Source organism: Pseudomonas californiensis, from assembly GCF_021147775.1.
Lineage (GTDB): Bacteria > Pseudomonadota > Gammaproteobacteria > Pseudomonadales > Pseudomonadaceae > Aquipseudomonas > Aquipseudomonas californiensis.
Map to the genome: position 1 here is coordinate 1 of NZ_JAGTPK010000033.1, position 54,196 is coordinate 54,196.

A 54,196-nucleotide genomic window follows, 5' to 3' on the forward strand; every position below is an offset into this window, starting at 1 on the left:
GGGTCGCATCATGATCGATGGGCTCCTGAGAGAATCGGGAGCCCAGCATCTGGCATTAGCTTAGTGCTTTGAATGTGGGGTTAATGGAGCGGTTACAATACAACTGAACCACGCAATACAGTTCGGAACGCACAGCTCAATCCAGCAGTAACGAGGTACAATTGGAGTCGCGCTAAAATTGAACGCATACTTATGCCCCAGCTCATAGCTGATTTGTACTCGGGCTTTCTGATCAAGACGTCGGTCGAGTTGATAGCAATGGCCATCGTTGATGGGGGCGGGATGGTGGGTGATTTGCTCATAGCGTTCGCACGCATAGGCTGCCCGCAATTCGTGGAAGCCTTTGAGGTCGTGCTTATAGATGATGTCCCGTGCGGGGCGGACGGTGTCCCGCAGAAAGTCCTGGTAGCTTTCGTTCGGAGCAAGCAGGTTGCGGCTACCGTGGGGCGAGGCCTGTTCGGCAAACCTAAGTGCGCCACGAACATGATCATGTACCGTAATCCATCGAGGTGCCGATGCACCTGAGCGGCCACCTTTGGTGCCATCCTGGATGTTGATTCTGCCAAGTTGCTCTGCTTCACGTTGCAATCGGGACAGGTCGGCCAAAATGGCCTCGCGCATGCGCATGCCGGTGGTTCGCGCTAACTGCACGATGGCTGCGGCGCGCGGCTGCTGATGTTCGCAAAGCACGTCGACGATCCGTTTTACCTGTTCGCGGTCTTGGCCTTGCGAAACCGAGCAACGAACACTGGTGCGCCGCATTCCCAGCGCCTTGCTCGGGCTTGGTACTTTCACATACTGATCACCGCGAAGCGCGGCCATGGTTCGGTTCACGCTGGACAACCGATTTTGCGCGGTGGCGATGGCGAGTTCACCTTGGTCAACTTGGAGGCGCAGATGCCCGGCGTAGTCCAGCAAGGTCTGCCGATCAATCAGCCGGGCATCGTTAAACCCCGGCCCATCCTCCGAGCGACACCACTTCACGAATGCCTGCCAGCGATCACTGTGTGCTTTGACGGTCCCGTAATGCCCACCGCCAAACAGATCTTTCAATGCCTGTGGCCCGGCATAGCTCAACTGCCGACCGTAGCCAAAATTACGTCCATCTCGCCTTCCCACCAGTGCCATGATCGAACGCCTCTCGAAGCCAAAACGTTTAAAACTTTCCCCACGTCATCCCGCCAAGAATGCTGAGTGTTATCAGGGATCAAGGCCCCTGCGACCTGTGGGGAATGTCCTCTACGCGGGACTGGCGGCTCCTTACGTCCGGGAGCAAGGGCATCTCATGATCTGGCCTCCTAAACACCGTTACCGGTGGGCGGGTGGAGGCAGCACTGGCTGACGAGACCAGTGCCGCGAGATCCTGAGCCAGGTGTACGCAGCAATGCGATGACCGGGGCAAGCCTGACTGTCAGTCAGGTGCAGTCCATTCCTTGGTCTGCGGCACCATCATCTACAGCGCTGTTGCTGGTGACATCGGCGTTTGTCACGCCGACTGTCACGAGAGAAGTTGCCGCAAAGCCAAGTGCGATGAGGGCTGCAGCAGTGTTTGAAGCGCCCGTCTCTTTCCGGGAGAAAGAGACGGGCGCAGGTTGGCGCAAGATTCGGCCAAGCGGATAGGTTGCTGCAGGGCAGCGAAGTAGGAAGTGTCGTCTGGCGCACGAGGGCCATGATCTGAAGTAGGCATCCATCACCGGGGAGGTGACCGGGCGAGCTGCCGGACGCGAATCGCCTTTTGGGGGGAACCACCGCGAGAGCGGCGTGACCTTCAAGGTTCGGGCCACCTGGGTTGCTGTCATCGACAGCTCTTGCACGGCCAGTTTTACGCCTGTGGATAAACCCGGTCAAGGTTCGAAATTCAACGCCACTTTTGACTTGAAGAACGGTTATCCACCGGTGGAATTCCGTGGTAAATCCTGGACAACGTGGTCGCTTTGAGCTCTTCAAAGTAAGGTCCTTCCAAACAGGGCGGCTTTGCAGCCCTGTTTGGAAGGACCCGTGCTGAGAAGCGGATAAGCGAGGCTGTTTGCCCCGAATCTTGAGCGCTCAGTTGCTGTCGCCGCCGTTATTGCGCCTGTACAGCACTAGCGGATCGGCACCACGTTCTTGTCTCTGACTTGGCCGTATGCAGAGGCGAGCAGGCTGCCGGTCGCGGCTTTCTGGATGTGCTCACTCCACCAAGCCATCATCGGACGCCGACGTTCAATGTAGTCAGCTCGGTTGTAAGCGCTTCGGACTTCGTCCTTGTCGACATGCGCCAGCGCGACTTCGATGAGCTCCGGATCCCACCCGTGCTCGTTCAGGATGGTACTGGCCATGGAGCGCATGCCGTGGCTGACCAAGCGGTCCTGGAAGCCCATGCGTTTCAACGCCATGTTGGCGGTCTGACTGTTGGCGTGGGTGCGCGGGTTTCTATCTGCCGGGAACACGTATTCCCTGTGGCCACTGTGGGGCTTGAGCGCCTCCAGTAAGGCGAGTGCCTGTTCGGTCAGCGGGATGGTGTGCGGACGACGCTTCTTCATGCGCTCCGGCGGGATGGTCCAGATGCGTTTGTCGAAGTCGATGTCTGCCCATCGAGTGGTAGCCGCTTCGGCAGGGCGGGTCATGGTGTGCAGTTGCCATTCGATCAGGCAGCGGGTGATCCGCTTGATGCTGGCGTTCGCGATTTCGATCATGAGCTCGGAAAGCTCATCGGGTCGTAGCGCGGCCATGTTCTGTTTCTTGGGCTTCTTGAATACCGCTCGAATACCACTGAGAGGGTTAGCGAAAATCAGCCCGGAGTTCACCCCGTAAGTCATGATCTCGTTGAGCCGTTGGCTCAACCGCTTCACTGTCTCGAGACTGCCTTTGGCCTCAATCGGGCGAAGCAGTTCGATGACCAACGGTGCGGTAATTTTCGAGAGCGGCGTTGTTTTCAGGTCTGGGAATACGTGCAGCGTGAGCGATCGCCAAATGTCCTCTGCGTACGCCGGCGTGACGGAGTCCTTCTTCAGCTCGAACCAAGCGGTGGCCACGTTCTCGAACGTGTGTTCCGTCTCCGCTCGTTTGGCTTCGTCCTGTGCATTGCGTTGCACCTTGGGGTCAATGCCTTGTGCCAGCAGCTCGCGCGCTTCAACCACTTTTTTCCTGGCGTTCGCTAATGAGAGCTCTGGGTACGTGCCCAGCCCCATATTGATACGGTTTTTGGTTACCTGCTCGCGGTAGTTGAAGTTCCACAGCATCGAGCCATTGCTCCTGACTCGGAGCTGAAGGCCGTCACCATCGCTAAGGACGTAATCCTTGTCTTTTGCCTTGACTGCCTTGAGCTGGCGGTCGGAGAGGCGAAGGGCTGGAGCAGGCATGAGAGCTTCCTCTGACACCGTTTTGGTATTCCAAAAAATAGCACCGGATGGCTTGGAATACCATTTGGAATACCCAAACGGCTGGAACTCAGAAAACCTCTACAGAGCCAAATAGCGCTTAAACCCTTGATTTTGCTGAATTTCAGGCACAAAAAAAGACGTCCGTGGACGTCTTTAGATGATGAAGTGGTGGAGCCGGGGGGATTTGAACCCGCAGCCAAGGCCCTGTTTGCGCGGCTTGCAGGCTACAAGCTGGCATAAAGCTGTCATTCTAAGGGCTATGGCTGTGTCATAGCATAGGAACGGGACGGACGGAGCTTGACCTCTCAGACCTCTTTCGGTACGTTGACATTGCTGAAAACTGGGCGTATTGCGCCGGTAACAGCAACAAGCTAGCCAGGTAGCCCACAAATTGCCTAGTCTAGCTATATGATGTCAGGAGCAATGGAGGGGAGTCTATGAATCGTATCTACCGTGAAGAAGATTGGATCTAAGCTTCAATACCATCAGAACGCCTCCAATTATGGGGGCGTTTTTTATTAAAGGGAATTATCGTGCCGCGCGCCTACAAACCAATATTTTGGCTTTCAGTAATTGCAGTGATTTTATTTTTAATAATTAAGGCTAACTTTACTTTTGTTCAGATGTTTCACTTTGTTAAGCGTAACCCAACATTAATATTTCTGACCGTCACCTCGTGTTTAGCGTATTTAAGTTGGGGTTCGCAGCGTCACTTGACGCGAGCAAAGCATACCATGGACTTTCAGGTCTCGTTTAGCGACTCTGAAACCATGAAGCGAGCGTCCAAGACCTTCCATTTAAAGCTTTGCAAAATGAATACTGCTGAGATTCTTGCATTGGCTAATACTAGGTGTCCCAAAAAAGAGCATGATAGGGTTACCGAAATCTTGAATGCATGGGAGAGAGTTGCAGTTGCGCTTAAGCATGACGTTTACGATGAAGAGATGCTTTACGATATTTACGGTACTTTTTTGCTGCGGCTTTGCTTCACCCTCGGCCCGTTCATAAAACAGCGTCAATCAAAGAACCACAGAGTGTTCGTCAATTTGAGCTGGCTGTATCTACGTTGGAAGATTCGCCGCGAAAAGGAAGTGAATGGCCCCAATGGCGAAGCCATTAAGAAACTCGAGAAAGAACTTGAGGAGGCGGATAAACTTGTGAGCGTAGTTTAGCGTAGTAACTAAGTTAGTTTTGGTTGATCTCCTTTTTCACTTTTGGTTCGATTCCCCATAGATCTTCGGCTTTGCTGCCAGCACGCTCGTCCGCGGAAGGCATCCACTTCCCGTAGACGCGTGCAATCATCGTCCAGTCGCCGTGCCCCATCTGCTGCGCCACCCACATCGGGTGCTCGCCAGCAGATAACATCATTGAGGCGTATGTATGTCGGGTCTGATAAGGGCGGCGGTACCGAACGCCTGCCTTTTTCATGGCCGGCACCCACATTGTCTTCCTGATCGGCCCATCCCCTGCCCAGCGCAGCAGCGTTCGCGGGTTCTGGAATACCTCGGCATCAGCCAAAAAGGTGTGCACCTTCTGAGCTCTCAAAGCTTCCATCGCCGGTCTGAGCAGCTTCACCGCGCGCCGTCCTGATGCTGTCTTGGTGACCTCGGCCGCACCCTTGCCGGCCTGAGTCATGGCCCGACTTACCATCACTTCTTCACGCAACCAATCAATATCCCCCCACTCTAGTGCCACCAGTTCGCTGGTCCGAAGCCCAGTCCACAACGCGAATTGCACCAGGTTGCGCGCCTGCCCGTTCAGTGCCGCCAAGATGGCCTGCTGCTCCTCAGGGCTGAAAGGGTCCACATCATCTTCCTTGGGTGGCGCTTCCTTCCTCGAGTACGTCCAGCCGGCCAGCGGGTTGGTGCTGATCAACTCCTCCTCAGCGGCATCGCTCAGCGCAGAGCGCAGGCAGCTCTGGATGTTGCTTAGTGTCTTGTTGCTGATCTCCAGCTTGGCCAGCCAATCCTTCACGTCCTTGCGTTTCAGATCGACCATCATGTGCTCGCCCAGAGCCGGCACCAGGCGCAGCTCCACGATCTTGCGATAGCCGTCAAACGTGCTGCTCGATACGTGCCGCTTCTTGCCGTCGAGCCAGCGAGTCAGAAATCCCGCAACCGTCTCCCTGTTCGCTTCGGGTGCAAACTTCGCGGCCCTGGGCGAGCCGGGAAACGTCACTGAGTAGTCGAACGCGCCGATCGATATCGCATGCTCGATCGCTGCCTTGTGCTGCTCTGCCTTCTTCAGATTAGTGGGGGAGGGCTTGAGCGTGATGCGCTCGCGGCACCGGACGCCCCGATACATGAACGTGATTTCGATGCTCGTATCGGAGACCGCCCGAACTCCCCGCCCGTCTCTACCCATGACTCGTACCCTTCCATGTCGATTAGCGTCCGGCCGTCCGGAGCCCTGTACCAGATTTCGCCAAGCCGCCAAATTCCATCACGGATTTTCGAGCGGATAGCGTCCTCGCTGTAGCCAGACTCGCTGGCGAATTTCCTGATGGTCATGTAGCGCATTAGTCGTTACTCCTGACTCGTCAGGTTCTGATTGATCGCTGAAGCTGGCCAGCCATTCGCCTGCGCCACGATTTGAACGCTCGGTATTTTGTGGCGCGCACGTTCAAGCCCGGTTCGCTGTAGGCAATGCCGGTTTTGATTCGATGAACACGCTGCTCTCAACCTGGCCACCGACGTGGCGGATGTAATCAATTTCAACCCGGGCGGTGTCAACGATGACCTTGGCCACGTTGCTCACGGCATCGGCCTTGCGCACGGCCATATCCAGTTTTTCGCCGTCCGCATCAGCCAGATTTTCCAGGGCGACGAATAAGTGGTCGCGCAGATCGGATAGTTTATTTTTCATTGCCACGCTTCCTTTTGATGGTTTTTTTGATTTCGTTCTGCAGGTGCAGGATGTCGACGAGCTCTTCCGGCAAATCCTTGTAGTGCTTGTTGCGCCGGAGTTGGTTTTCCGCGAACGTGCGTAAGCAGAGGTTGGCCAAGTCCGTGTTTCTGACGTTCCCATCCTTCGCTGCGACGATCATTCCTTCTGGTATCGGGCCATTGGCCTGCTCCCACACATGCGTATGTAGGGGCTTCCAAACGTCCGGCTGAGCAACTTTTATCAGGATGTAGCGGCCTTTTCGGTGCGTTGACCCAACTGGCCGAGGCTGCTGACCTGGAGGTACGCCACGCACCTCGCATGCTGCTAAGAAGCTGCGGCGCGAGGCCGCGCTACGATGCTCATGCGTTTTCCTGATCCCCATGCCCACGGCCCGCTGGCAAATCGCATCCACCGAGCGCCCCGGCAAGATGCTGGTCATGAAGTCGTTTCCCTTGTCGGCGTAGAACTGCTTCACCAGCGCATCTTCGGCTGTGGTCCAGCGGTTACAGGTCCGACCGGTCATCGCTATACCTCCAGGCTGCGGGATAGATCAAACGATGCGCTGAAGTGGTCAGTCAGTACTCGACGCCCGTCGATACCGCACTGGGCAGCCAGATCGATGACTTGCCCGAATGTCGTGTCACGGTGCTGGAGCAACTGCCAGAGCTGTATCAGGCGCTGGCCCACGGGGCCGTTACGGTGGCGACTCATGACTGCGGCTCCTGGGCAGCCTTCGGAGCTTCGTGCGCAGCGGCCTTGGCCAGCGCATCAAGCAATAGCTCTTGCCGCTCCTGGCCGTGCAGGTAGAGGCGAAGGGCGCGGAGCACGACGGTATTCATGCTGGTGTCGCTTTGTGCCGCAGCGCGTTCTACCTCGCTTCGCATGTCGCCCGGGAAACGCACAACGAATTTGTCTGCGCCGCGGCTACCGCCTTCATACCGTTGCATGACGATCACTCCCGGTGCGAGGGCTGGCCAACTTGGCAGCGTGGATCTCGGAACGGTCGACAGCCAGTTCGGCTGGAGCATCAATGCCCAGCCGGATCTGGCCGTCACGGCCGCTGATCACGGTAATTTTGATGTTGTCGCCGATGATGATCGACTCGCCGAAGCGACGGGATAGACAGAGCATGATGCAACTCCTTTTGGTTTCTACAGGCAAGCCGATAGCCCGCCGCGTTGATGGCTTTCGCAAAAATGTGTTTGGTTTATGCGGCCAGCGAGGTTTCCATGCGCTTGGCTGCAATTCTGGTTTCGATTTTCGATTCACTTCCGCCGCTGCGGCGGACCTTGGTCATAGGATCTTCGGCGAGAGCACCGTGGGCGGCTAGTACGAGCGCAAGCGCTGCGGCAGGGGAGATCAGACCGCGGCGAAATGCTTCCGCCACCAAGGCAGGGCGCTTGTATACCCCGAGCTTGTGCATACACGATTCAATGCGACCTTTGACCGAGCGCGGTGAAAGACCGTCATGCTTGGCGATCTCCTTGTCTGTATGACCTGCAGCTACGGCAAGCAGGCACGAAAGCTCGCGCTCGGCAAGACCAAGGCCAAGTTTTCCTTTCCATGCGCCATTGCTGATGTATTGCATGAGATGCCACCCGTGACCAAAGTTGTTGTCTGGTGGCTATAGTGCTGGCGGGATTTATCTGTGTCAATCCCTGCGGGATTATATTTTACAGGCCTGGTATTTTTGCCTCGATGACCCGGCCGATTATCTCCCAGTCGCCGTCAACCTCGATCGGCTTGAAAGCGGCGTTCAGGGGCATCAGGTATGCGGAGCCGGCATCGTTAATATATTGCTTGAAAGTCGTTTCTCCATCGCGATGACGAGCAACGTAAAATTTCCCGCTCAAAAGATCGAAGCCTTCTGGCTGCACCAGTATTTTCGTGCCTTCAGGGAAACTGGGTACGGTCTGGGAAGTCATGGAAGGCCCGCGAACGTCCAGCCAGTAGCCATGCTCGCCTGCATTTTCAGTAGACGGCAAATATTCTTCGGCACTGCCTGGGATAAATGAGTCTGGAGATTCTGCCCGGCTTCCAGCCGCAATCCAGCTGATCAGCGGATAACGTCTTGCAGCCCTTCGTGGCTGGACGATCATATCCAAGTTGGCCCGCTCTGAGCGCTCACCTTTGTGCTTTTCGGCCAATCCAGATCCGGATACAGCAGTCGTCATCATTGTGATCAGCTTTGCAATTCTCGGGCTGAAGTCTTCAACAGGCACCTGCAGGAGCTGCGCTACCTGGACCGCAAACGGCGTGTTTAAGCCATTGCGGCCATTTAGATAGTGGCTGAAAGACCCTTGGTTCATGCCTAGAGCCGCCGCCGCCTTCTCTTGGGTCAAACCCAATTCTTTGCGCTTTGCCATGAAGATCGCTTTCAGCGCAGCGCATTCCCGCTGCGCCACGTCACTGAGTTCTTTCTTTTTCATTCGTGCACCTTATGGCTCGCGGCACTGAAATTCAAATGCCGCTAGCATTGACTTTAAAAAATCCCGCAAGCACTATTTAAAAAGAAAAGAAAATCTGGAGTTATCACAGTGGAGCGAATTCCTCTTGCTGAATACGCAGCCAAGCGACACGCCGGTACGGCGGAGAAGCTAGGCATGAGCCAAGGCTCATTGAGTAAAGCGATCAGGGAAGGTCGGTCGATTTTTGTAACTGTGTCCTGCGATGGAAAACTGTCGGCTGTCGAGGAAAAACCATTCCCTGGTCAGCGCCGGAAAGCAGATCCAGGCCAGTGCGCAAAGAATAATCCCTCAGGGTCTGAATCGTCATGTTCAAAAGTACCTGTGAATTTATCCAGTACACCTCAGGCCAATTCATGAAGACCTGCCAAACCCATTTTTTGCTGTCCGGCTAACCCAAACGCCAGGCACAAAAAAGCCCGACCTAAGTCGAGCTTCTAGTCGGCACCCGCGCCAACGGGTGTCTCGGTATCACTTTGCTTCGAGAAAACCAAAATGAAATCAGAAAATACCACCAGCTCAACCACAGCGCAAGTAACCCTGCTCACCAAAGGCGTTGAATTTGGCGAAACGCCAATTGCAAACCAAGGCGAATACCTCTTTCAGACAGTGCCTTCTATGCAGGTGGAGGATGCGTTACAGAAAGCCCGGACGCTGTCGTTGGGTCTTTCCCAGATATGCGAGGACATGCGTGAGTCGATCAATTACGGGAATCTGGTTCACTGCGATGGCATGGCGGTGCTCGGATTTGTAGCCGAGGCGATCCATGCGCTTGTCTGCTCGACCCAGGATGGCATCACCGTCCCAGATCAACAGGGGGCACGCCAATGAACATTCCATCTCTGCATGATCTGATTATCGATGTTGAGGCCCAATTTCCAGCTGAGTCGTCTGGGCTCAAGTTAAGTGACCACCAAGTAATGCAGCTCAAGCGCGTCGAGCAAGCATCTGGTGAAAGTGCCAATGTTCTGATTACAGGCATTGAGTCGATTGGGGCAATGATGGGGCTGGCTGAGGGAGGCGAAATGCCCACTGAGTGCGTGGTGGGTATTGGCTGGCTTCTCAAAGAGCTGGCAAGTCTCACCCGCAGGCTTCAAGAAGAGCGCATCGTCGCAGTCCATAAGCTGGACAACATGAGCTGCGCGCCACAAAACAAGACCTCTGCAAATCGTGGCGCGAGTGCGGGTGGTGGTCAATGATCAATCCAGAACGGTACTCCCACGTTGCCAAGCGGATCGCCGAATGTTTGGACACCATTGGAACTCTTTCTGACGTTCTGATGGAAAACACAGTTGCGCGCGAGGGCAGCGACGAGGGCCAGAGTGATGAGCCGCTGGACTCCCGATGCGAGGCCGGCGTGCAGGCCGCCATACGCCTTCTTGCGATGCATGCCTATACCGACCTTCAGTCGATGGCCCAAGGCTTGGGGGTGCCAGAATGAACCTGATCACCATCAACAGCACTTCAATGCCCATTGTTGAGTATCGCGGCCAGCGTGTTGTCACGCTCGCGATGATCGATCAGGTGCATGAGCGGCCAGAGGGAACTGCCCGTCGCAACTTCAACGAGCATCGTTCGCGCTTCGTTGAGGGCGTGCATTGCTTCGAGGTGACCGCGAACGAAATTCGTACACAGTCGCTGGGGCGAGCTTTTGCGGCAAGGACTGCCAAGGGGGTGCTGCTTACCGAGCGCGGCTACATGATGTTGACCAAGCCATTCAACGACGACTTGGCTTGGGATGTTCAATCGCGTCTTGTCGATGAGTATTTCAGACCGCCTGCGGCACCGGCACTCCCCCAGGATCTTCCCGCAGCTCTGCGACTTGCCGCGGACCTGGCAGAAGAGAAAGCCGTGCTGGCAATCGAAAACCAGCAGCAGGCCAAGAAGATCGAGGCACTCGAAAACCTTTTCATGCCCGGCGAGACACCCACCCAGTTCGCCAAACGCCTCAATGGCGTGAATAGCCAGCAGATCAATGCCGTGCTGCTGGAATTGCGGTGGATCTACAACGCAGAGAGAGACCCGGAGCACTCACCGAAGTACCGGGTGTACAGCATCGCCCGTTCGAAACAGTGGCTTACCGAAAAGCCGATCACCGTCGGTGGCGAGGGCATCAAGTCCTTCATCCGCTATGCACCTGTGATGATGCAGGAGGGAGCGAAAAAACTCTTCGACCTGTACATGGCTGAAAAGCTGCCCATGAAGCAGACCTGGGACGGTCAATTTTTCTACAACAAATTCACGCCGGAGACCGCCCAGTGAAGAATATAGATCTTGAAATTTCACGGAAAATCGCTGGCATTGCGCGCAAGCCCAATTTGCCACCGCGCGCGATGTTCATCCTGATTCAGCGCTGCATCCGGATCAGCCTGCGTCATCGCGATCAGATTCGTGAAGAGCGCCGAGTGTTCCGGCGCGAGGCTGGGAAGCTGAAAGCGTATCTGCCGTTCACCCAGCGTCAGATGGACAGACTTATAGAGAAGTCACGATCGCATCGTCATGAGGAGCTGAAGGTCATCAAGCAAGGCCTCGGCGGCTTTGGCTATAACCTGATCAAGGATACGGATCGAGTTCTTGAAACGGTCGGTTTTGACGGTATGTGCGATCTGTTGAGCATCAACCCAGTTCATCGCCTGCATGCGAGGCTTAGTGCAGAGAAAAGCCTTGCCGGACTGATTTATGTGGAGCGCCTTGAAAACAGTGCGAGCCCCAAATCGGAGGAATGGGGGAGCGGCGGACCGTTATTCGAGGCTTGCTTCGAAGCGATGATGAATTGGATTCGAACCGCCCCCGAAGACGACCTGCCAGACCTTTTCGGTCCAAGCTCGCCGTTCTCCAGAGTCCAGAAAGAGCAACGGACGCCGGAGACCCTGCAATGAGCATCATTCGCGCCCCTCGGCCAGAGGGGAATTTCTATCTGTTGAGCAAGAGCATCAGTGAAGACCGGCGCTTGAGCTGGGCAGCGCGTGGCGTCCTAGTTTTCCTGCTCGGCAAGCCTGATCACTGGAAGGTCTCGCCCGCTCACTTGCGTGGAGAAACAGCGGGTTCGGCAAAACCCACAGGCCGTGACGGCATCTACGGCCTGTTGGACGAACTCATCAACGCCGGATATGTGCGTCGTGAACAACCTCGTTTCGAATCTGGAGTACTGGGCGAAGTCACCTATTTTGTGTCCGAGTCACCGCTTCCGGATTTACCGTATCCGGCTGAGCCGCTTCCGGCTGGACCGCATACGGCAAATCCGACACTAGTAAGTATTGAAGGTAAGCAAGTACTGAAAACACCAGTAAGTACTGATAACCCTTCGGGTGTTGGAAAGGTGAAGAATCCAAAGTTCGACCCTGCATCGGTGAAGCCTGCCAATGCATCAGAAAGAGCCTGGACTGACTTCTGCGATATGCGGAAAACCAAACGGGCACCACTGACGCTTCGTGCTTGCGAAATGATCGCCGCCAAGCTGGCAAACCATGCCGACCCAGACGCGGTGCTGGACAAGTCCACGGCCAGCAGTTGGAGCGACGTTTACCCAGAATCTGTTCTGCCAGGCTCCAGCGCCAAGAACGGGAAGCCATCCCGTCACACCCAGCTCGATCAGATTGACCACACCGATGGCCTGGAGCTGGACGCCAACGGCGACTACCGGATTGCTGGAGGTGGTCAATGAGCCTGCGCCTGCCTCACACGGTCGACACGCGCCTCGGCGTTTGCTCGATACACGGCCAATACATCAACGCGCTGGTCGATCAGTTCGGTGCAGACCCGATCTGGTACGGCTGCCCACGCTGCGAGTTCGATAACCGCCACTCGGCTGACATCAGCATCCGCGCTGGCGGCACACTGGTCCACACCGAACGTTTGCTGAACGCGCGCCTGCTCGATGCATGTATTCCTGTCCGCTTCCAGCAGGCCACGCTTGAAAGCTGGAGCGCAGGTGATGACAACGCTAAGGCCAAAGCCTGGAACATGGCTACGGGCTTCGTGGAGGCCTTCGCCGAAAACTATCAGGTTGGTCGTTGCGTCATGCTGCTGGGGCAGGTTGGCACCGGCAAGACTCATCTTGCCACTGCCATGCTGCAGCAGGTCATCCGCTACTTCGGTACCCAAGGAGTGACCGGCCTGTACACCACGGCCAGCGCAATCATCCGCTCGGTCAAGAGCACGTTCGGTAACCCTGCCAAAACTGAGTCGCAGGTCTACGCCGATCTGATCACCCCGCATCTGCTGGTGGTCGACGAGGTGGGCCTGCAGAACGGCACCGACTTCGAGCGCGCAACACTTTTCGAGGTCATCAATGGTCGCTACGAGCAGCTCAAGCCGACGATCGTCGTCAGCAATTTGAGCGTTGCCGACTTGAAGCTGAGCATGGGTGACCGTGCCGTCGACCGCCTGCGCGACCGTGGCGGCCTGGTCTGTGTGTTCCGCTGGCCGTCGGCGCGAGGTGCAGCATGAGGGATCTATACAGCCTGGAGGCAGAACACGGCCTGCTGGGTGCGCTGCTGTTGGACGCTTCCCTGTTCGACGCTATCACCGCCCGGATCACGACGGCTGACTTCGCCTACGACGACAACGCCGCGCTGTATCAAGCAATTATCGACACGCAAGCCGCCGGCCAAATGATCGATGTGGTGACTGTGGGCGTCGAGCACCCGGAGCTGCCCAGTGGCGAGCGAACTCTGGCCTACGCGTCAGAAATCGCCAAGAACACGCCGAGCACCGCGAACTGGGCCGGGTATCAGCGCATCGTGCTTGAGCGCTCGGCGCTGCGCCGTGTCGTGGAAGCGGCAGACGTGATCAAGGATTCTGCCAGTGACAACCGGCCGGTGTCCGAGATCATCGCTATGGCCCAGCAAGCGACGGCGGATCTGCGTGACCTGGGCGCACCCGACCGGAAGGATTATTACAAGTACAGCGAAGTGCTGCCCGACGTAGTTGATGGCATCGACAAGCGTTTCAATGGAGAGAAGCAGCTCGGGTACTCAAGCGGACTCAAGCATCTGGACGAGCTGATTCGCGGCCTGCGCAACAAGAACATGATCGTTATAGCCGGCCTGCCGGGCTCGGGCAAAACAACGCTGGGCGTTCAGATCGCTCAACAAATCGCATGTGTCGACAAGGGCGTCGGCCTCATCGTCTCGATGGAAATGACTCGGCAGGAACTGGTCACTCGTGGCTTGGCGTCAGTCGGCGGTGTGAGTCTGACCCGTCTCGATGAGGGGCACACGCTTCAGGATGAAGACTGGCCGCGTCTTACCAGTGCCGTAAACGTGTTGGCCAACTCCAAGTTGTTCGTCTGTGACGAGGAAGGCATGACCGCCGCCCGCATCCGTTCGACAGCCAGGCAAGTGCAGCGCAAGGAAGGGCTCAGCATCGTGGTGGTGGATTACATCGGCCTGATCGCCGCCGAGGGTGCCGGACAGAACCGAACGTTGGAGCTGGGCAAGATTTCCACAGCACTCAAGAACATGGCCAAGGAATTGGACGTGCCTGTGATCGTGTTGGCTCAGCTCAATCGTGGATCGACTAACCGTACGGACAAGAAACCACGCCCCAGCGACCTGCGCGAATCGGGCCAGATCGAGGCCGACGCCGACGTGGTGATCCTCGTTCACCTGGATGCGGACAGCGAGGAAGGCCAGAACGGTGTGGTTGAGTTGATCGTGGGCAAGTGCCGCCACGCCAAGACCGGTAGCTGTCTCGTTCAGCAGCAGGGGCAATACGTCCGCTTTGTGGACTTTGCCGGGAATACATATGCAACAGACGAAGAGGTCGAAATGGGCCGCAACTCATTCGCCAGTCGCTTCAATCGGGGTAGCCAAGTATGAACACCACCACCACAGCGGCGCTGCCGCGCAAGAGTCTGACAGCCGTCGAGTGCAAGTTTCTGAAGCTGGGCAACCGTCAGCTGCTCGAAGCCAATAACGGCCGTATGGCCTCTGCCGCCCTGATGGACATTGTCGCTGACTGGCACGCATCCAGATCGAGCGCAGGGTTCGAAGCGTTCGCCAGAGCGTGGGTCATCGAGGGCAACGCCAGGAGCGTCATCGCCACCAGACTGCTGATGGAACTCTTCGGCATGAATGAACCAGATCCGAGGAAAGCAGCATGAAAAAGCGTACATACGTCGACAAGCCCTTGGGCGATACCGAATACCTGCTGGAAAACTGGGGCTCCTGGCGGATGTCTGGAATGGGCGTGCCGCGATATGTTTCCCCGCTGGCGGCGCTGATGAACCAGTGCTGCCCAGAGGCCAGTCCAATGAGCTACGTGATTACCGATGAGACAGCCATGCTGGTGGATGTCACCATCGCAAGGCTGATCGCGCGCAACCAGCAAATGGGCGATTTCATCTGGTGGTACTTTGGGTCCAAGTGGACGATGGTCCGGATTGCTGAGACTCACAAGATGTCGGAGCGATCTGCGCGCGAAATAATCCGGCAAGGCGTCGCATGGATTGACGGTGCTTTGGGAGATATTTCCGAGGCTGCGTAAAAAGTTCTTTCAGGCCTGATAAACACCTGTTTTCATGGCACCGTGTTTAGCTTTTCAAGCGCGACACCCGACCAGACAAAAGAGAAGCCCGGCCATTGAGCTGGGCTTTTTTATGTCCATTCCTGCTCGACTCAAGCATTCTATTGGCTCGGGATATTCTGAGGAGGTGGCATGTCTAGTTTGCATATTTCAAAGCTTCATGTTGATGATTTGGCTGAGCCTTGGGCGAGCTATGGAAAGAGGTACGACCTAAAAGATGGCTTTGTATGGGTCGTCTTCCATGGCGATCGAATACATGGCGTATTTCCCTCGGAAGAGTTGGCGAAAGGTTTTCTGCACCATCTTCAGCATCATTTAGATAACGGGGACGTCCCGCCACACCAGACGAAGGAACAGGCTCAATCGATAGCCGTCGATCGCAAGAAGCAGGCTGAGAAGGCCGCTCGGAAAAGCCAAAGTAATACTCCCTCGGATTCATCGCCGAATCCTTGATTGTACATTCGGAAGCCCAGCCACCGAGCTGGGCTTTTTGTTTCTGTGTAGGTGACGCTCGGCGGTGCGCTATCCCCGAGTCCCTTTGAGGAAAGCGGCGAAACTGGTATGGTTTGCGCCGTCAAAATCAAACCTTAGAGGGATCTATGCAGTCGTTTTTTGCCAAGACATTTGGAGGTCTAGACGCCAGCTACTACGGTCGCCATTTTGTGTTCGGAGTGCTGATTTCCGCCTTCATGCTGTGGACCGTTTCGAAGAGGCCACTTGGGCTGTATGAGTATCCTGGCGATATCGCGCTGGTGGTGGTTAACACCCTGCTGTACCCATATGCCCGCTTTGTTTACGAGAGCGTGGTCGAGTTCATCATGGGCCGAAACGTGTTCTTCATGAACGCTTTTCTGATGCTTGGAATTAAGGTCATGACAATGACCATGTGCTGGGTAACGTCGATCATCATCGCGCCGATCGGCCTTGCTTATTTGTACTGGCATCACAGCCGGTCAACTGCTCGGTAACTGAATCACTGCTGATGAGCCCAGCCCAGCGCTGGGCTTTTCATTCAGCCGCAATAGCTCCGCAGGCCGGAGCGTCCGCCTTGTAAGCGGAGGGTGCAAGGTTTGAAGCGGCACCATCGGCTTGCCGCGACGCGCTCGGATGTACGGGGATTCTGAATCCCCGTACATTATTCGGCCAAAAAAAAATTAGGCGGCCTCTACCGAAACAGCCAGACGCTTGCCCAAGGCACTCAAAGCCGCCTCGATCTGTTCCATCTTGGACGTGTGCAGGAAGTCGACCAACCGATCACCTTGCACCTGGTGCACACCCAGGAGGCGGCGCAAGTCAGCCTTGCGCATATCTCGTTCCATCATGGTGTTCCATAGCACGATCTTCGCCACGGTCACAGCGGGCAGATACACGACCCGCTCGCCATCCAGAGGTGGTGTGGCTTCAGGGATTGCCCGACGCTCATCCACATAGATCGACAGCGTTGTCTCAATAGCGTCGACGGCTTCACGCATCGCATGCTCGACGTCATCGCCATAGCTGTTCAGCTGCGGGAGATCTCGGCAGAAGACGGCTAGCCCCGAGTCACTGTCTTGCTCGAACCGGATTGCATAGTTGTACATGGTCACTCCTTGGAGATGATCTTCCAGCATTCAGATGTGGTGAAGGGGCTCTCAGAGCCCCAGTTGTTTAATGATCGCTTTGCGGGTCGGTTCTGGCATTTCCTTACTACCGTGATCCGCGAAAGTGCTCCTGTTTCCGTTTGGGGCGGTGACTTTGAAGTGGCTTCCTTTGCCTGCTTCGAAGGTCACCCCTTGGGCCTTCAACCATCTTCTGAACTCGCTGAACTTCATCACCTCGCCTCGTTGTTTGGATGAGTCCAGCATACAACATTTTTGTTATAATACAACACTTTTGTTTTGTTTCGATTTTGCTGAAGACCATAGTCAGGATGGACCTTAGGGTGAGCCTGAACGCGGTATTACCGGTCGTCACGCGTTACGAAAGAACACCGGCAGCCAGTGTGCCCCCGCTCCGTTACTCACTGGGGCAGCACTGGCGGGCAGCGTGGGAAGACACGCATTTTATGCAGATGACATGCGCAGGCCGCTGCGCTAAGTCGGTAGTGGCGTTGATCAAAGCCGTGCGCTCCCTGATTGACTACGCGATGAGAGGCTGGGGTAAGTGACCCGGCGATCCAGCCCATTAAGCCGGAATAAGCACCGGCCCTCTGCACCCATTTCGAGCCTCGGCATTTGCCGGGGCTTTTTCGTTTTCGGCTCTACCACACCCATTGCTCCAAGCTGGGAGTGCTGTGTGGGCCGATCTAATTCACTCCCAGAAAGGGAGGACACCGGATGCCGAACATGCCTGAAAAGCCAGATACATGGGCTGCGCTCTGGGTCGCTCTTTCGAATCCACTTTGGCAGGGCGCGATTATGGCGGTCCTCATCTCGTTCCTTCGTGTGTTGTACGACGCGAAAGAGACCAGCAAGAGCCGGATCATTCTTGAAGCCCTGATCTGCGGCGCGCTCAGCCTCGTTGCTTCAAGCGTGATTGAGTGGATGGAATGGCCACCGAGTCTGTCAGTGGCAGCCGGCGGCAGTATTGGATTCCTCGGTGTGACCGCGATTCGCGAGATGGTTACCCGGTTCATTGGCAGGAAGGCGGACTCACTATGAAGGCGTTCGCTGTTGCATTCATCGTTGGTCTGGTTGCGGTACTGCTGATCGGCTTTCAGCAGTACCGATATGTTGGCCTGCAAGGTGATCTGACCCTGGAGACCAAGAGCAAGGCAGACGCCATCGCTGCCAACACAGAGAGCCAGGCGACCATCACCACACTGCAAGCCGAAGCAAAGCGCAACGCCGCATATACAGCGGACCTGGCCAAGCGCATCAAGGTAAGTGAAGACAAAGCCAAACAGGCGAGGAAAGACTTTGAAACTCTCAAACGAAACAGCAAGCCTGTTCGCGATTGGGCTGCTCAGCCTTTGCCTGACGGCCTGCGCGGCAAAGCCGCCGGTAGTGACAAAGGTCAGCGCTCTCAGAATTGAAGCGCCAGAGCTTGTGCCTTGTGAACGGGTTGAGGATGAAGATCTTGCCGACAACGGGCAGCTCTGGGAGCTGAAGAATCAGGCCATCAAGCTGCTCGATACGTGTGCAGATCAGGTGGACGCTCAGATCGTCCGTAGCCAGAGCAGGTAAACCTGCTCCATAAAATGTTCAACTTGGGTAAGCGGCGTTGAAGACAGCGCATTCACAGTCAGCTTCTAGCCGGATCTTGAAGTCGCCATGTTTGTTTAAAGGATAGGGCCGCTTTGTATCTAAGACGAGATATCTGAGAACTGACGTGTTCTTTTTAATGAATCCTAAAACCCTAAATCGCATAAATATTCCACTTTTTTCTGACTGTCCGTATTGGCAGTCCACTGGGAGTTAAGCACAGAACCCAGAACACGGACTTTTGAAATCCTACGCGTGGTGCCTTATGAGAAATACTGATCAGTCACGCCTGTCCTACCTACTGTCCTCGCGTCCGTTAATCCTGAAGCAGAACGGCCTGCACGTTTGCCTGCACGATGCATTCAGTGGCGAGATTCTTGGCGGCCAGCTTCGTGTCGAGCTGATTCAAGAGCCCGACTCACTCGCCGTCTTGAGAGTTGAATTTGCAGTAGACGGCCAGATGGTTCGTCTTGAGGGCAAGTGATGGCCGCGGACAAAAGGACATTCAGTTCGAAGTCCAAGTATTACGACGGCACCAAGCGCATTACCGGCAGAGCGCTACAGAAGCGCCGACTAAGCGTCTGGACGAAAGACCCATGCTGCGCGATGTGCCGAAGGCTGACTGCCTTCCCGTCGGGCTTCGAGCTGGACCACAAGGTGCCACTGTTTAAGGACGGTGAAGACACCGAGGCGAATTGCCAAATCCTGTGTGTCAGCCCAGACGGAAAGATCCCCGGCTGTCACGAACGCAAGACCGCCACCGACCTTGGGTATCGCCTCAAGATCCAAATCGGCCCAGACGGCTACCCCGTAGAGAACTGAAAGACCAGACAGGTAATAGGAGCAGCCATGACCGGCGTATTCGACAGATGCGCCGGGTGCGGCGTTGCTATGAAACACCAGGATGGACGAGGCAGGGCAACCAAGTACTGCGGCGACATCTGCCGCATTGCTGGTGATAGCCAGAATCGAGCATCCCGAACTTACGCAGAGTGTTCGGTGCATGGGTGTTGCAAGCCAGCCACACGGATAGCTTCTGTCATGTGCGAGGCGCATTATTACCGACAGCGCCGCACAGGTATGACCTCGCTGCGGACAGTGACACTATCGAACACGGTCAAGCCGACAGCCGAGCTTCGCGTGATCCCAGAGACGTTGGAGCACAGTCACGGCTACTTGCTGAACTACGCACCAGACCACCCGCTTTCGAGAGGAAATCATCCTCGGGTCTATCAGCACCGCGTTGTGTACTACGAGCATCACGGTGCCGGTCCCTTCGACTGCCATTGGTGCCAGCGCCCAGTGACTTGGGAAACCATGCATGTCGACCATGTAGATGACGACAAGCAGAACAATGACATCTCCAACCTGGTTGCGAGCTGCCCGTCCTGTAATCAGGCGAGAGGGCGCTGGAAGATCAGGCTGTACCATCGCCGACAGACAGGCATCAAGATCGGTGACCGCACTCACACCATCAACGAATGGGCTGCGATTGCCGGGATTAGCCGTAACGCTATCCGGCTTCGGCTGGACAAGGGATGGCCTGCTGAGCGTGCCGTGTTCGAGCCAAGAGGCAAGTTCGGGCCACGTTCAAAGATGCGGGCATGAATGCGAGATATTCCCATCCGGGCCGCACCATTTCGGGGCGTTGGAAAATACGGGGAGGGCGGGTCAAGAGTTCAGAGCTCTCGATGCCGGAAATCGACTCCCGCCCTTTTCTTGCGCGACCGCGAAATGAATAGTTTTTTTTCGGAATGAAATCATGGCAGGACGACGACCCACTCCCACGACGCTGAAGCTCGTAAAAGGGAACCCGGGGAAGCGCGCCCTCAATAAAAAAGAGCCCAAGCCAGCACGGTCTATCCCGAGTCCACCAGATCACCTGACTGACGACGGCAAAGTTGCCTGGGGTCGGCTCACCGTGTTGCTGGATCGCATGGGCGTGCTGACTGAGGCCGATGCATTCGCCCTGGAGCGGCTATGCGACTGCTACGCCGACATCCTCGAACTGCGAGAACTCGTCGAGCAGGATGGCCGGACCTATGAAACGACCAGCACCCAGGGTGGAACGGTCATCAAGGCCAACCCCGCTGTATCCATGCTTGCCGACGCTGATCGACGCTTCAAGGGCTACCTGGTCGAGTTCGGCTTGACCCCGGCCGCCCGCTCTAAGGTTCAAATAAAAGACGATGACCCAGAAGAAGACCAGTTCGCGGAGTTCTTCGGTTGAGGACCGAGCAACCCAATACGCGACCGAGGTCAACAGCGGCTCCAGAATCGCTGGCCCGGACATCCGAAACGCATGCGCGCGCCACCTCAAGGATCTAAAAGACGGAAAAAAACGTGGACTGGTCTGGGATGTTGCGGCCGCCACGAAGGCGATCCGGTATTACCGGACGGTTTTAAAGCTCAACGGCGGTGACTACGAAGGCAAGCCCTTCGATCTGCTCCCCTGGCAGTGCTTTATCGTTGGCAGCCTGTTCGGCTGGAAATCAGCGGATGGCTATCGACGGTTCCGGGTCGCTTACGTCGAGACCGGCAAGGGCTCGGGCAAGTCGCCGCTGGCGGCAGGTGTAGCGCTGTTCGGCCTGGTTGCCGACGGCGAGGCTCGCGCCGAAATCTACGCGGCGGCGACCAAGAAAGACCAGGCCATGATCCTGTTCCGCGATGCGGTGGCCATGGTCCAGCAGTCGCCGGAGCTTTCCAAGCGGCTGACCACCAGCGGCACCGGGCAGAACATTTGGAACCTCGCCTACCTGAAGACCGGCTCTTTTTTCCGCCCGATCAGTTCGGACGATGGGCAGTCCGGCCCGCGCCCGCACATGGCGCTGATCGACGAGGTTCACGAACACAGAAACAACACAGTCGTGGAGATGATGCGCGCCGGTACCAAGAGCCGGAAGCAAGCGATGATCTTCATGATCACCAACAGCGGATCCAACAAGCTTGGACCGTGCTGGAGCTACCACGAATACGGCTCCCGGGTTTCCGCTGGCGAGCTGACTGATGATGCGTTTTTCTCGTTCATCTGTTCACTGGATGAAGGTGATGACCCAATTCAGGACGAAGGCTGCTGGTTCAAATCCAATCCTTCACTGCAGGATGCCGATCTGCCCGGGATCAAGTACTTGCGAGAGCAGGTAACCGAGGCTCGCGGCATGCCCAGCAAAGAAGCAATGGTTCGTCGGCTGAATTTCTGCCAGTGGACCGGCGCCGAGTCTCCCTGGATCAGTACAGACATCTGGAAAGGTGCTGCTCGGGACTTTGACTGGAATGATTTGCGGGGCAGGAGAGCGTACGCAGGGCTTGATTTGGCCAGTACGCAGGACCTCACCGGCCTTGTATTTCTTGTTGAGCCAAGAACCCACGGTGAACCCTGGTTGCTGGTGCCGTTTGCATGGCTCCCTGAAGAAGGCTTGGCTCGCAAGGCCGAGCAAGACCGGGTGCCTTACATCGAATGGGTGGCGCGTGGCGTGCTTGAGACGACGCCAGGCAGGGCCATTAGCAAAAGGATCATCCTTCAGCGGCTTTCCAAGCTGTGCAGCTTCTTCGAGGTTATCGCGGTCGCCTATGACCGCTGGCGCATTGAAGACCTCATCGCCATGGCGAATGACGACGGCATAACTCTGCCGCCGATGATGCCTTTTGGTCAGGGTTACAAAGAAATGAGCCCGGCCGTTGAGCGGTTCGAAGAAATGCTGCTCAACGATGCTCTGGTTCACCCGAATAACCCCGTCATGAACTGGTGCGCGAACAACGCCGTGACCACTTCGGACGACGCAGAAAACCGGAAGCCTTCGAAAGAGAAGGCCATCGGCAGGATCGACCTCATCGTCGCCGCAATCATGGCCGTGGGCATCGCAGCGAAAGAAGCTGACGCCGCTCCAGACGTAAACGACTTTTTAGACAATATGGTGATCGCCTAATGGCAGACCTCAACGATTCTGGCTTCTGGCAGCGGTTCTGGAGCCGCTTCAGCGGCAGAACGCGCCTCGATGATGGCGAGCGGGCCGAGCCTTTCGAATCACACACCACTCCATCGGGTTCGGTGGTGGGCGCTGACTCATCGCTGAAGCTGTCGGCGGTGTGGGCGTGCGTGCGACTCCGGGCGCAGACGGTCGCTTCATTGCCGCTGCATCTGCGCGCCGAAGACAAATCGCACGCCAAAGAGCACCCGCTGTACCGGTTGCTGCACTCTTCACCGAATGCCGACATGACTGCGAGTGAGTTCTGGGAGTCGCAGCTGGCATCACTGGACCTCTGGGGCAATTCGTTTTCCCATATCGTCTGGATCGGCCGGCGCGTTACGGCACTGATACCTCTCAACCCTGAAAAGATGAGCGTTCGCCGCATCAGCAGCGGCAAGCTGGTTTACGAATACACCAAGGGCGGAAACGTCAAAGAATACGCCGAGGACGAAATTCTCCACCTGAAGGGATTCACCCTGGATGGTTTGATGGGGTTGTCTCCGATCCAGTTCGCTGCCGAAACACTGGGCGGCTTGATGGATGCGAACAAGGCCGCCACTCGCGAGTTTCAGAACGGTTTGAAAGTTGGCGGATTCCTGAAAACTGGAGCCGCGACGCTGGCCCAAGACCAGCGGGATCGACTGCGAGCAGGGTTGTCCACGTTTGGCCTGCCGGAGAACGCAGGCAAATGGATGGTTCTCGAAGCGGGCATGGAACCGGCATCCGCCCAGGGCATTCGCATAAACCCTATTGACGCCCAGCTTCTGGAGTCTCGATATTTTGGCATTGAGGAAATCTGCCGAGCGTTCGGCGTGCCTCCTCAACTTGTCGGCCACACCAACAAAGCGTCCAGCTGGGCTTCCAGCTTGGAGCAAACAAACATGGGGTTCTTGACCTATTCGCTCCGGCCGACGCTGGTGCGGATCGAGCAGGCCATCACCAAAAAGCTGCTGCTTCCCGAGGAGCGCGGCCTCTACCGGCCGAAATTCGCGGTCGAGGGCCTGCTCCGGGCTGATTCTGCAGCTCGATCCGACTTCTACTCCCAGATGCTGCAAAACGGGGTTATGAGCCGTAATGAGGTTCGTGCGCTTGAGGATTTCCCGCCAGTTGAAGGCGCAGATGCACTCACCGCGCAGCTGAACCTGACCACTATCGAAAAGATCGGGGCTCCCGAGGATCCGAAATGACTCATAAGACCCTGGATTTACATTTTGAAATTAAGGCTGTCAGCGATGACGGCCTTTTTTCTGGCTACGGATCGGTATTCGGCAACGTAGATGGCGGTGGCGACATCGTTCACGCGGGCGCTTTCACCAAATCCATCAAGGAATGGGAAGGCCGCAAGCGGATGCCGCCGGTTCTGTGGAATCACGACCGGAACGAGCCAATCGGCGTCTACACCGCCCTGCGGGAGGATGAAAAAGGCCTCTACGTTGAGGGCAAGCTGCTGGTTGAGGAGGTGCAGCGGGCTCGCGAGATCCACGCCCTGATGAAGGCTGGGGCGCTTGACGGCATGTCCATCGGCTATGGCGTTCGCGGCGCTGACCGGGATCGCGCGACCGGCATTCGAAACCTCAAGGATCTGCGGCTTTTCGAAGTCAGCATCGTGACGTTCCCAATGAACGAAGCGGCAACGATCGATGCCGTGAAATCTGCACTGGAGGAGGGCGCGCTGCCCACTCTCCCAGAATTTGAAAAGTTCCTGCGCGAGGCAGGCTTTTCGAAGACCCAGGCGGCTGCCGTCGCAAGTGGTGGCCTAGTCAAGTTGCTCCGGAGTGAGTCCGGCGACACCGAAGCGAAAACGCTAAGCGATGCGCTGGCGATTCTGAAATCAAATTAAGGATTCACTCCCATGGCTGACGAAAATCAACTCGTTGAACTGACCAACGAATTCAAAAAAGCGACCGATGAGGTCAAGAAGCTCGGTGAAGACATCACCGGCAAGATGGCGGCAGGCGAGAAGATCACCGGCGACCTGAAAGAGCAGGCCGACCACGCGCTGACCACCATGAACGGCTTCAAGGCCCGCGTTGATGAGCTTGAGCAGAAGCTGGCGCGACACGGCGAAGATGACGAAGGCCAGGAACAGAAAAGCTTCGGCGAGCAGTTCGTGGAGTCGCAAAACTTCAAGGGCCTGGCTGAATCGGGCTCCCAGCGCGGCCGAGCTGACATGCAATTCAAGGCCACCATCACCCTGGCAACCGCGAACGCTGCTGGCTCTGCAGGCGCTACGGTGCAGAACAGTCGTCTGCCTGGCATTGTTGCTCAGCCGGACCGACGCCTCACCGTTCGCGACCTGATCACTCCCGGCCGCATGGATGGCAATGCGCTGGAATACGCGCGCGAGACCGGCTTCACCAACGCTGCCGCCGCTGTTGCTGAAACGGCGAAAAAGCCGCAGTCGGACATTCAGTTCGACTTGGTCAGCACTACCGCGAAGGTGATCGCGCACTACGTTAAAGCCTCCCGCCAGATCCTGTCGGATGCGCCGATGCTGGCCAGCTACATTGACGGCCGTCTGCGCTATGGCCTGGCCTACAAGGAAGAGCAGCAGTTGCTGAACGGCGACGGTACGGGCCAGAACCTGCTGGGCATCGTGCCTCAGGCAACGGCGTTCGCGGCACCGTTCGCGCTGACTGGTGCGACCACCATGGACACGCTGCGTCTGGCGATGCTTCAGGCGGTGCTCGCGGAATTCCCGGCGACTGGCCACGTACTGAACCCCATCGACTGGGCGCGCATTGAGCTGACCAAGGATAGCGAGGGTCGCTACATCATCGGCCAGCCACAAGGCGTTGCGTCTCCGACCATGTGGGGCCTGCCGGTTGTGTCCACCCAGGCAATGGCCTCGGGCAAGTTCCTGACCGGCGCCTTCCGCATGGGTGCCCAGCTGTTCGACCGCTGGATGGCTCGCGTTGAAGTGGCTACCGAGAACGAAGATGACTTCGTTAAAAACCTGGTAACCATCCTGGCAGAGGAGCGTCTTGCCCTGGCTGTGTATCGCCCTGAAGCCTTCATCTACGGCAACGTTGTTCCAGCCGTCTGATCAAAAGGGGCCGGGTTAATCCGGCCCCCATGAGGTGAATCATGAGTCAGAAAACCGTTTATACCGTCGACCGTCAGCATCTTGGCGACCGTATGTACATGCCTGGCGAAGACCGTGAGCTGGATCCGAATGAAGCCAAACGCCTGGTGGAATTGGGCGTCTTGGTCGAGAAGAAGGCCGAGCCCAAAGCCTCGAACAAATCCCTGAAGGGCGCACCCGAGAACAAATAATGAGCCTGATCGATATCGAAGACGCAATGCTGCATGTCCGGGCGGAGGAGGCCGACAGACGCCTGGTCCAGCTTTACCTGGATGCGGCCGAAGACAGTGCTGTGCGCTTCATGGGTCGCAGCGTCTATCCCGATCAGGCAGCACTGGATGCGGCAGTGGAGGCGGAAACGGTCGGCGATTATCCAATGGTGGTAAACCCGTCGATTACTGCCGCCTGTCTTCTGCTGGCTGGACACCTTTACGCGAACCGCGAAGACGTGGCCACCGGAGTCAGTGTCACTCAGATGCCGATGGGTTCCACCTTCTTACTCATGCCTTACCGCGCAAATATGGGGGTTTGACATGAGAGCCGGACCACTGCGCCACCGCTGCACTGTTCAGGCCTGGCGGGAGGTCGATGACGGCTATGGAGGCTATTCAGAAGCGTGGGTTGAGCTTCGCGAGGTCTGGGCTGAAATCACCACTCCCACCGGGCGCATCAAGGTCGTTGCCGACCAAGTGGTGAATTTGGTCACTGCCGAGATTCGCGTTCGTTATGCGCCTGACCTAGTGGCGCAGATGAGGGTCGTTCATTCCGGCGCCACTTACTTGATCGAGGCGGCACTTCCTGACAACGAGCGCTCCATGCTACGGCTTGTGTGCTCCAGCGTTCCATATCCCTGAGGTGTAAATCATGAAAGTACGAGCACTGTCCCGAATCTCGGGGCCGATGGGCAGCAAATTGCCCGGCGAAGAATTCATTGTCGACGCTGCAACCGGCGCCGATCTGATCGAGCGACAAGCCGTCGTCGAGGTTGTCGTCGAAGCTGGCGCTCCCAAACCGAAAGCACCCGGCAAAAAGGCCTGACGATGGCCAGGCGATCGAGCGTGCAAGGCGACTTCAAGCTGCGCGGTGTTTTGCGAAGGATCGGGAACCAGATGGAAAGCGACCTGCGCCCAGCAATGGTTCAGGCTGCGACCCTGGTGCTTGCCACGCAACAGGGTCTGATTCCTCGTGATACCGGCGATGTTGAGGGGGCACTTGAGGCGTTTGTCTCGAAAAGCGGTCTTGATGCGCAGATCGGCATCCGAGGCAAAAAGGACAACCGAACGTTCTTCTACGGCAGATTTTTGGAATACGGAACCAAGGCATATAAAAGGGGTGACGGCGTGGTCGCAGCTCGGCCTGCACACCCATGGTTGCGCCCGTCTTACGACCTGAACAGGGACCAGATCATTGACCTGATCTCCCGTGCGATCGCCTCGACGCTTCGCAAGGCTGCGGAGGCCAAATGAGCGACCCAACTTTACCGCTCCAGGCTGCGCTATTGGCGCGACTGACCGCTGAGGTTTCCTGTCCGACTTACGACGCGGTGCCGAAAGCGGCCACCAAGCCCTATGTCGTGATCGATTCAGAGTTCGTCAATAACACCACGCCTATCACCGGGCGCAAGCGGGAAGAGCGCCTTCTGTACCTGTCGGTGTGGAGCGATCACAAAGGCCAGTCCGAAGTTAAACGCATCAATAGTGAAATCGCCGCCGCGCTTGACGAGGTGCCGCTGCCTCTGAGCACAGGCACTGCCGTATCGGTGCGCGTCCTGCGCACCGACACCAGTCGTGAGCCTGACGGAGTGACCTACATGGGCGCTGTGACGCTCCGGATTATCACGCAACACTGATTTACCGCTGAACCACCGCCGCGCTGCGGCTTTATCCAATGTCCCTTGGAGGACTACTTATGTCTGTTACAACCGCCGCCGGCACACGAATCTCGATTGGCCCACGCCTGACCGCAGATTTGCCCAAAACGTCGGCCGCCGCCATCACGCTTCTTTCCGGCCTGACCTACGTCGCCGTGGGTGAGGTGGAAAACATCGGCGATTACGGTGACGAAACCGGTGATGTGACCTTCGCCGCGCTGGCCGATTCCCGCACCCGCCACTTGAAAGGTCTCGACGATGCCGGTTCCGTTGATCTGGGTATCGGCCTGGACTCCAGCGATGCAGGTCAGTTGGCTCTGGTCGCTGCGCAAAAAGACCGCAACCGTTTCGACTACCCGTTCAAGGTTGAATACCTGGATGGCGCCGTTGACTACTTCGCCGCCAAGGTCATGAGCAACAAAAAAGGCGTCGGCGGTGCCGAAGACGTGATCAAGCGCAACGTCACGATCGGCATCAACTCCGCAATCTACGACGTGCAGGCTCCAGCCGCGTAACTGCGTTTCGCAATACCAGATGCCTCGAATTCGAGGCATTTCTTCCGCCTTTTACCTAAAAGAGAATGAACCATGTCCAAGACTGACCACGGCACCGTTGACGTTCAAGTCGGCACTGAGCTGTACACCCTGGCGTTCAACCTGAAGGCAGTTAAACGCATCGAAAAAACATTCGGTGGCATCTTTCCGGCGATGCATGAAGTCCAGAAGTTCAGCCTGCATGCCGCAACTCAAGTGATCGTTGCTGGCGCTGGCCTAGCGCTGAAGCCTTCTGCCATGGAAGAGCTGGAAGAAGAGATCTACAACAGCGGCATCATCAGCGTGACCCCGCCGCTGATCGAGTACTTGAGCGCGATGCTCAATCCCGCTGCCCATGCCGCTGACCAACAGGCTGCTGCAGAAGCCGAAGCCGAAGCGGCAAAGGCTAAGCCAAAAAAGTAAAACGAGACGGCAACGGCAGCTATGTCGACGAGCTGTTCGGCATGGCCACCGGCTGGCTGGGCTGGCCACCCAGCGAGGCCTGGATAACCCCGGTGCCGGAAATCCTGATGGCGTGGGACGCAAAGATCGAATTCTTGCGCAACACCAACCCATTTGGCTCCGGTGAGAAGCCGAAGACCAAGGAGTCGGTCGGTCAGGAGGTCCGCATGGGGTTCCGGGCTGCCGCTCTCGGTCGCAAGGCAGATGCTGCGTAGCAAGAGTGGCAAGTGTTTTGCTACCCTCCCGAAAGTCCTAGAGGGTAGAGCAATGTTTTGGAATCCGATGTTCAAAGGAATGATGACTGGTTGCGGTGATCGCTCATGATAATTGTCCTACTTCTGGTGATTATCTTCATCCTGGCGCCATGGCTTATTGGGGTTGTAGCGGCACTCGCTGCGGTCTACGGGGTATTCATCGTAACTGTGGGTGTCGTGGCGTTAGCTGTTGCCATCCTGTTTGTTCCGGTTTATCACCTGCTAAATCGGCCGAAAGATTACGGCTCGGAATTGCGCAAGAAGAACATTGAGTTCAATAAGCGCTGCCTGCAAGAGGCTCAAGACGCACGGGCCGCAGAGCAGCTTAAAGCATCCCAGAAAGAACAGGCCCGCGAAGCGCTCGCGGCGGTGGAGCGGCCACAGGATCCAGATGTTCGCGCCAGTGATCCCAGCCTTTTGTTGTGTTTGAAGTGTGGCGAATATATGAAAGTTGGAAGCATAGTTTGCCCATCGTGCGGGAAAACTCCGCCGCCAATTTAAGTCTTCCTAAATAAAATCGCCCGGTTATATCGGGCAGCAGAAACCGGCCACTGAGCCGGTTTTTTTTCGCCTGGAGAAAAGTGAATGTCAGGTCAAGAAGTCCAGGGAATGCTGATACGCCTTGAGGCCACAACAGCACAGCTGCGCCAGGAGATGGCTCGCGCTGATGCGACAGTTGCACAGGTTTCTGGGCGCATAGATCGGCAGCTCATGACGGTTGACTCGGCGTTTACTCGTGCGGGGCAGTCCGCCTCTTCTGCGGGCAACATGGTCCGGAACGCGATGGCTTCGGCTCTGGGCGGGATGAGCATCAGTTCGCTGATCAGACAGGCTGATGCCTACGCGACCATTGCGAGCCGTCTGCGACTGGTCACGTCGAGCGCTGTTGAATTCAATGCTGCACAGAAAGCGGTGTTTTCCATCGCTCAGAGTTCCTACCAGCCGCTGACGGCAACAGCCGAGTTGTACCAGCGGATCGCGACGAACCAGAGAGAACTGGCTTTGACCGGTGAGGGCGTTGCGGGCATCGTTGGCACGATCAGCAAGACGATGGCGATCTCTGGCGCGTCGGCATCATCTGCCAATGCTGCCTTGATCCAGCTTGGCCAGGCATTCGCTTCCGGCGTACTGCGCGGCGAAGAGCTCAACAGTGTCATGGAACAGGCCCCAGCGCTGGCCCAGGCTATTGCTGCGGGCATGGGCAAGACGGTGGGCGAGCTGCGCACACTGGGTGCTGAAGGCAAGCTCACGGCCGATGCCGTAGTCAAAGCTCTGCAAAGCCAGCAGAAAGCCGTTGAAGATCTCTACGCGAAAACCTCCGTCACGATCGGCAACAGCATCACCGCAATGGGTAACTCCTACACCCAGCTTATTGGTCGCCTGGATCAGGCGGGCAATGCGAGCGCGCGGGTGGCGGGAGTGATTGTCGACATGTCGAAGAAGATCGACATGTTCACGAAAGACTCTGCAGCTGTGGAAGAGACGCTCACCCGGGTCACCCGAGTGGCTGAGACCTTGGCCGTGATCATCGGCGCGCGCCTGGCTGTGGCGACTGGCCAAATGATTGTTGGCTTCGCTGCCGCCACTGCTGCAGCCATCAAGCAGGCCGGCGCGACTGCCATGTCTGTGGCAGCGACCAATACCCAGTTGAAGGCGGACGCCGCAGCGGCGATCCAGGCTGTAGCTTCAGCCCAGGCCAAACAGGCTGATGCGAAGGCCGCTATGGTTCGTGCCGAAGCCGATGTGCTCGCGGCGGAACAAAAGGTGGCGTCTGACAGAATTCGTCAGCAGTCCGAAATCGGTAATTTGCGAAGCGTTCAAGCATCGCTTGTTGCCGAAAGGCAGCTCGAGGGGCAGCGCCTAAAAGCGCAAATCTCGGATATCGGACGTCAACAGTCCATTGCCCGGATGGTTGAACTGCGGCAAGCAGAAATCGCAACAGCCAACTTGGTACGTCAGTCTGAAGCGGCGCTGGCGCAGACTACTGTCGCGACATCTGCAACGGTTCAGGCTGCTTATGAAAAGCGAGCAGCGGCGGTTGCCGCTACGGGCGAAACCACCTTGGCAGTAAATGCCGCTGTCGCAGCCTCAGAGCGGGCAACGGCGGCCGCGACCACTGCGAGTCGCTCCATGGCGGCAGTATCCGCTGCTGGCGGGGCACTGCTCAGACTGATGACCGGTCCTATCGGCCTTATCGCGATGACGGGCGCTGTTGCCTATTCGTTCATGAGCTTGGGAGACAACAGCGGCGAGCTGAAAAAGCGGCTTGGTGATCTGACCGATCCCACCGAGCAACTGACGGACCGGTTCGAAAAACTGAACCGAGCTACGCAGGCAGTGACGTTGCGCGAGTTGCGCGACAGCATCGCGGAAACGCAGGCGCAGATCGCTCAAATGTCCGCAGGTATGGCGGACAAGTTTGAAAACGACATGCGCAACATGGGTGCTGCTGGCGGCGAAGGTCTGATGTCTGGGCTTGTAACGATGCCTGCGGACACCGAGGCGGCGCTCACGTTGGTACGCAAGGCGTCCAAGGATCAGGCGGCGGGAATTGTCGTTGACTGGAAGGCGGTGGCTGACCAGCTGCGCACAATGCCTGGCGTTACCGAACAGATGGCCAGGGCGCTCGAAGAGAGCCAAGGCGCTGTCACCGACCTGGGTGCCGAGCTTCAGAAGCAGCAGAAGACTCTGTCCCTGCTGACTGGAGAAACGGACAAAAACACCGCAGCCCAGGCCAACAACAATGCGGCGCAGGCGTTGGGCGGGCAAACCAAGGCTCAGTTGGCAGAGTGGGACAAGTACGTCACAAAGCTGACCGAGACCCGCGATCTTATTGGCGCGAATGCGGAAGCAGAGACGGCGCTCGCGTTGGCGAAAATGGGCGCGACTGATCTACAGAAGGCCCAAGGCAAGGTCATTGCTCAGCAGACTGACGTCCTCAAAAAGTACGAGACGGCGGTAAAAGAAAACAACAAGGTTGAACAGGCTGTTCTGAAAACTCAGCTGGTCGCGCTCTATACCAAGCAGCAGGCCGCCGAAGACGCTGCTGTTGCTGAAGCCAAAGCCCATGACGACGCTGCCAAGGCTGCGAAAGAAAGCGCAGACAAACAGATCAACGAGTTGCGCCGGGTTATCGCTGCTGCCAACCAAACCTGGAACGATGCGGCGAACATCTCTGCCAACTCGAGCTTCCTGACTGGCAAGAACATGCTGCTGGCCAGCCAGCCGAAACAGGACATCACCGGACGGGGCATGGTCCTGCCTGGCGTCGAGACGCCGAAGGCTGGAGTTGTGCCGAGGAAGACCGCGCTGCAGCTGGCGGAAGAGCGGATGCAGCAAGTTGTAGATGGCACCACACCCAACAAGGAGAAAAAGAGCGACGGCGAAAAGCTGATCGAGAAACAGGCCAAGGCTCTCGAGGAGTTTACAAAAAAGGCCGATATCGCCGTCAAATCTTCGAGCGCGATGGCCGATGCGTACCTCAAAGGTGCCGACAACGTCCGTGCGCTGACTATCCAGCAGGAAATCGAAGAGGAATTGCTCAAGGCTGGCGCAGGCGCTCGGGATAAGGTCACGGCGGCAATCAACGCCCAGCACGACGCGCAGGATCGGCTCGACGTCGCCAAAACAATCGCAGACATGAAAGTCGAGGTTCAGAACCTTGAAAAAGAGGCCAAGGCCACCCTGCAGGGTACTGCCGCGCTCGAGGCGTTCAACGTCGAGAAGGCCATAAAGGCAGAACTGGCCGGAAAGAACATCGCTGTGGGCAGCGAGGAATACAAGCAGCTGCTCGCGATGACCAAGGCGCAGCTGGAGGCCAACAAGGCGCTGGAGGCCGCGAACAAAGCCAACGACATCGTCGACCGCCTGAACCCTCAGATCAAGCTGCTCAAGGATTACACCGAAGAGCAGAAGGCGCTCAACTCTGCGATGGCGCTTTACCCGGAAAACGCAGCGTTGTACCGCGATGCACTGGTGAAGCTGGGCAATGAATACGAGGTGAACCGCTCCAAGGCCACGCTGTGGGGCCAGATGACCGAAGCCGCCATCGATCGTATCGACAGCGTCTTTGCAAACGCCTGGGCCAACATCGGCGACGGCGCCGAATCGTTGTGGGACAACCTCAAGAAGGGTTTCAAACAAACCCTGGGCGAGATTGCCCACATGTTGACCACCAAGCCGTTGCTGGCGTCGTTCAGCAACTGGCTGACCGGTACCGACAACGGGCAGGGCTTTGGCGCTGTCTGGAGCAAGCTGATTGGCAGCGCGGGCGGATCCTCGTCCGGAAATTCGGGTGGCGGGTTATTCAGCGGCCTGTCTGGCGTCGGACAAAATCTGCTTTCGGCCTGGAACGCAATCACCGGTGTCGGTGCCTCTGTCACATCAGGGTTTGCCTCGGGCGGGATTACCGGTGCAGTTCAAGGAGGCGTCGGTTACTACAGCAACATGCTCAGCGGCATCACCAGCACTCTTTCCAACGGCTTCAGCAGCCTGGTCGGTACCTTTACCGGTGCTACTGCAGCCAATGCTGCTGCCATCGTCGGGGCCGAAGGCATCACCGCCGGCGTGCTGTCCGGGGCCATCACTCAAGGAGCCGCATCGGTTGGTGCGCAGTTCGGTACCGGCGTAACCACCATGACCGCTGCGTCCTATGCGGCCGCCGAGGCTGGCGCCGCCGCCACTGCAGCAAGCCTGGGCGGACAGATCAGTGCAGCGCTCAGCAGTGCTGCGGCCATGTGGCCGCTGGCAATCATCATGGGCATGTACCAGTCCGGCAAGCTTTACAGCGCTGGCGTTCGGCCTGATGCCGATGCCATGTGGGACAGCGGCGGCGGTACGGCATTTGGCAAGGGCGCGATGCTCCCTGCAACACTGACGGCCAAGTACTTCGAAAAAATGGACGGCATGCTCGGCAAGGTAGTGGGCGGCAAGATGGCAGCCATCCTGACCGGCTCCACCTTGTTCCAGGCGGTATGGGGCAAGGTCGGCAGTAAGCTGTTCGGTTCTGGTTACGAGACCAAGGATTCAGGTATTGCGCTGGGTGTCGATGCAGGTGTTTTCGATGCGCAGAGCTTTATCAAACAAAAGAAAAAAGGCGGTTTGATCTCGGGTTCCAGCAAAACCCGGTTCATCAACGGAGAGCTGGCGCCCGAAATCAAAGATCCACTCGGCGCGCAATTCAATGACGTCGTACTTAACGCGGGCGCGCTTTTCAGTGCACTTGGTGTCGAGCTCGGAGAAAACGTGCTGGACGGCATGAACGTCGCCTGGAGAAACATCAGCACCACGGACGGATCAACCCCTGAATGGATTCAGGAACAGCTGGATTTCTTCTTCGCCCAGGTAGGTGACTCGGCGGTTCAGTCGATCTCGGCCGCAACGGATGCGGGCCTGAGCGGGTTCAGTTATGCCGGACTGCAGACGTTCGTCAAAAACCTTCAGGACGTGAATGGCGTACTCACTCACCTGAACGTCGGTCTGTTCGAAAGCAGTGTGCAGGGCGGCTACATGGCCGAGCAGCTCGCCTTGTGGGCGGGCGGCATTGAGGCTCTGAACACTGCCGGTACCGCTTATTACAGTGCGTTTTTCACCGATACCGAGCAGGCCAACGACGCTCTCTCGGATGTGCGAAAGGCATTCGGGGCGCTGAATATTGCCCTGCCTGACAGCCGCGATGGCTTCCGGGACATGGTATCCGGCATCGATAAAACCACGGAGTCCGGTCGGCAGATGTTGCTGACTGTGCTCAACATGTCGACCGCGGCTGACGCGGCTTACAAGATTATCGAAGCGCGCCAGGCCACCTATTACAGCGGGTTTTACAGCGAGGCGGAAAACGCTGCGCGCTCGCTGGCCGCTGTAACTCAGGAATTCAAGGACGTCAGCGTCACCCTTCCTGAAACTCGGGCGGGCTATCGTGAATTGGTCGAAGCGGCCAGCAAGGATTCATCAGCAGCCGGCAAAGCGATGTACGACACGCTGATGAGCCTCAATGCTGATGCGGCCAGCGCCTACGACATTCTGGAGAGCAGAGCGAATAGCGCTGCCGAAGCCACAAGAGCACTTGCCGACACGCTAACAGCAAAGCTCGAAAGCAACGTGACCGCCGCAATGAGCGCCGTTGAGCGAGCGATATCCGCCGAGCAGAAAACGCTGACTGCGGCGTACAACGCCCAGGTGGCTTCGTTTAACGACATGGTCCAGACCTCGCAGCAATCGGTCTCGGATCTGACGAGCATCAGCAATTCACTCGCATCCGCGATGAAGTCCTTGAATGGCTCTTCTGCTGACGCGGCGAAGATGCTGCGCAGTCAGGCTCAGGCCACTTTGCAATCGGCGTTGGCCACCGCGAGGGCAGGTGGTTCGCTGGCCTCGATCAGCGGCCTCGACGAAGCACTGGCCGTTGTCAGCGGTAACACTACGGACCTGTATGCATCCATGGATGACTTCAACCGCGAACAGGGCCGTACCGCGAACATAGTGGCCGAGCTGAATGTCGTGAACGGCAAGCAGCTCACCAGTGCCGAGCAGACCGTGAAGGCGCTTCAGGCGCAGATCGAGCAGGCAAAGGTGGCGTTCGATACGCAGATGTCCCAGTTCGAGCAACAACTGGAGCTCGCTCAGACGCAGATCGATGCGCTCAATGGTGTTGATAACTCGGTTCTGAGTGTCGCTCAGGCCATCAACGCCATGAACGCGGCTGTTGTCGCCGCTCTCGGCGCGCGCCCGTCGGGTGCCGCTGCTGCAAACACCGTGGGCAATAATTCGACCCTCCTGGAATCGGTGTATCAGTCGGTGCTTGGCCGTGATGTGGACGCGGCGGGCGCATCGTACTGGGGCGGTTTACTGCAGGGCGGCTCGCTGGACTATGCCGATCTGGTCGCAGCCATCACCAAGGATGCGAAGGCAAACGGAGAGATTCCGGCATTTGCGCGTGGCGGTTTGCACGCGGGCGGCATGCGCCTCGTTGGCGAGAACGGGCCGGAGCTTGAGGTAACCGGCCCTTCGCGGATCTACAGCGCCGGTCAGACCGCCGCCATGATCAATGGCGGCAGCGGTGATAACGCAGAAATTGTCGCTGAGCTTCGCGAGCTCCGCCGAGAGGTCTCCGAGCAGCGTCAGTACTTGTACCAAACCACCGTCAACACCGGCCGTACCGACGCGCATCTTGATGTGGTTCGAACGAACGGTGTGAAGATCATGGAGTAGACATGAACGTTATTGATCCGGTGGAAGTAACCCCGGCGATGCTGGTGACCAATGTTCCGCTTACGGAACCTGGTGCGACGAACTGGGTGGTGGGTAGCTACGGCTTGGGTGCCAAGGTGATAAAGGCTCGCCACGTCTGGGAGTCACTTGCTGCGGCGAACACTGCTGAGCCTGGCGCCGAGACCACCACGCCGCTGAAGTGGCTGGACCTGGGCGCCATCAACGCCTGGCGCATGTTCGACAAAGGTGCTGCTGTGCTCAAGGGTGATTCAGGCGCTCAGGTTCGGGTCTACAAGATCGGTACCACGACAACCAATCCGGGGACGATTGATTTCACGATCACGCCCGGCCGGGTGATCAGTGGTGTCGCGCTGTTCGGGCTGTCCGGTTACAGGGCGACGGTCACCATGACCGACCCCTACGACGGTGTGGTCCGCAGCACGACGATCAGCTTGGTGGACGCCTCTTCCAAAGGTATGTGGGAGTGGTTGTTCAAGCCCACACGCCGTAAGACCACCTTCGCGCTGCTCGACCTTCCGGCATATGGCACCGCGAGTATCCGTGTGGTCATCGAGGCTGATGTCGGCGGTACCGCAACCTGCTCTATGGCTTCGCTCGGGCAGCTGGTCGAGGTGGGAACCAGCGTGTTCGGTACCGCGCCGGGCATCACTGACTTTTCTACCCGAGAGGTCGACCCGTTCGGTAACGAAAACATGATCGAGCGAGGCTATCGCGACCGCGTTCAGTTTGACGTGCGGATCATCAGCGACGACGTCTCGTATCACCTGGAGTTTCTGAAGCGTCTGCGCGCACGCGGCGCGGTTTACATCGGTGACCCTGCGCGGCAGGAAACCATCATCTTCGGTCGTTACCGCGACCTTCAAATCGTTATCAGCAATCCGGCCATTTCGGAATGCGCACTTGATGTCGGGAGTCTTGTTTGATGGCAACTACTGTGCCTGTTATTGACCAATTGCCCACCGCACCAAACCGAGGCATGTCCTCAAATGAATACCCAGTGGTGGCGGATGCCTGGGCTGCCAAGATCGGGCCGTGGACCGCTCAGGTAAACGTCGCCACGGCCTGGGTAGGCCAACAGTTGGCGGCTTCGCTCGACTACAAGAACGCTGCGGCACTCAGCGCCACTGCTGCCTCTGATTCGGCAGTACTGGCCGGGAAAAAGGTCGGACTCGCCGCTGATCAGGTGGAACTGGCTGTGAGTGCCAAGAATGCGGCCGCTGGCTTTGCTGAGTCCGCAGCAGCATCAGCCCAGGCAGCCGGCGGTGCGGTTGGGTTCCCGGCCTTTGCCGAAGGGCTTGATGTACTACAGATCAGGCCCGACAAAACCGGGGTTCAGTGGGGTAAGGTCGGCCAGTCGGTTGGGGACATTCTCGAAACCGCGCGCGTGCCCGATGCAACATACCTGCCTACCGATGCGGTTTACAGCAGGGCAACGTACCCGGATCTTTTCGCTGTGGTTGGAACACAGGAAGAGAAAAAAGACGGCAACAACTTCGCAGTTCGACCGCATGGCGTCGCAGGCTTTTTGATACAGGCATATGCTCAGGGTAACGGGGTTATTATCGGTGTGGGTTACAACGGCACCGAGGGGCCGGGCTCGTATAGTAATTCCGTTGCGATTAGAAGCACTGACTTAGGTCTGACATGGAGCGCTATACCTTCGCTTGGTGGTGGCGCTGCATTGGCTGCTATTGACTCGGACAACGCGGGGGTCTGGTGTGCAATAGATCGTCAGGGGTTTATATGCAGAAGCACGGATAACGGCCTTACATGGACCGGCCGTAACAATTACGGTCTTCCTATATCCGTCAGTACTATGAGCATGGTATGCAATAGAAAAGGGGTATGGCTGGCAGCCGGGTTTGGAGACTCTGACAGGAATATCACCCTCCGCTCTGTGAATAATGGCGTAAACTGGACTCTAATCAATCCCCAAAATAGCGGGATTGGAATACCTATGTACGACATAGTGCCCGACTATATCACCGGTAGTTTTTGGATTAGGTATAGCCAATACTATCTTATGAAATCTTTGAGTGCTGGAGATCCAACAGTACCTAGCACCGATGCCGCTATAAGATGGACCACGGGTTTTTCAGCGCCAACTACATCTAGCGTAAGTGTTCCCGCTATTAATGCTGGGATTATTGGATTTACTTCAGGGGGTTCATTGTATTTGAGCTTCGATGCGGGGCTCACCTACAAGGTGATAGCCGGCGTATTTGGCGGTAAGGTAATGATAGATCCTTTTGGAGTGATCATAGTGTCTACTAGCGTAGGTTATTATCGATCTCAAGACTTCGGTGAAACATTCACTTTTGGGAGTCAGGCGCTCGCGTCGGTTAATGGTACTGACGCTATGGGTAAAACTCTGGTTATGTATGATGCTGTGTCGGGTGTGTGGAATGTTGGTAACGCAAGTCTGACCGGCTTGGTCCGATCCACCCGTCAGTACAACTATGACGTCGCAACTCAGTTCAAAGTTTCGGCCCGTAAAAGCGCCAAGGGCTACAAGACTTACATAAAAGGTAAACTCCTATGATTCTGTATAGATGGGATGAGCAGGGTTATTACATCAGCAATCCACCCAGCGTGGAAGTCGATGATGCAGGCGCGCTGCCTGAGCGCAGTACTCCTACCAAACCGCCAAAGCTGACCGGGACTCAGGTAGCCCAGTGGCAGGGGCAGTGGGTAAAGATGGCATCACGCCCATCAGCCCCCGATCCTGTACCGCTGCCATCACCAGTACCCGATTGGATGGCTCTTATTGCCGCCAGGCGCTGGATAGCAGAAACCGGTGGCATTGTTCTTGGCGGCATGCCAGTCGACACTGACGACCGAAGCAAGCTGTTGATCAATGGTGCAGCGTTGCGGGCTAGCCGGGATGGCAGCTACGTGTTGAAGTGGAAGACCCTCGAGGGGTTCGTCGACCTTCCGGCCGATCAGGTTCTGATCATGGCAGACGCAGTGAGCGATCACGTTCAGGACTGCTTCAACCGTGAGGCCGAGCTTCAGGCTGCGGTCGTCGAGGGAACCATTGCCGCCGAAATGCTCGAGCAGGGCTGGCCAACGATTTGACTTGGGCCAATACTGGGCACCTCATAAGGGACGTAGGTGAGTCAAATGGTTATCCCAGAAATAAGCGCTGAATTAACCTTGGATGCAACTGAGTTGGCTGGCGAGATATACACGGACGCAGCCAAATCTACCGTAATAGAGCTTTCGAAAATTGGGGTAGATGCTGCAAAAACGTTTCGTCTTGCCCTATTACCCTTGCAATTATTGGCCGCTGTTCAAGATAAGCTATCCGGGCATATCAAAAACGCTATAGAAAAGGTCCCGCAAGAGCGAAGGGTGTCTCCAAGGCCTTCTGTAGTGCTACCAATCCTAGAGAAATTGAGATATCAGGATGAGGGAGACCTGCTGACCGATATGTATTTGGAGCTTCTCTCAAGATCGTTCGATAGTGATCGTTGCGGTGAGGCTCATCCGGCTTTCCTGAACCTGATTTCGCAGCTTTCAGCTGATGAGGTAGTCCTGCTGAACATGTTTGCCACCTCGGAGTTTAGAATCCTCTTCAAAGGCGCGCCCATCGGCTGGGCAATAACCACTACAAATCTGGAAGAGGAAGCAGGGAAAGGTCGGATCAATCCTGAATTTGAGAGCTGGATAAGGGAGCGACTTTTGCAGACAGATTTACTCGGCTTGCCGGAGTATCTACATATATATGTGGAACACATGGTTTCGCTGGGCCTACTGGCTTATACCTCCGATGCATATGAGGACCTGAACTTCCATTTGAGACGGACGGGGATGACTGCAGGCTCGGACTGCTGGCCGATGGTGGTCTCGAAGTTTGGCGCTTTATTTCACTCGGCTTGCGTTCGCGATGCTTTGGCCCCTGAAATTAAGCTAGACGACTCGGATCGCATATAAACTCGAGGAGGAGCGCCGGCATGGGATGCTCCTCAGCTAGATCCTCGCAAGCAGATACTTGACAGTCCAGCCGCCTTGAGCGGCTTTTTTGTGCCCGGAGAAATCATGTCCTACTTCATCGCGCCGCTGGCAGCCGAGCAACTGGGCCGCTGGCAGTGGCGGATCATCCGCGAGCTGCAGCTGGCCGACCCTGAACACGGCCTGATCGTCGTCGAGGTCGGTTACCTAACCAACTTCGCATCCATTCGGACGCTGCGGCTCTGGCTGTTGCTGATCTATGCGCTGCTCGTTGGCTATGGCAACGCCTCCTGTGCCGTGCACGACCGACTCTACGACGAGGGCAAGCTGACTCGCCGCCAGTGCGATGACGTTCTGTACCGGGCGCTTCGGGCAGAGGGTGTCGCCCGGTGGCGTGCTTGGCTGTTCTGGGCCGGGGTAAGGATCGGTGGCAAACCACACTACAAAAGCGCCCCGGCAGGTCCGGGTTTTTTTCGTCTGAAGGAAAATGAATATGGCAACGATCAGCGAACAAGCGGCAGGGGGCAAGAATGTAATCGCTTTCCTTGACATGATTGCATGGTCAGAAGGCACGTCGACTGTAAAAGGAAGCGATGACGGGTATAACGTGCTGGTAGGGGGCAAATTGTTCAGCGATTACAGTAAACATCCTGGCCAGATGGTGTGGCTGCCTCGCTACGGGATCAACTCCTCAGCAGCCGGCCGGTACCAGTTTTTGAAAGGCACCTGGGCGTCAATCGTGAAGAATTATGGCTTCATCGGCCGGTTCATCCCTGAGGCTCAAGACCTGGCTGCCATAAAACTGCTGATCGAATGCGGTGCCATGCCATTCATCGAGTCTGGGAAAATCCAGCGGGCCATCGCTAAAGCATCTCCAATTTGGGCCAGCCTCCCCGGAGCGGGGTACGGTCAGCGTGAGCACAAGCTGGCTCAGCTGCTGAAGATATACGCCAGCGAGCGCGCTCAGGAAGAGAAACCGGAGTCCGATTTAATGGCCATGTACTCGGCAGCAGGCGGGGGGCTGGCGTGACCAGCATTTGCCCCCGAGCATGTGGCAAGATCCTGATGTCGTCTGGCCGGTTTTCCCGGTGAGCGTAGCTATGCTGCGCTGATGAGGCCGCCGCGAGTAGCGCGCTCACGCAGAAGAGCCCTGGCCATTGCTGACTAGGGCTCTCTAACTACGTCAATTACTTGATGTAGATTTTGAAGGGCTTGCCCACCGCGCGCTGTATATGGCCGCTTTTCAGGCGACGACTCCAGCGAAGGATAAACGTACCCCGTTCGTCGGTATAGGTCATGACCTATCTCCTATTCGGGAGTGACCACCTCTTGAGCGCTGGACATACCTAACGAACGGGACTAGCATACGCACCTGCTACGGAATGCTTCACTAGTGATTCGCGGTTGCGGAAAGCGGGTGGAGAACTTTCCCAGTAGGTTTGTGCCTACTGCCGTTTCTGATCCCTCACGTTTGCGGCGTGAGGGATCAGAAATAATTAATTTCGAGCTGCTTGCTCACCTCTTTTATCCTCAGCATTCCCATCAGCGCATCTGCAAATTCGTCTGCTTGCCATTCTGCGTCTTCTAACTGGTTCCCATTAGTATCCGAGAAGTGCAAGAGAGCTTTGTGACACAAGAAAATATGTCCAAGCTCGTGCAAGAAGATTTTAACGGCGGCTGATTCACCCCTTATAAGTTGTTCATAAAGGGCGTTCGGCATGCAGATAGTTCCACTTTGTGGATCAACCATCGCTCGCGCAATGTCGATCCACTCGTGATCAAAGATTGGGTCGATGTATATGCCGTTTTCTTCTAAGTCTACGATAAACTTTTCGATTCTCGCTGACGTCAGCTGATACCTGTTCACTTTGAATATCTTTGCGACTCTTTCAGCTATGTAGGATATGTCTGCTGAACTCATGGGAGGAACCCTATGCCCCCTCATGACGTATATCGATGGATCATCACTCACCGTCATGTGGTTTCTCCCCATAAATATCATTAAGCAAATTACCTAATTTGGTAAGTTGTTCTTGATTAAGGTCCGAGTTTGCGAAGCCTGCAATAAGCATGCGATGCTGAGGCCTGAGTCCTTCAAGGGAGACTGTCTCATTATCTTCGCAAGCCTTCGCTTTCAGCATCGGCAGGTTCACTTGGATATCATGATCCCCAAAATATTTGGCGATTTTTTCAACCCATTCCATTGGGATTTTGCTTCTGCCTGTTTCCATAGCACTCAGGAAAGCAGGAGATGTACTCAGGCTATTGGCCATCGTGCTGAGTGTGACGCCCAGTGTGCGGCGATACTCTCGGACGGTTGTCCCGAATTTTGAAAGCGACATGGTCAAGGTCCCTTTTCGATTGGTTTCTGATGAGTCATTAAGCCCCGGACGGAGGCCGCTGTCAAGCATTCAACTAGAATACTTTAATGATTGAATTTTGGCGGGGTTTCATTTTGCACGGCTTACCCGTATCGCCAGTGCATAAGATCTGAAGAGTTTCCGCCATGCGCTAATGCCCAAAAAGCGCAGCATTTGCATTTATAAATCCTCCCCAGGCGCAGCTGATCGACGATCGGGGGATGACTTACTAGCTTCTCGCTGTCCCCACATTGCCGGGTCGACGTTCGCCGTGACGAGCAAACTACGGTGCTGATCGATCACGCCTTTGAGACTGTGGATTTCCTTCCATGAATTACTAGCGTCCAGTAGCAGCTGAGAAACCCGGCTTTCAAGCTCCCTGACCTTTAGCCTCAGCCTGTCGCGCTCGAGCGATGCCTCGTTGTGCATGTCTATGAGCTTGGCCAAGTTTTTTCGGTACCGCGTCACTTCGGCTTGAAGCAGGCGGTTTTCCTCCGAAATAAGGTGGGCGTGTTGGCGTAGCATATCGTGCTCGCTGGGGCTGCCGGGCCAGTCTTCGGCGTAGTCGATGATGGGTTCCATGATGTGAATCTCTATACTGTTTTTATATACAGTATTCGAAGGGCTTCGTTTTGGGGAGTGGTGTTCGTCGGCAGGACGCCGGGGAGGGTTGGACCAACTGTGTAAGTCGGCAGGTGCTGATGCGGCCTCCAGCCCTGTAATTACGCTATCAACCCCTCACAAATACTCATGACAAACGCAGTTTTGTTTGCCATAGGCTTTCTACGCGGCGCTGGGCGGCTGAGTAAGTTTTATTTCAATAAAGTCTTTACGGATTTGAAAGGCTGATTGAAATCAGTCGAGAGGCTCTGGCTGATGCCTTATCAAATTCGGCGTTAGCGCTGGCAATATTCATGTTTATCTGTTTTATTGGTGGGGCACTTAAATTGATCTGAGCTAGAGAAGAGGATTTAGAATGGCTGTTAATGTGAAAGATGCTCCTTATAATGCCATTGGTAACGGCGTTGCTAATGACACGGCCGCGATTCAATCAGCTATCAATTCGTTAGGCACAAATGGCGGAACAATCTACTTTCCTGCGGGAACTTACCGTGTAACTTCATTAAATCTACCTAATCAAGGTGTTCAGCTGAGAGGCGATGGCTGGACGGCTTCTCGGATTTCGGGGTCTACCCAAGGCGTGAACATTATCCACGTCACAGGTAACAGCTGCGGAATAGAAGGGCTGCAGATAGGCTTTGCTGGGGCAACCCCCCCAACCATTGCATCGGTAGCTATTTATCTGAGAGGTTGTAACGATACAAGCCTCAGGCATTTTAAAATTGAAAATACTGGTGTTGGCGTTTTTCTCGATCAGGGCACCATCTGCATGATGGAAAGCTTTGAAATGTACACCTTTAGCCAGGCTGGTATTCACGCTAATAACTGGATAGATATCTACGCGACAAACTTTACTTTGCAGGCAAGCGTTGGAGCCTTAATGGGGCAGCTCGCCTGTATCTATATCATTAACGGTTGTGATGCAGTGACAATGTCAAATGCTGACATCCTTTCCGGTAGGAACTCTCTCCGCTGCGTAGGAGGGACAGGCATGCAGTACAGCAATTTTACAAACATATATTTCGATAGCTCGATTGCAGCCCCTGTGGAACTAGTAAACGGCAAGCTGAATCGCTTTACAAACTGCTGGTTCTCCGGGGGAAGGACTCCGGGTGCTCCCGCCGCTGGGTTGTTGGTTGCGGGCGCCAGCGAGACTGAGTTCGTTAACTGCCAGTTTGCGAATAATGGCGGACATGGTGCGTTTGTTACCGCATCATCTCGGAATACCGGGTTCAATTCTTGCCTTTTCGACTCAAATAGTTATTCAGCTGCGCCCGGTACCTATCATGGACTAGCTTTTGATCCCGGTACGCAACGATTTAATGTGGCTAACTGCGTTTTTCGGAATGGAAACTTCACTGGGCAGCAAGGATTTGGACTGCTAATTAATGCGGGCTCAAGTAACTTCTACCGAGTTACGAATTGCACGTTTGAAGGAAATGTTACGGCTGCTCTTAGCGACGGTGGAACTGGTCAGACTAAGGTTCTCACCGGTAACTTTTAGGGTGGATTCGAGTGGCGCTCACGCCCCTTAGCCAAGCGTGCTGCCGAACGAGAGCATCAACATTCGGGATCGTCGCATTCTGCTGGGCGTGGTCACCGCCATCATCAAGCATGAAAATGGCGGCAACCCATATGCGCCGACGGTCATTGCCGAGGGCGTACGGCGGGCTTTGACATGAGTAATATCAATCCATGGGCCGCTGCTGAGGTCAGGGCGATGACGGATCGATCTGGTTTGCTGTGATGTTTGCAACGGCCCGCACAGCGGCAGCAGCGGCATGCGGGGCCAAGTAAAAGGCTTTAGCTAATCAGTTTCAATAGCCCATCAATGACCGGGGAACTGGTTGATATGAGCTCTTGAGTCTTAGCCGTTATCTCGTTGGCAGACGTCAAGGTTTCCAAAATCCTTTTCATCAAGCCTTTGTGTTCCGTCGCATGCTCTGGTTCAGTGCGAACAACCCTAACGACTGATCCGGCGATTTGATCAATGGCCTCATCAATCTTGTTGGGGCCTCCCGAAAGATAGTCAATCAAGCTTGCGCGGAGACCTTCGAGGTTCTTTATGAAGAGCGCTTTCACATCATTCGGCAGATCAGACTCAAGGCATTCACTAAGCAATTCGTTCAGGCGATTCACAAAATCGATGATCCTGGCTCGGACCTCTTCGTCAGCCGCTGGGTAAGATGTACGTAGCACGTGATCGCCGAATTCCAATGCTTGTACAAGCTTATCGTCCAGCTTAGGCAGGAAGGAGCCCCATTGCCCACTGAATGAATGTTGGCTCAGTGCCTTCTTGAGCCGATCTAAATGACTCAAATATAACCCGCTACCGCTTTTGACGCTCTCTTGGACAGTGGTTATGGACGCGTCAACCAGGTCGTTGAAATCTGTGAATTTGCGAGATAGACCAGCTAAGTCATTAGGTTCGACATCGAATGTAGCTGCCCAAGCATCACATATCCTAATACTTCCGTCTTGGCTCCTCGCCTTCACCACATAAGACAGAAGCTTGCCTAGCGGGTTATTGCTATCGGTCATGGTTCACCATTCATGCTGTCATTACGCTGTCATTACGGAGCCAAAACAGCCCCAAAAGGCACAAAAAAAGCACTTGCGAAAAACGCTAAGTGCTTGATTTGTAATGCTTGTATGGTGGAGCCGGGGGGATTTGAACCCCCGTCCGCCAGTACTCCGCTGTCGGTACTACATGCGTAGCCGTGTCTATTAAGTTAACCCTCAGCGACCCGACGGGCAGGGTGCATTGGGCGAGTTGTGTAAGTTTTAGTCGCTTCGTCCACAACGTACTAGGCGACGATTCTGTTCTATATGACAATCATTTTGGGTTTACAGACATCCCCTGATGATTGCTGGAGCCGAAGCTACCAGAAGTGCGGCTAGGCTGCTTACGCAGCTAGTTGAGCACCGTAGTTTTCGTCATTGGCAACTATAGAAAGTTGCAACAGTGGATTTACGAGTTCTGTTACCAACTCGGCATGCACCTAAAGTTTCATCACCGGCGTCGAATCCTAATCGGCCCCGAGACTGCTTTCGCAATCGCTGGGACGAAGTGTACGCCTGTTTGCGTGACACGTCGACCCATCTGCTGCAGCCGATGAGGCTCGCCTTGACGGCCGGCCTCATCAGGCATCAGGTGTTACTTGGCGCCTTCGCTGCCTGAGCCGGTGTTTTTCATGGCAGTGATGGCTTTGGTGGTGAGCTCTTTGCAGGTTTTCTCATCACCCTTGGCTTTGGCGGCCATGGCGTCTTTCTCGGTTTTTTCCAGAATCGCTTTGTTTTCAGGGCTCAGGTTGGTGCCGGAGGAAACCTGGGCATCCTTGATGGTCTGGATGTTGGCATCGCACAGATCATCCGCAGCAAATACCGGCGAAGCCAACAGAGCAGCGCTGAGGAACAATCCTGAGAGGGCGGTACGCTTCATGTGTTTCTCCTTATAGCCTGTGGACTCGGTATGGCGGGTATTTGAAGCCGTCGCCCGAGGTCGTTAAAGCCCCACTCTTGTGGGGTACTGAAAGGATTGACTGTGATGAAACGCAGGGGTTCTATTTATTTTCGTTCTAATGGGAAAAAGCCACTTTGACGCCTTCAAGCACCAGAATGGGGCGATCTGCCGAGTTCATGCAGGTTCGTGCCGTTTCGCTTGGGTGACACGGTCCACCAGATACACCAGCCCGTGGTAGTCGATGCCGCCATGTTGCGAGAGGCCGATTTCGCAGGTTCGGCTGGTAGAAATACCCTCGCCGCAATACTGAACGGCGTTCTTGAGCGTGCGCAGTGAGTGAGCGTTCAGCTCTGGCGTGGTGAAGCCTTTGTCGCCCGCGAAGCCGCAGCAATGGATGCCTTCCGGGACTACCACGTTGACGCTGCACAGTCTCGCAAGCTCAATGAGTGCCTGGCCTTCGCCGAGGTGCTGCGTGCTGCAGGTGACGTGCACCGCGACAGGCTCTTGCTGCGGGGTGAAGGTCAGTTTGTCCAGCAGGTGCGTACGGATGAAACGAACCGGGTCATACAGGTCCAGATGCTGATCCTTGAGGTCCTGAATCAGGCGCAGTGTGCACGGGCTGGTGTCGCAATAAATCGGATCAAGGCCGCCCCGGCTGGCTTTGCTCAGCGCAGCGAGCAACTGCTGACGTTTCGTTTCAGCCTGCTCGTTGTAGCCTTTCGAGGCGAATGGCTGGCCGCAGCACAGGCTGTCCTGACCCTCCGGGAAGACGACCTGGTAGCCGGCTTTTTCCAGCAGGTTGCGGGTCTTGTCCAGCAGCGATGTCTGTTCCTTGTCTTTCGCGGACGGGCCCATGGCTCTGGAGACGCACGCCGCGAGATACACCACCCTGGGGCGTTGATCTTCGACGGGCGCCACGAAGCGGATAGCCTGTTCGGCCTGGGGCATCGCAGCCGTCCATTGCGGGACGCGTCCGGCAGACAGTTTGCTCAATGCCGCCGACCATCGCGTCAGGCGTGGCGCGCCCAGCAGCATGCGTCCACCGTTGGTGGCATGCAGCATGAAGCGCGCCCCTTGCAGTGCGGTCTTGAAGTTATAGGCAATCCAGTCAGCGGTTTTCACATGGCTGGTTTCCTGGCTGCGCAGCTTCTTGATCAGCTCACCCGTGTTGATACCGACCGGGCAGCGCTGAGCGCACAGCCCTGTGGCCGCGCAGGTGTCGATGCCGTGATAGTGGTAGTCGCGCTCGAGCTTTGCGGTGTCTGCTCCCGCCCGTTTTTTGGCCTGAATATCGCGCCAGATGACGATGCGTTGTCGAGGGCTCAAGGTCAGCCCGTTGGAAGGGCAGACCGGTTCGCAAAAGCCGCACTCGATGCATTTGTCGACGATTTCATCGGCAGCGGGCAACGGCTTGAGATGCTTCAAGTGGATCTGCGGATCGGTGCTGAGCACTACGTCCGGGTTGAGAATGCCATTGGGGTCGAGCAGGCGTTTGAGTTGCCACATCAACTGGTACGCGTCCGTGCCCCATTCCTTTTCCACGAAGGGCGCCATGTTGCGCCCCGTGCCGTGCTCGGCCTTGAGTGAGCCGCCAAATTCGACTGCAACCAGTTCAGCCACGTCTTCCATGAACGCCTGATAGCGGGCAACTTCTGCCGGATTATTGAAGCCCTGCGTGAAGACGAAATGCAGGTTGCCCTCCAGCGCATGGCCGAACAGGATGGCTTCGTCGTAGTGATGCTGCTCGAACAGGCTGATCAGGCGTCGAACGCCCATCGCCAGGTGTTCAACCGGGAAGGTCACGTCTTCGATGATGACAGTGGTGCCGGTTTCACGCACTGCACCGACCGCCGGGAACGTGTCTTTGCGGATGGCCCACAGGCGAGCGTTTTCAAGCGGATCGTGGGTGAAGTCGACCTGCTTCTCGACGGGGAAGGGCATCAGCGAACTCGTGATCTGAATCAGTTGTTCATCCAGCAGCGCTCGGGTCGCGGCGCGGGCTTCGATCAGCAGTGCGCAGGCGTTCTGCGACAGTTCACGTACGAAAGCCGGCATGCCGGGTTTGTCCTGCACGGAGCGCATGCTGCGTCGGTCGAGCAATTCGACCGCAGCGACCGGCTGGCTCTTCAGTACGGTGACGGCGTTGCAGCAGGTCTCGACATCCGGGAAGACAATCAGCGCCGATGCCTTGTGTGGGTGGTCGGGCACGGTGTTGTAGGTCACTGCGCTGATGAACCCCAGCGTGCCTTCCGAACCCACCAGCAGGTGGCTGAGAATATCCAGCGGCTCTTCGAAGTCCACCAAGGCGTTGAGTGACAGGCCGGTGGTGTTTTTCAGGCGGTACTTGTGGCGAATTCTGGCGGCCAGTTCAGTGTTGGCGCGGGTGTCGTGACCCAGCCTGCCGAGCTGTTCCAGCAGCGCGGCGTGGCTTGTGCGAAACGCTGCGACGCTGCTGGCGTCTTCGGTGTCCAGTACGGTGCCATCGGCCAGCACCAGGCGAATGCCTGCCAGCGTGTGATAGGTGTTCTGTGCTGTGCCGCAGCACATGCCGCTGGCGTTGTTGGCGACGATGCCGCCGATTTTGCAGGCGTTGATCGACGCAGGGTCGGGGCCGATCTTGCGTCCGAACGGCGCCAACCAGGCATTGGCCTGTGCGCCAATGACACCAGGTTGCAGGCGGATTTGCCGGCCTTGATCGCGAATGTCTTTACCGTTCCAGTGGTCGCCGAGCACCAGTAAGACCGAGTCGCTGATGGCTTGCCCGGAAAGGCTGGTGCCTGCTGCGCGAAAGGTCACAGCGACCCGTTCTGCGTGCGCCAGTCTCAGCAGCGCGACTACCTCGTCTTCGGACTCGACACGGATCACCAGTTTGGGGATCAGCCGATAGAAGCTCGCGTCCGTACCAAAGGCCAATGTCGATAATGGGTCATCGAAACGGCGGGTTGCGGGGATCAGGCGTTGCGCTTGCTCTAGAAATGCCGCAGACACACTCATGCATCCTCCACGATCAGAACGATAAGGTCTTTCGGGCCGTGGGCACCGTACGCCAGCACTTGTTCAATATCGGCGGTTTTCGACGGGCCGGACACCAGCAGCGCGTTGGTCGGCATGCCGCCTGCCCAGTTTTGTTTCAATTGCGCCTCGTACAAATTGTCGTAGATCTGGCTGGCGTAGAGCAGGGCGAAATGAACTGGCGGCACCAGGCTCATCAGGCGCGGCTCGTCTCGCGTGGGCCAGATGATCAGGCTGCCGGTGGCCGCAATGGCGCCCAGGGTGCTGGTGAAGCTCGCAGGTGTGTCATCGAACAGGTCTTTTTTCCACTCTTCGATGGGGCGGTCGTAGGTTTTGAGTGCAGGCAGGTCGGGCTGGGTTGACCAATGCTCCGTGATCCTGCGGCCCAGCGGCGTGCCGGGCGCGACCAGGAGGCTTGGCAACTGACGGTCACGTGCCAGTTCGCCCAGTCGGCGTGGCCAGTCGGCTTCGTTGCACAAATGGATTTCGGTGTGCACGGCTTCCATCAATGTGCGCAAGTGAGCAACGCGGTTTTCTGCCGAATAGCGCCACGGTTCGGTGACCAGCGCTTCGTTGAAATTGTCGGCGACGGGTGTGGTGCCGGTCAGGCTGTTGCGCAGCTTGGCGAGGATGTTGTGCTTGGCGCTCATTGTTTATCTCCAGAGTTGCCAGACAAATGCTCACGGGCCATTTCATGCAGTGAGCGCGCGGCAGGTTTGGGCGCGCTGTGGTTTTGTGTCCATGGGCCGACATTGCCGGGCATCAGGTTGCGCAGGCGTGTGGCGAAAAAGCCGAAGACGCGATACAGCACAGGCGAGGTGTTGAGGGTCGACCAGGCATTCCAGATGAAGCGCTCTTTGCGCGAGTATTTACGGCCTTGATCGCGCATGACGCGGTTGGGGGCGTCCGGTGCTTTGACGTTCTCTTCGCGCAACCGGCGCAGTAGGGCGGGGATCGGAATCTTCACCGGGCAGACTTCGCCGCAGGCGCCGCACAAAGAGGACGCGCTCGGGTGATCCGGGACCTTGGTCAAACCTGCCATGTGCGGTGTGATGATTTTGCCGATCGGGCCTGGATAAACCTCGCCATAGGCATGGCCGCCGACGCGGGTGTACACCGGGCAATGGTTCATGCACGCGCCGCAACGAATGCAGTTGAGGGTCTGGCGCAGTTCGCTGTCGGCAAAGGCCTGGCTGCGACCATTGTCCAGCAACACCAGGTGCACTTCCTGCGGGCCATCCAGTTCATGCGCCTTGCGCGGCCCGGAAATCATGTTGACGTAGGTGGTGATCGGGATGCCCAGCGCCGAGCGGGTCAGCAGCGAGAGAAGCGGCACGGTGTCGCGCAGGTTCTCGACGACTTTTTCAATCCCCGTCACAGCAATGTGTACGGGCGGCACGCTGGTGACCATGCGCCCGTTGCCTTCATTTTCCACCAGCAAAAGCGTGCCGGTTTCTGCGACGGCGAAGTTGACGCCCGAGACGCCGATGTCGGCCTCGAAGAATTTCTGACGCAGTACGCGACGGCCGATCTGGATCAACTGGTCGACATCGGTGGTGTAGTCCACGCCCAGTTTTTCATGGAAGAGCTTGCCGACCTGTCCTGCGTTCTTGTGGATGGCGGGCATGATGATGTGCGAGGGCTTTTCGTGGTCCATCTGCACGATGTATTCGCCCATGTCCGCTTCCAGGCACTCGATGCCGCGCTCACCCAGAAAGTCGTTCATCTCCATTTCTTCGCTGACCATCGACTTGCCCTTGATCACCTGTCTGGCTTCATGAGCGTTGACGATGGACATCACGATGTCATTGGCTTCTTCGACCGTTTCGGCCCAGTGCACCTTGACGCCATTGCGGATCAGATTGCGCTCCAGTTGCTCCAGCAGGTCGGGCAGTTTGGACAGGGCGCGTGCGCGAATCGCGTTGCCCAGCGAGCGCAGGTCTTCTCGTTCATCCGGGTTGCTGAAGGCCGCGGCACGCTTGGTCATCAGCGAATCCATGGCGCGCCGGAAATTACCTCGCAACTGCGGGTCGCCCAGCGCGTCGTGAGCACGTGCGCGGAAGTCCGGCTCGTGGAGTTCGACCGCGGGGATACGGGTCTGCATGTTCATCGCTGGCCTCCGGTGCGTTGCCAAAGAAAGCTCGCCAGGTGCTGACCGCGTATCGCCTCGCGCTGTTTTTCCAGCGAACCGTTGATGTTCATCAGGCAGCCGCAATCAGCGGTGAGGATCTGGTCGGCGCCGGATTCCTTCAGCGCGCGGGTCTTGTCGGCGACCATCGCGCCGGAAATGTCCGGCATGCGAGCGCTGAACGTCCCGCCAAAACCGCAGCATTCGCTCTCATGGTCATGATCGACGCGCTCGACATTGCCCAGCTGCGCCAGCAATTCGCGGGCATGCAGGTGAGTGTTCATTTCGCGGCGCGCCGAGCACGAGGTGTGCAAAGCGATTTTGGTCGGCCGGCCCTGATCGCTCAGGCGCGCCTTGCAGACGTGCAATAAAAATTCTGTCAACTCGTAGGTGCGTTCCGCCAGATGACGGACTTGCTCAAGCAGTTGAGGATCGTCTTTGAACAGGTCGGGATAATGTTCACGAAACATACCCGCACAGGAACCGGACGGCACCACGACAGGGTCATCACCTGCGAACAATGCCAGTTGGGCGCGAGCCACATCGCGGGCCTGATCGGTATAACCCGAGGTATAGGCCGGTTGGCCACAACAGCTTTGCGCCTGTGGATAAACCACCTCAATGCCTTCACGTTCAAGCAAGTGAATGGCGTCCATCCCGGCTTCTGGAAAAAACAGGTCCACCACGCATGTGCCAAACAGGTAAACCCGTTTCGGCTTCTGGTTGGGGTACTGGCGAGGCGCAGGCCGAGGCGGTGCGACACGTGTGGCATTGGGTACGGCGTTGTAAAAAAGCTCACTCATCAGATGTTTCTCCGGGTGGGCCCGGTTATCCGTCCAGCAAGCCGGACGGCTTATGAATGGCTGACGCCGACGGGTCGAACCGGCGTCAGTGTGTACGTCATCGCGTGATCAATGCACCAGCATGCCGGTAAACCAGTAGGCCTGTGCGTAGGTGATACAACCCACGATAGTGGCGAAAAACAGGCTGTGCTTGAGCGTGAAGCGGAACAGGTCCGATTCTTTGCCGACCAGACCGGTGGCCGCACACGCCACGGCAATGGATTGCGGCGAGATCATCTTGCCGGTCACACCGCCGCTGGAGTTGGCGGCCACCATCAGGATGTCGCTGACGCCAACCTGGTGGGCGGTGGTGGCCTGCAATGAGCCGAACAGCGCGTTGGCCGAGGTGTCGGAGCCGGTCAGGAATACGCCCAGCCAACCCAGAAATGGCGAGAAGAACGGGAAGGCTGCGCCCGTGCCCGCCAGCACCAGTGCCAAGGTGGATGACATGCCGGAGTAGTTCATGACGAAAGCGAACGCCAATACCATACCGATCGAGACGATCGCCCAGCGCAACTCGATAAGGGTCTCTTTGAAAGTGGTAAGACCAATCTTCGGCGTGATGCGCAGCACCAGCATGGCCAGAATGGCGGAGAACAGAATCGCCGTGCCTGACGCAGCAATCAGATCGAATTTATAGACAGCGGGCATAGCCGTGACCTTGGCCACGATGGGCGCGGTCTTCATCACCAGTTGGTCCAGATGCGGCACCGGCACGTTGAATGTCCAGGCTTGCATGGCACCGCCCGGCGCGAACATGGCCTTGAACGGTTTGAGCGTCCAGAGGGTGACCATGCCGGTGAGGATCAGGAACGGCGACCAGGCCTTGATGATCTGCCCAATGCTGTAAGGCGAAGCGGTGGCCGTGCGTGGCTGGCCGAGGCCGCCTGGGCTGCCCATGACCGCCGCCGAACCGCCGCCGACTACGACCGCGTCCGAGGCGCGTTTTGGCTGCCAGACCTTCAGGAACAGGGTCAGTGAAATGATGCTGACCAGTGCCGAGGTGATGTCTGGCAGTTCCGGGCCAATGAAGTTGGAGGTCAGGAACTGGGTGATGGCGAATGTGGTGCCGGCAATCAACGCCGCCGGCCAGGTCTCTTTGACACCCCGCACGCCGTCCATCATGAACATCAGCCAGAACGGCACGAAGATCGACAGGAATGGCAATTGACGACCGGCCATGGCGCCGATCTTGAACGCGTCGAGCCCGGACACTTGGCCTGCCACAATGATTGGAATGCCCAACGCGCCAAACGCGACTGGTGCGGTGTTGGCAATCAGGCACAGGCCTGCGGCGTATAGGGGGTTGAGACCAAGCCCCACCAGCAGGGCCGCAGTAATGGCAACTGGCGCGCCGAACCCTGCTGCACCTTCCAGAAATGCACCGAAGCAGAAGCCGATCAGCAAAACCTGCAGGCGCTGGTCATCGGTGATGGCCATGACCGAGCTGCGAATGATTTCGAACTGACCACTTTTGACGGTGAGTTTGTAGAGGAACACCGCCGCAACAATGATCCACGCAATTGGCCACAGGCCGTATGCGAAACCATAACCTGCCGCGGCCAGGGCCATGTCCGTAGGCATCTGGAAGGCAAAGATCGCCACCAGTATCGACAGCGCGAGCGTGATGCTTCCCGCGATGTGGCCTTTGAGTCGGAAGACGGCGAGCGCCAGGAAGAAGAACACGATCGGGATCATTGCGGCAGCGGCCGAAAGGCCCAGGCTGCCCAGAGGTGTATAGAGTTGTTGCCAAGTCTGCATGTTGGTGGCCCCTAATTGTTTTTGGTTAGGCCCGATGTTCAGTGCGCGTGGCTTCGACTCGACGTCACTTGAGGTGCGCGTCTGGTCGATGCTGACGATGTTTCGCACAGCTCACCAGCTCAAGCCTTTCTTTCTGGAAAGGTCTTGCAGCGTGATGGAGGTAAACCGCCAAACGCTGGCATTGGATAATTGGTAATACCAATTTACAATGTCTGACGGCTAGAATAGTG

The 54,196-nt window shown here is 56.8% G+C and carries 64 protein-coding genes, 1 other RNA gene and 1 pseudogene; 43 read left to right on the forward strand and 23 right to left on the reverse strand.

What is annotated here, in order from left to right:
- Window positions 1-192: 192 nt before the first annotated feature.
- Window positions 193-1,128, reverse strand: a pseudogene (locus tag KDX37_RS23130) (integrase domain-containing protein); the annotation flags it as partial.
- A gap of 956 nt (window positions 1,129-2,084) precedes the next feature.
- The gene (locus KDX37_RS23135; protein ID WP_231655343.1) at window positions 2,085-3,341 is read right to left on the reverse strand and encodes an integrase domain-containing protein; all 1,257 of its coding nucleotides are present in this window, start codon (window positions 3,339-3,341) and stop codon (window positions 2,085-2,087) included.
- Window positions 3,342-3,895: 554 nt separating this feature from the next.
- On the opposite strand from KDX37_RS23135, the gene KDX37_RS23140 reads away from it, so the two are divergent.
- Window positions 3,896-4,534 (forward strand): DUF4760 domain-containing protein, encoded by a 639-nt coding sequence (locus KDX37_RS23140; RefSeq protein ID WP_231655344.1) that lies wholly within the window; start codon window positions 3,896-3,898, stop codon window positions 4,532-4,534.
- A gap of 13 nt (window positions 4,535-4,547) precedes the next feature.
- Here the strand turns inward: KDX37_RS23140 and KDX37_RS23145 are convergent, their stop codons facing one another.
- The 8 genes from KDX37_RS23145 to KDX37_RS23180 form a co-directional block, all read right to left on the reverse strand.
- Window positions 4,548-5,726: a site-specific integrase gene (locus KDX37_RS23145; RefSeq protein WP_231655345.1), complete on the reverse strand. Its 1,179-nt coding sequence runs from the start codon at window positions 5,724-5,726 to the stop codon at window positions 4,548-4,550.
- A 258-nt stretch (window positions 5,727-5,984) separates the two neighbouring features.
- Entirely contained in the window at window positions 5,985-6,227 is a 243-nt protein-coding gene (locus KDX37_RS23150; RefSeq protein WP_231655346.1) for a hypothetical protein, read from the reverse strand.
- Window positions 6,217-6,771 carry an HNH endonuclease signature motif containing protein gene (locus tag KDX37_RS23155; protein WP_231655347.1) on the reverse strand — a complete coding sequence of 185 codons (555 nt, stop codon included), beginning with the start codon at window positions 6,769-6,771 and terminating at the stop codon, window positions 6,217-6,219. Before KDX37_RS23155 ends, KDX37_RS23150 begins: the two co-directional genes overlap by 11 nt.
- A gap of 2 nt (window positions 6,772-6,773) precedes the next feature.
- The gene (locus tag KDX37_RS23160; RefSeq protein WP_231655348.1) at window positions 6,774-6,959 is read right to left on the reverse strand and encodes a hypothetical protein; all 186 of its coding nucleotides are present in this window, start codon (window positions 6,957-6,959) and stop codon (window positions 6,774-6,776) included.
- Window positions 6,956-7,195 carry an Arc family DNA-binding protein gene (locus tag KDX37_RS23165; protein WP_231655349.1) on the reverse strand — a complete coding sequence of 80 codons (240 nt, stop codon included), beginning with the start codon at window positions 7,193-7,195 and terminating at the stop codon, window positions 6,956-6,958. Before KDX37_RS23165 ends, KDX37_RS23160 begins: the two co-directional genes overlap by 4 nt.
- The gene (locus KDX37_RS23170) at window positions 7,182-7,379 is read right to left on the reverse strand and encodes a carbon storage regulator (protein WP_231655350.1); all 198 of its coding nucleotides are present in this window, start codon (window positions 7,377-7,379) and stop codon (window positions 7,182-7,184) included. Before KDX37_RS23170 ends, KDX37_RS23165 begins: the two co-directional genes overlap by 14 nt.
- Before the next feature lie 76 nt (window positions 7,380-7,455).
- Window positions 7,456-7,836, reverse strand: coding sequence for a LuxR C-terminal-related transcriptional regulator (locus KDX37_RS23175; RefSeq protein WP_231655351.1), 381 nt, complete (start codon window positions 7,834-7,836; stop codon window positions 7,456-7,458).
- 85 nt (window positions 7,837-7,921) lie between these two features.
- Window positions 7,922-8,677: a S24 family peptidase gene (locus KDX37_RS23180; protein ID WP_231655352.1), complete on the reverse strand. Its 756-nt coding sequence runs from the start codon at window positions 8,675-8,677 to the stop codon at window positions 7,922-7,924.
- Window positions 8,678-8,785: 108 nt separating this feature from the next.
- Here KDX37_RS23180 and KDX37_RS23185 point away from each other — a divergent pair, with 108 nt between their 5' ends.
- The 13 genes from KDX37_RS23185 to KDX37_RS23245 all read left to right on the forward strand — a co-directional run bounded on the left by KDX37_RS23185 (window position 8,786) and on the right by KDX37_RS23245 (window position 16,209).
- The gene (locus tag KDX37_RS23185) at window positions 8,786-9,073 is read left to right on the forward strand and encodes a Cro/CI family transcriptional regulator (RefSeq protein ID WP_231655353.1); all 288 of its coding nucleotides are present in this window, start codon (window positions 8,786-8,788) and stop codon (window positions 9,071-9,073) included.
- 135 nt (window positions 9,074-9,208) lie between these two features.
- Entirely contained in the window at window positions 9,209-9,544 is a 336-nt protein-coding gene (locus KDX37_RS23190) for a hypothetical protein (RefSeq protein ID WP_231655354.1), read from the forward strand.
- Window positions 9,541-9,912, forward strand: a complete 372-nt coding sequence (locus KDX37_RS23195) for a hypothetical protein (RefSeq protein ID WP_231655355.1) — start codon at window positions 9,541-9,543, stop codon at window positions 9,910-9,912. The genes KDX37_RS23190 and KDX37_RS23195 overlap by 4 nt, the downstream gene beginning before the upstream one ends.
- Window positions 9,909-10,154, forward strand: a complete 246-nt coding sequence (locus KDX37_RS23200) for a hypothetical protein (protein ID WP_231655356.1) — start codon at window positions 9,909-9,911, stop codon at window positions 10,152-10,154. Before KDX37_RS23195 ends, KDX37_RS23200 begins: the two co-directional genes overlap by 4 nt.
- Window positions 10,151-10,975 carry an ORF6N domain-containing protein gene (locus KDX37_RS23205; RefSeq protein WP_231655357.1) on the forward strand — a complete coding sequence of 275 codons (825 nt, stop codon included), beginning with the start codon at window positions 10,151-10,153 and terminating at the stop codon, window positions 10,973-10,975. Before KDX37_RS23200 ends, KDX37_RS23205 begins: the two co-directional genes overlap by 4 nt.
- Complete coding sequence (locus tag KDX37_RS23210; RefSeq protein ID WP_231655358.1) at window positions 10,972-11,592, forward strand: hypothetical protein; 621 nt, start codon at window positions 10,972-10,974, stop codon at window positions 11,590-11,592. Before KDX37_RS23205 ends, KDX37_RS23210 begins: the two co-directional genes overlap by 4 nt.
- Window positions 11,589-12,377, forward strand: a complete 789-nt coding sequence (locus KDX37_RS23215) for a hypothetical protein (protein ID WP_231655359.1) — start codon at window positions 11,589-11,591, stop codon at window positions 12,375-12,377. Before KDX37_RS23210 ends, KDX37_RS23215 begins: the two co-directional genes overlap by 4 nt.
- Entirely contained in the window at window positions 12,374-13,162 is a 789-nt protein-coding gene (locus tag KDX37_RS23220; RefSeq protein ID WP_231655360.1) for an ATP-binding protein, read from the forward strand. Before KDX37_RS23215 ends, KDX37_RS23220 begins: the two co-directional genes overlap by 4 nt.
- The gene (locus tag KDX37_RS23225; RefSeq protein ID WP_231655361.1) at window positions 13,159-14,535 is read left to right on the forward strand and encodes a replicative DNA helicase; all 1,377 of its coding nucleotides are present in this window, start codon (window positions 13,159-13,161) and stop codon (window positions 14,533-14,535) included. Before KDX37_RS23220 ends, KDX37_RS23225 begins: the two co-directional genes overlap by 4 nt.
- Window positions 14,532-14,819 carry a hypothetical protein gene (locus KDX37_RS23230; RefSeq protein WP_231655362.1) on the forward strand — a complete coding sequence of 96 codons (288 nt, stop codon included), beginning with the start codon at window positions 14,532-14,534 and terminating at the stop codon, window positions 14,817-14,819. Before KDX37_RS23225 ends, KDX37_RS23230 begins: the two co-directional genes overlap by 4 nt.
- Entirely contained in the window at window positions 14,816-15,202 is a 387-nt protein-coding gene (locus tag KDX37_RS23235) for an antiterminator Q family protein (RefSeq protein ID WP_231655363.1), read from the forward strand. Before KDX37_RS23230 ends, KDX37_RS23235 begins: the two co-directional genes overlap by 4 nt.
- Window positions 15,203-15,373: 171 nt before the next feature.
- Entirely contained in the window at window positions 15,374-15,694 is a 321-nt protein-coding gene (locus tag KDX37_RS23240; RefSeq protein ID WP_231655364.1) for a hypothetical protein, read from the forward strand.
- 146 nt (window positions 15,695-15,840) lie between these two features.
- Entirely contained in the window at window positions 15,841-16,209 is a 369-nt protein-coding gene (locus tag KDX37_RS23245) for a hypothetical protein (RefSeq protein WP_231655365.1), read from the forward strand.
- Between the two features lie 186 nt (window positions 16,210-16,395).
- Here KDX37_RS23245 and KDX37_RS23250 read toward each other — a convergent pair whose 3' ends face one another.
- Together KDX37_RS23250 and KDX37_RS23255 are read right to left on the reverse strand one after the other, a co-directional pair.
- Complete coding sequence (locus KDX37_RS23250; RefSeq protein ID WP_231655366.1) at window positions 16,396-16,821, reverse strand: type II toxin-antitoxin system HicB family antitoxin; 426 nt, start codon at window positions 16,819-16,821, stop codon at window positions 16,396-16,398.
- Between the two features lie 51 nt (window positions 16,822-16,872).
- Entirely contained in the window at window positions 16,873-17,052 is a 180-nt protein-coding gene (locus KDX37_RS23255; RefSeq protein WP_231655367.1) for a type II toxin-antitoxin system HicA family toxin, read from the reverse strand.
- 504 nt (window positions 17,053-17,556) lie between these two features.
- Here KDX37_RS23255 and KDX37_RS23260 point away from each other — a divergent pair.
- The 28 genes from KDX37_RS23260 to KDX37_RS23395 all read left to right on the forward strand — a co-directional run bounded on the left by KDX37_RS23260 (window position 17,557) and on the right by KDX37_RS23395 (window position 40,809).
- The gene (locus KDX37_RS23260) at window positions 17,557-17,880 is read left to right on the forward strand and encodes a phage holin, lambda family (protein WP_231655368.1); all 324 of its coding nucleotides are present in this window, start codon (window positions 17,557-17,559) and stop codon (window positions 17,878-17,880) included.
- A complete protein-coding gene (locus KDX37_RS23265; RefSeq protein ID WP_231655369.1) occupies window positions 17,877-18,254 on the forward strand; it encodes a hypothetical protein in 378 nt (125 codons plus the stop codon). The genes KDX37_RS23260 and KDX37_RS23265 overlap by 4 nt, the downstream gene beginning before the upstream one ends.
- Window positions 18,226-18,405 (forward strand): hypothetical protein, encoded by a 180-nt coding sequence (locus KDX37_RS23270; RefSeq protein WP_231655370.1) that lies wholly within the window; start codon window positions 18,226-18,228, stop codon window positions 18,403-18,405. The genes KDX37_RS23265 and KDX37_RS23270 overlap by 29 nt, the downstream gene beginning before the upstream one ends.
- A 283-nt stretch (window positions 18,406-18,688) precedes the next feature.
- Window positions 18,689-18,907, forward strand: a complete 219-nt coding sequence (locus KDX37_RS23275; RefSeq protein ID WP_231655371.1) for a hypothetical protein — start codon at window positions 18,689-18,691, stop codon at window positions 18,905-18,907.
- 122 nt (window positions 18,908-19,029) lie between these two features.
- On the forward strand, window positions 19,030-19,245 hold the full coding sequence (locus tag KDX37_RS23280; RefSeq protein WP_231655411.1) for an HNH endonuclease: 216 nt from the start codon (window positions 19,030-19,032) through the stop codon (window positions 19,243-19,245).
- Window positions 19,246-19,464: 219 nt separating this feature from the next.
- Window positions 19,465-20,031 carry an HNH endonuclease gene (locus KDX37_RS23285; RefSeq protein WP_231655372.1) on the forward strand — a complete coding sequence of 189 codons (567 nt, stop codon included), beginning with the start codon at window positions 19,465-19,467 and terminating at the stop codon, window positions 20,029-20,031.
- Window positions 20,032-20,344: 313 nt separating this feature from the next.
- Window positions 20,345-20,653, forward strand: a complete 309-nt coding sequence (locus KDX37_RS23290) for a phage terminase small subunit P27 family (protein WP_231655373.1) — start codon at window positions 20,345-20,347, stop codon at window positions 20,651-20,653.
- Entirely contained in the window at window positions 20,613-22,349 is a 1,737-nt protein-coding gene (locus KDX37_RS23295) for a terminase large subunit (protein ID WP_231655374.1), read from the forward strand. The genes KDX37_RS23290 and KDX37_RS23295 overlap by 41 nt, the downstream gene beginning before the upstream one ends.
- Window positions 22,349-23,578 carry a phage portal protein gene (locus KDX37_RS23300; protein ID WP_231655375.1) on the forward strand — a complete coding sequence of 410 codons (1,230 nt, stop codon included), beginning with the start codon at window positions 22,349-22,351 and terminating at the stop codon, window positions 23,576-23,578. The genes KDX37_RS23295 and KDX37_RS23300 overlap by 1 nt, the downstream gene beginning before the upstream one ends.
- The gene (locus tag KDX37_RS23305; RefSeq protein ID WP_231655376.1) at window positions 23,575-24,231 is read left to right on the forward strand and encodes an HK97 family phage prohead protease; all 657 of its coding nucleotides are present in this window, start codon (window positions 23,575-23,577) and stop codon (window positions 24,229-24,231) included. Before KDX37_RS23300 ends, KDX37_RS23305 begins: the two co-directional genes overlap by 4 nt.
- 12 nt (window positions 24,232-24,243) lie before the next feature.
- Window positions 24,244-25,437, forward strand: coding sequence for a phage major capsid protein (locus tag KDX37_RS23310; RefSeq protein ID WP_231655377.1), 1,194 nt, complete (start codon window positions 24,244-24,246; stop codon window positions 25,435-25,437).
- 41 nt (window positions 25,438-25,478) lie between these two features.
- Window positions 25,479-25,667, forward strand: coding sequence for a hypothetical protein (locus KDX37_RS23315; RefSeq protein ID WP_231655378.1), 189 nt, complete (start codon window positions 25,479-25,481; stop codon window positions 25,665-25,667).
- Entirely contained in the window at window positions 25,667-26,008 is a 342-nt protein-coding gene (locus KDX37_RS23320; RefSeq protein ID WP_231655379.1) for a head-tail connector protein, read from the forward strand. Before KDX37_RS23315 ends, KDX37_RS23320 begins: the two co-directional genes overlap by 1 nt.
- Window position 26,009: 1 nt before the next feature.
- Window positions 26,010-26,330, forward strand: a complete 321-nt coding sequence (locus tag KDX37_RS23325; RefSeq protein WP_231655380.1) for a phage head closure protein — start codon at window positions 26,010-26,012, stop codon at window positions 26,328-26,330.
- 10 nt (window positions 26,331-26,340) lie between these two features.
- Complete coding sequence (locus tag KDX37_RS23330) at window positions 26,341-26,514, forward strand: hypothetical protein (RefSeq protein ID WP_231655381.1); 174 nt, start codon at window positions 26,341-26,343, stop codon at window positions 26,512-26,514.
- 2 nt (window positions 26,515-26,516) lie between these two features.
- On the forward strand, window positions 26,517-26,942 hold the full coding sequence (locus tag KDX37_RS23335; RefSeq protein ID WP_231655382.1) for an HK97-gp10 family putative phage morphogenesis protein: 426 nt from the start codon (window positions 26,517-26,519) through the stop codon (window positions 26,940-26,942).
- Window positions 26,939-27,325 carry a DUF3168 domain-containing protein gene (locus KDX37_RS23340; protein ID WP_231655383.1) on the forward strand — a complete coding sequence of 129 codons (387 nt, stop codon included), beginning with the start codon at window positions 26,939-26,941 and terminating at the stop codon, window positions 27,323-27,325. Before KDX37_RS23335 ends, KDX37_RS23340 begins: the two co-directional genes overlap by 4 nt.
- Window positions 27,326-27,384: 59 nt before the next feature.
- Entirely contained in the window at window positions 27,385-27,861 is a 477-nt protein-coding gene (locus KDX37_RS23345) for a phage tail tube protein (RefSeq protein ID WP_231655384.1), read from the forward strand.
- Window positions 27,862-27,933: 72 nt separating this feature from the next.
- Window positions 27,934-28,302: a hypothetical protein gene (locus KDX37_RS23350; protein WP_231655385.1), complete on the forward strand. Its 369-nt coding sequence runs from the start codon at window positions 27,934-27,936 to the stop codon at window positions 28,300-28,302.
- Between the two features lie 41 nt (window positions 28,303-28,343).
- Window positions 28,344-28,556: a hypothetical protein gene (locus tag KDX37_RS23355; RefSeq protein ID WP_231655386.1), complete on the forward strand. Its 213-nt coding sequence runs from the start codon at window positions 28,344-28,346 to the stop codon at window positions 28,554-28,556.
- A gap of 105 nt (window positions 28,557-28,661) precedes the next feature.
- A complete protein-coding gene (locus tag KDX37_RS23360; protein ID WP_231655387.1) occupies window positions 28,662-29,096 on the forward strand; it encodes a hypothetical protein in 435 nt (144 codons plus the stop codon).
- A gap of 84 nt (window positions 29,097-29,180) precedes the next feature.
- The gene (locus KDX37_RS23365; protein ID WP_231655388.1) at window positions 29,181-35,804 is read left to right on the forward strand and encodes a tape measure protein; all 6,624 of its coding nucleotides are present in this window, start codon (window positions 29,181-29,183) and stop codon (window positions 35,802-35,804) included.
- 2 nt (window positions 35,805-35,806) lie between these two features.
- Entirely contained in the window at window positions 35,807-36,748 is a 942-nt protein-coding gene (locus KDX37_RS23370; protein ID WP_231655389.1) for a hypothetical protein, read from the forward strand.
- Window positions 36,748-38,367 (forward strand): WD40/YVTN/BNR-like repeat-containing protein, encoded by a 1,620-nt coding sequence (locus tag KDX37_RS23375; RefSeq protein ID WP_231655390.1) that lies wholly within the window; start codon window positions 36,748-36,750, stop codon window positions 38,365-38,367. Before KDX37_RS23370 ends, KDX37_RS23375 begins: the two co-directional genes overlap by 1 nt.
- Window positions 38,364-38,903: a DUF4376 domain-containing protein gene (locus KDX37_RS23380; RefSeq protein WP_231655391.1), complete on the forward strand. Its 540-nt coding sequence runs from the start codon at window positions 38,364-38,366 to the stop codon at window positions 38,901-38,903. Before KDX37_RS23375 ends, KDX37_RS23380 begins: the two co-directional genes overlap by 4 nt.
- 45 nt (window positions 38,904-38,948) lie before the next feature.
- Window positions 38,949-39,761, forward strand: a complete 813-nt coding sequence (locus tag KDX37_RS23385) for an Abi-alpha family protein (RefSeq protein WP_231655392.1) — start codon at window positions 38,949-38,951, stop codon at window positions 39,759-39,761.
- A 105-nt stretch (window positions 39,762-39,866) separates the two neighbouring features.
- Window positions 39,867-40,328: a DUF1353 domain-containing protein gene (locus KDX37_RS23390; protein WP_231655393.1), complete on the forward strand. Its 462-nt coding sequence runs from the start codon at window positions 39,867-39,869 to the stop codon at window positions 40,326-40,328.
- The gene (locus KDX37_RS23395; protein WP_231655394.1) at window positions 40,273-40,809 is read left to right on the forward strand and encodes a glycoside hydrolase family 24 protein; all 537 of its coding nucleotides are present in this window, start codon (window positions 40,273-40,275) and stop codon (window positions 40,807-40,809) included. Before KDX37_RS23390 ends, KDX37_RS23395 begins: the two co-directional genes overlap by 56 nt.
- 456 nt (window positions 40,810-41,265) lie before the next feature.
- Here the strand turns inward: KDX37_RS23395 and KDX37_RS23400 are convergent, their stop codons facing one another.
- The 3 genes from KDX37_RS23400 to KDX37_RS23410 all read right to left on the reverse strand — a co-directional run bounded on the left by KDX37_RS23400 (window position 41,266) and on the right by KDX37_RS23410 (window position 42,721).
- Window positions 41,266-41,757, reverse strand: coding sequence for an ImmA/IrrE family metallo-endopeptidase (locus KDX37_RS23400; protein ID WP_231655395.1), 492 nt, complete (start codon window positions 41,755-41,757; stop codon window positions 41,266-41,268).
- A complete protein-coding gene (locus KDX37_RS23405) occupies window positions 41,744-42,121 on the reverse strand; it encodes a helix-turn-helix domain-containing protein (protein WP_231655396.1) in 378 nt (125 codons plus the stop codon). The genes KDX37_RS23400 and KDX37_RS23405 overlap by 14 nt, the downstream gene beginning before the upstream one ends.
- A gap of 198 nt (window positions 42,122-42,319) precedes the next feature.
- Window positions 42,320-42,721, reverse strand: a complete 402-nt coding sequence (locus KDX37_RS23410; protein WP_231655397.1) for a hypothetical protein — start codon at window positions 42,719-42,721, stop codon at window positions 42,320-42,322.
- A gap of 394 nt (window positions 42,722-43,115) precedes the next feature.
- On the opposite strand from KDX37_RS23410, the gene KDX37_RS23415 reads away from it, so the two are divergent.
- Entirely contained in the window at window positions 43,116-44,264 is a 1,149-nt protein-coding gene (locus KDX37_RS23415) for a right-handed parallel beta-helix repeat-containing protein (RefSeq protein ID WP_231655398.1), read from the forward strand.
- 299 nt (window positions 44,265-44,563) lie between these two features.
- Here KDX37_RS23415 and KDX37_RS23425 read toward each other — a convergent pair whose 3' ends face one another.
- From KDX37_RS23425 to KDX37_RS23460, 8 genes are all read right to left on the reverse strand, one after another.
- Window positions 44,564-45,301, reverse strand: a complete 738-nt coding sequence (locus KDX37_RS23425; RefSeq protein ID WP_231655399.1) for a hypothetical protein — start codon at window positions 45,299-45,301, stop codon at window positions 44,564-44,566.
- A 112-nt stretch (window positions 45,302-45,413) separates the two neighbouring features.
- Window positions 45,414-45,801, reverse strand: a transfer-messenger RNA (tmRNA) gene (gene ssrA, locus KDX37_RS23430).
- Between the two features lie 116 nt (window positions 45,802-45,917).
- A complete protein-coding gene (locus tag KDX37_RS23435) occupies window positions 45,918-46,202 on the reverse strand; it encodes a hypothetical protein (protein ID WP_231655400.1) in 285 nt (94 codons plus the stop codon).
- Between the two features lie 195 nt (window positions 46,203-46,397).
- A complete protein-coding gene (locus KDX37_RS23440; protein ID WP_231655401.1) occupies window positions 46,398-49,217 on the reverse strand; it encodes an FAD-binding and (Fe-S)-binding domain-containing protein in 2,820 nt (939 codons plus the stop codon).
- Complete coding sequence (locus KDX37_RS23445) at window positions 49,214-49,885, reverse strand: LutC/YkgG family protein (protein ID WP_231655402.1); 672 nt, start codon at window positions 49,883-49,885, stop codon at window positions 49,214-49,216. Before KDX37_RS23445 ends, KDX37_RS23440 begins: the two co-directional genes overlap by 4 nt.
- On the reverse strand, window positions 49,882-51,345 hold the full coding sequence (locus tag KDX37_RS23450; protein WP_231655403.1) for a LutB/LldF family L-lactate oxidation iron-sulfur protein: 1,464 nt from the start codon (window positions 51,343-51,345) through the stop codon (window positions 49,882-49,884). Before KDX37_RS23450 ends, KDX37_RS23445 begins: the two co-directional genes overlap by 4 nt.
- A complete protein-coding gene (locus KDX37_RS23455; protein ID WP_231655404.1) occupies window positions 51,342-52,166 on the reverse strand; it encodes a (Fe-S)-binding protein in 825 nt (274 codons plus the stop codon). Before KDX37_RS23455 ends, KDX37_RS23450 begins: the two co-directional genes overlap by 4 nt.
- 108 nt (window positions 52,167-52,274) lie before the next feature.
- The gene (locus tag KDX37_RS23460; protein ID WP_231655405.1) at window positions 52,275-53,966 is read right to left on the reverse strand and encodes a lactate permease LctP family transporter; all 1,692 of its coding nucleotides are present in this window, start codon (window positions 53,964-53,966) and stop codon (window positions 52,275-52,277) included.
- Window positions 53,967-54,196: the final 230 nt, after the last annotated feature.

Excerpts from the sequence above, each read along its gene's own strand:
- KDX37_RS23330 (WP_231655381.1), top strand. The coding sequence starts at position 26,341 with ATGAAAGTACGAGCACTGTCCCGAATCTCGGGGCCGATGGGCAGCAAA.
- KDX37_RS23205 (WP_231655357.1), top strand. The coding sequence starts at position 10,151 with ATGAACCTGATCACCATCAACAGCACTTCAATGCCCATTGTTGAGTAT.
- KDX37_RS23250 (WP_231655366.1), bottom strand. The coding sequence starts at position 16,821 with ATGTACAACTATGCAATCCGGTTCGAGCAAGACAGTGACTCGGGGCTA.
- KDX37_RS23155 (WP_231655347.1), bottom strand. The coding sequence starts at position 6,771 with ATGACCGGTCGGACCTGTAACCGCTGGACCACAGCCGAAGATGCGCTG.
- KDX37_RS23200 (WP_231655356.1), top strand. The coding sequence starts at position 9,909 with ATGATCAATCCAGAACGGTACTCCCACGTTGCCAAGCGGATCGCCGAA.
- KDX37_RS23220 (WP_231655360.1), top strand. The coding sequence starts at position 12,374 with ATGAGCCTGCGCCTGCCTCACACGGTCGACACGCGCCTCGGCGTTTGC.
- KDX37_RS23315 (WP_231655378.1), top strand. The coding sequence starts at position 25,479 with ATGAGTCAGAAAACCGTTTATACCGTCGACCGTCAGCATCTTGGCGAC.
- KDX37_RS23410 (WP_231655397.1), bottom strand. The coding sequence starts at position 42,721 with ATGGAACCCATCATCGACTACGCCGAAGACTGGCCCGGCAGCCCCAGC.
- KDX37_RS23255 (WP_231655367.1), bottom strand. The coding sequence starts at position 17,052 with ATGAAGTTCAGCGAGTTCAGAAGATGGTTGAAGGCCCAAGGGGTGACC.
- KDX37_RS23440 (WP_231655401.1), bottom strand. The coding sequence starts at position 49,217 with ATGAGTGTGTCTGCGGCATTTCTAGAGCAAGCGCAACGCCTGATCCCC.
- KDX37_RS23425 (WP_231655399.1), bottom strand. The coding sequence starts at position 45,301 with ATGACCGATAGCAATAACCCGCTAGGCAAGCTTCTGTCTTATGTGGTG.
- KDX37_RS23305 (WP_231655376.1), top strand. The coding sequence starts at position 23,575 with ATGACTCATAAGACCCTGGATTTACATTTTGAAATTAAGGCTGTCAGC.
- KDX37_RS23215 (WP_231655359.1), top strand. The coding sequence starts at position 11,589 with ATGAGCATCATTCGCGCCCCTCGGCCAGAGGGGAATTTCTATCTGTTG.
- KDX37_RS23380 (WP_231655391.1), top strand. The coding sequence starts at position 38,364 with ATGATTCTGTATAGATGGGATGAGCAGGGTTATTACATCAGCAATCCA.
- KDX37_RS23400 (WP_231655395.1), bottom strand. The coding sequence starts at position 41,757 with ATGACGGTGAGTGATGATCCATCGATATACGTCATGAGGGGGCATAGG.
- KDX37_RS23455 (WP_231655404.1), bottom strand. The coding sequence starts at position 52,166 with ATGAGTGAGCTTTTTTACAACGCCGTACCCAATGCCACACGTGTCGCA.
- KDX37_RS23375 (WP_231655390.1), top strand. The coding sequence starts at position 36,748 with ATGGCAACTACTGTGCCTGTTATTGACCAATTGCCCACCGCACCAAAC.
- KDX37_RS23310 (WP_231655377.1), top strand. The coding sequence starts at position 24,244 with ATGGCTGACGAAAATCAACTCGTTGAACTGACCAACGAATTCAAAAAA.
- KDX37_RS23345 (WP_231655384.1), top strand. The coding sequence starts at position 27,385 with ATGTCTGTTACAACCGCCGCCGGCACACGAATCTCGATTGGCCCACGC.
- KDX37_RS23405 (WP_231655396.1), bottom strand. The coding sequence starts at position 42,121 with ATGTCGCTTTCAAAATTCGGGACAACCGTCCGAGAGTATCGCCGCACA.
- KDX37_RS23165 (WP_231655349.1), bottom strand. The coding sequence starts at position 7,195 with ATGCAACGGTATGAAGGCGGTAGCCGCGGCGCAGACAAATTCGTTGTG.
- KDX37_RS23390 (WP_231655393.1), top strand. The coding sequence starts at position 39,867 with ATGTCCTACTTCATCGCGCCGCTGGCAGCCGAGCAACTGGGCCGCTGG.
- KDX37_RS23135 (WP_231655343.1), bottom strand. The coding sequence starts at position 3,341 with ATGCCTGCTCCAGCCCTTCGCCTCTCCGACCGCCAGCTCAAGGCAGTC.
- KDX37_RS23170 (WP_231655350.1), bottom strand. The coding sequence starts at position 7,379 with ATGCTCTGTCTATCCCGTCGCTTCGGCGAGTCGATCATCATCGGCGAC.
- KDX37_RS23445 (WP_231655402.1), bottom strand. The coding sequence starts at position 49,885 with ATGAGCGCCAAGCACAACATCCTCGCCAAGCTGCGCAACAGCCTGACC.
- KDX37_RS23265 (WP_231655369.1), top strand. The coding sequence starts at position 17,877 with ATGAAGGCGTTCGCTGTTGCATTCATCGTTGGTCTGGTTGCGGTACTG.
- KDX37_RS23230 (WP_231655362.1), top strand. The coding sequence starts at position 14,532 with ATGAACACCACCACCACAGCGGCGCTGCCGCGCAAGAGTCTGACAGCC.
- KDX37_RS23320 (WP_231655379.1), top strand. The coding sequence starts at position 25,667 with ATGAGCCTGATCGATATCGAAGACGCAATGCTGCATGTCCGGGCGGAG.
- KDX37_RS23245 (WP_231655365.1), top strand. The coding sequence starts at position 15,841 with ATGCAGTCGTTTTTTGCCAAGACATTTGGAGGTCTAGACGCCAGCTAC.
- KDX37_RS23355 (WP_231655386.1), top strand. The coding sequence starts at position 28,344 with ATGGCCACCGGCTGGCTGGGCTGGCCACCCAGCGAGGCCTGGATAACC.
- KDX37_RS23275 (WP_231655371.1), top strand. The coding sequence starts at position 18,689 with ATGAGAAATACTGATCAGTCACGCCTGTCCTACCTACTGTCCTCGCGT.
- KDX37_RS23260 (WP_231655368.1), top strand. The coding sequence starts at position 17,557 with ATGCCGAACATGCCTGAAAAGCCAGATACATGGGCTGCGCTCTGGGTC.
- KDX37_RS23325 (WP_231655380.1), top strand. The coding sequence starts at position 26,010 with ATGAGAGCCGGACCACTGCGCCACCGCTGCACTGTTCAGGCCTGGCGG.
- KDX37_RS23435 (WP_231655400.1), bottom strand. The coding sequence starts at position 46,202 with ATGAAGCGTACCGCCCTCTCAGGATTGTTCCTCAGCGCTGCTCTGTTG.
- KDX37_RS23450 (WP_231655403.1), bottom strand. The coding sequence starts at position 51,345 with ATGAACATGCAGACCCGTATCCCCGCGGTCGAACTCCACGAGCCGGAC.
- KDX37_RS23190 (WP_231655354.1), top strand. The coding sequence starts at position 9,209 with ATGAAATCAGAAAATACCACCAGCTCAACCACAGCGCAAGTAACCCTG.
- KDX37_RS23285 (WP_231655372.1), top strand. The coding sequence starts at position 19,465 with ATGTGCGAGGCGCATTATTACCGACAGCGCCGCACAGGTATGACCTCG.
- KDX37_RS23340 (WP_231655383.1), top strand. The coding sequence starts at position 26,939 with ATGAGCGACCCAACTTTACCGCTCCAGGCTGCGCTATTGGCGCGACTG.
- KDX37_RS23150 (WP_231655346.1), bottom strand. The coding sequence starts at position 6,227 with ATGAAAAATAAACTATCCGATCTGCGCGACCACTTATTCGTCGCCCTG.
- KDX37_RS23295 (WP_231655374.1), top strand. The coding sequence starts at position 20,613 with ATGACCCAGAAGAAGACCAGTTCGCGGAGTTCTTCGGTTGAGGACCGA.
- KDX37_RS23280 (WP_231655411.1), top strand. The coding sequence starts at position 19,030 with ATGTGCCGAAGGCTGACTGCCTTCCCGTCGGGCTTCGAGCTGGACCAC.
- KDX37_RS23300 (WP_231655375.1), top strand. The coding sequence starts at position 22,349 with ATGGCAGACCTCAACGATTCTGGCTTCTGGCAGCGGTTCTGGAGCCGC.
- KDX37_RS23240 (WP_231655364.1), top strand. The coding sequence starts at position 15,374 with ATGTCTAGTTTGCATATTTCAAAGCTTCATGTTGATGATTTGGCTGAG.
- KDX37_RS23145 (WP_231655345.1), bottom strand. The coding sequence starts at position 5,726 with ATGGGTAGAGACGGGCGGGGAGTTCGGGCGGTCTCCGATACGAGCATC.
- KDX37_RS23180 (WP_231655352.1), bottom strand. The coding sequence starts at position 8,677 with ATGAAAAAGAAAGAACTCAGTGACGTGGCGCAGCGGGAATGCGCTGCG.
- KDX37_RS23350 (WP_231655385.1), top strand. The coding sequence starts at position 27,934 with ATGTCCAAGACTGACCACGGCACCGTTGACGTTCAAGTCGGCACTGAG.
- KDX37_RS23225 (WP_231655361.1), top strand. The coding sequence starts at position 13,159 with ATGAGGGATCTATACAGCCTGGAGGCAGAACACGGCCTGCTGGGTGCG.
- KDX37_RS23370 (WP_231655389.1), top strand. The coding sequence starts at position 35,807 with ATGAACGTTATTGATCCGGTGGAAGTAACCCCGGCGATGCTGGTGACC.
- KDX37_RS23395 (WP_231655394.1), top strand. The coding sequence starts at position 40,273 with ATGGCAACGATCAGCGAACAAGCGGCAGGGGGCAAGAATGTAATCGCT.
- KDX37_RS23385 (WP_231655392.1), top strand. The coding sequence starts at position 38,949 with ATGGTTATCCCAGAAATAAGCGCTGAATTAACCTTGGATGCAACTGAG.
- KDX37_RS23160 (WP_231655348.1), bottom strand. The coding sequence starts at position 6,959 with ATGAGTCGCCACCGTAACGGCCCCGTGGGCCAGCGCCTGATACAGCTC.
- KDX37_RS23365 (WP_231655388.1), top strand. The coding sequence starts at position 29,181 with ATGTCAGGTCAAGAAGTCCAGGGAATGCTGATACGCCTTGAGGCCACA.
- KDX37_RS23360 (WP_231655387.1), top strand. The coding sequence starts at position 28,662 with ATGATAATTGTCCTACTTCTGGTGATTATCTTCATCCTGGCGCCATGG.
- KDX37_RS23195 (WP_231655355.1), top strand. The coding sequence starts at position 9,541 with ATGAACATTCCATCTCTGCATGATCTGATTATCGATGTTGAGGCCCAA.
- KDX37_RS23175 (WP_231655351.1), bottom strand. The coding sequence starts at position 7,836 with ATGCAATACATCAGCAATGGCGCATGGAAAGGAAAACTTGGCCTTGGT.
- KDX37_RS23460 (WP_231655405.1), bottom strand. The coding sequence starts at position 53,966 with ATGCAGACTTGGCAACAACTCTATACACCTCTGGGCAGCCTGGGCCTT.
- KDX37_RS23335 (WP_231655382.1), top strand. The coding sequence starts at position 26,517 with ATGGCCAGGCGATCGAGCGTGCAAGGCGACTTCAAGCTGCGCGGTGTT.
- KDX37_RS23235 (WP_231655363.1), top strand. The coding sequence starts at position 14,816 with ATGAAAAAGCGTACATACGTCGACAAGCCCTTGGGCGATACCGAATAC.
- KDX37_RS23415 (WP_231655398.1), top strand. The coding sequence starts at position 43,116 with ATGGCTGTTAATGTGAAAGATGCTCCTTATAATGCCATTGGTAACGGC.